The 50303-nt window shown below is 73.0% G+C and carries 45 protein-coding genes and 1 riboswitch; of the genes, 28 read left to right on the top strand and 17 right to left on the bottom strand.

The window, feature by feature from the left end:
• The 3 genes from HCN56_RS03625 to HCN56_RS03615 form a co-directional block, all read left to right on the top strand.
• On the top strand, positions 1 to 1489 hold a 1489-nt coding region (locus tag HCN56_RS03625), incomplete at its 5' end, for a hypothetical protein (protein WP_245245870.1).
• A gap of 90 nt (positions 1490 to 1579) precedes the next feature.
• Positions 1580 to 2398, top strand: a complete 819-nt coding sequence (locus HCN56_RS03620; protein WP_167967994.1) for an FkbM family methyltransferase — start codon at positions 1580 to 1582, stop codon at positions 2396 to 2398.
• Positions 2399 to 2506: 108 nt separating this feature from the next.
• Complete coding sequence (locus HCN56_RS03615; protein ID WP_167967993.1) at positions 2507 to 3742, top strand: glycosyltransferase; 1236 nt, start codon at positions 2507 to 2509, stop codon at positions 3740 to 3742.
• Positions 3743 to 3818: 76 nt separating this feature from the next.
• Here HCN56_RS03615 and HCN56_RS03610 read toward each other — a convergent pair whose 3' ends face one another.
• The 3 genes from HCN56_RS03610 to gmd all read right to left on the bottom strand — a co-directional run bounded on the left by HCN56_RS03610 (position 3819) and on the right by gmd (position 8294).
• Entirely contained in the window at positions 3819 to 4373 is a 555-nt protein-coding gene (locus HCN56_RS03610; RefSeq protein WP_167967992.1) for a hypothetical protein, read from the bottom strand.
• Positions 4370 to 7153, bottom strand: coding sequence for a LamG-like jellyroll fold domain-containing protein (locus HCN56_RS03605; protein ID WP_167967991.1), 2784 nt, complete (start codon positions 7151 to 7153; stop codon positions 4370 to 4372). The genes HCN56_RS03610 and HCN56_RS03605 overlap by 4 nt, the downstream gene beginning before the upstream one ends.
• Before the next feature lie 103 nt (positions 7154 to 7256).
• The gene (gene gmd / locus HCN56_RS03600; protein ID WP_167967990.1) at positions 7257 to 8294 is read right to left on the bottom strand and encodes a GDP-mannose 4,6-dehydratase; all 1038 of its coding nucleotides are present in this window, start codon (positions 8292 to 8294) and stop codon (positions 7257 to 7259) included.
• Positions 8295 to 8461: 167 nt separating this feature from the next.
• Here gmd and HCN56_RS03595 point away from each other — a divergent pair, with 167 nt between their 5' ends.
• Positions 8462 to 9412, top strand: a complete 951-nt coding sequence (locus tag HCN56_RS03595) for a GDP-L-fucose synthase family protein (protein ID WP_167967989.1) — start codon at positions 8462 to 8464, stop codon at positions 9410 to 9412.
• A 172-nt stretch (positions 9413 to 9584) separates the two neighbouring features.
• Here the strand turns inward: HCN56_RS03595 and HCN56_RS03590 are convergent, their stop codons facing one another.
• The 4 genes from HCN56_RS03590 to HCN56_RS03575 all read right to left on the bottom strand — a co-directional run bounded on the left by HCN56_RS03590 (position 9585) and on the right by HCN56_RS03575 (position 14298).
• Positions 9585 to 11051, bottom strand: a complete 1467-nt coding sequence (locus HCN56_RS03590; RefSeq protein WP_167967988.1) for a sugar transferase — start codon at positions 11049 to 11051, stop codon at positions 9585 to 9587.
• A gap of 249 nt (positions 11052 to 11300) precedes the next feature.
• Positions 11301 to 12152 (bottom strand): heme ABC transporter ATP-binding protein, encoded by an 852-nt coding sequence (locus tag HCN56_RS03585; RefSeq protein WP_167967987.1) that lies wholly within the window; start codon positions 12150 to 12152, stop codon positions 11301 to 11303.
• Complete coding sequence (locus tag HCN56_RS03580; RefSeq protein ID WP_167967986.1) at positions 12149 to 13270, bottom strand: FecCD family ABC transporter permease; 1122 nt, start codon at positions 13268 to 13270, stop codon at positions 12149 to 12151. The genes HCN56_RS03585 and HCN56_RS03580 overlap by 4 nt, the downstream gene beginning before the upstream one ends.
• Positions 13267 to 14298 (bottom strand): heme/hemin ABC transporter substrate-binding protein, encoded by a 1032-nt coding sequence (locus HCN56_RS03575; RefSeq protein ID WP_167967985.1) that lies wholly within the window; start codon positions 14296 to 14298, stop codon positions 13267 to 13269. The genes HCN56_RS03580 and HCN56_RS03575 overlap by 4 nt, the downstream gene beginning before the upstream one ends.
• Before the next feature lie 131 nt (positions 14299 to 14429).
• Here HCN56_RS03575 and HCN56_RS03570 point away from each other — a divergent pair, with 131 nt between their 5' ends.
• Together HCN56_RS03570 and HCN56_RS03565 are read left to right on the top strand one after the other, a co-directional pair.
• Entirely contained in the window at positions 14430 to 15929 is a 1500-nt protein-coding gene (locus HCN56_RS03570; RefSeq protein ID WP_167967984.1) for an HtaA domain-containing protein, read from the top strand.
• Positions 15926 to 17623 carry an HtaA domain-containing protein gene (locus tag HCN56_RS03565; protein WP_245245869.1) on the top strand — a complete coding sequence of 566 codons (1698 nt, stop codon included), beginning with the start codon at positions 15926 to 15928 and terminating at the stop codon, positions 17621 to 17623. Before HCN56_RS03570 ends, HCN56_RS03565 begins: the two co-directional genes overlap by 4 nt.
• A 170-nt stretch (positions 17624 to 17793) precedes the next feature.
• Here HCN56_RS03565 and HCN56_RS03560 read toward each other — a convergent pair whose 3' ends face one another.
• Both HCN56_RS03560 and map read right to left on the bottom strand, forming a co-directional pair.
• Entirely contained in the window at positions 17794 to 18507 is a 714-nt protein-coding gene (locus tag HCN56_RS03560; protein ID WP_167967983.1) for a biliverdin-producing heme oxygenase, read from the bottom strand.
• Between the two features lie 83 nt (positions 18508 to 18590).
• On the bottom strand, positions 18591 to 19457 hold the full coding sequence (gene map / locus HCN56_RS03555) for a type I methionyl aminopeptidase (RefSeq protein ID WP_167967982.1): 867 nt from the start codon (positions 19455 to 19457) through the stop codon (positions 18591 to 18593).
• A 105-nt stretch (positions 19458 to 19562) separates the two neighbouring features.
• On the opposite strand from map, the gene HCN56_RS03550 reads away from it, so the two are divergent.
• From HCN56_RS03550 to HCN56_RS03540, 3 genes are all read left to right on the top strand, one after another.
• Positions 19563 to 19835 carry a hypothetical protein gene (locus tag HCN56_RS03550; RefSeq protein ID WP_167967981.1) on the top strand — a complete coding sequence of 91 codons (273 nt, stop codon included), beginning with the start codon at positions 19563 to 19565 and terminating at the stop codon, positions 19833 to 19835.
• 98 nt (positions 19836 to 19933) lie between these two features.
• Positions 19934 to 20695, top strand: a complete 762-nt coding sequence (gene npdG, locus HCN56_RS03545) for an NADPH-dependent F420 reductase (RefSeq protein WP_167967980.1) — start codon at positions 19934 to 19936, stop codon at positions 20693 to 20695.
• 155 nt (positions 20696 to 20850) lie between these two features.
• Entirely contained in the window at positions 20851 to 21090 is a 240-nt protein-coding gene (locus HCN56_RS03540) for a hypothetical protein (protein ID WP_167967979.1), read from the top strand.
• A gap of 55 nt (positions 21091 to 21145) precedes the next feature.
• On the opposite strand, the gene panB is transcribed toward HCN56_RS03540, so the two are convergent.
• A complete protein-coding gene (gene panB, locus HCN56_RS03535; RefSeq protein ID WP_167967978.1) occupies positions 21146 to 22039 on the bottom strand; it encodes a 3-methyl-2-oxobutanoate hydroxymethyltransferase in 894 nt (297 codons plus the stop codon).
• 374 nt (positions 22040 to 22413) lie between these two features.
• On the opposite strand from panB, the gene HCN56_RS03530 reads away from it, so the two are divergent.
• Together HCN56_RS03530 and HCN56_RS26100 are read left to right on the top strand one after the other, a co-directional pair.
• Positions 22414 to 23430, top strand: coding sequence for an endonuclease/exonuclease/phosphatase family protein (locus tag HCN56_RS03530; RefSeq protein ID WP_167967977.1), 1017 nt, complete (start codon positions 22414 to 22416; stop codon positions 23428 to 23430).
• Between the two features lie 165 nt (positions 23431 to 23595).
• Positions 23596 to 23657: riboswitch (guanidine-III (ykkC-III) riboswitch) on the top strand.
• An 11-nt stretch (positions 23658 to 23668) separates the two neighbouring features.
• Positions 23669 to 23983, top strand: a complete 315-nt coding sequence (locus HCN56_RS26100; RefSeq protein WP_167967976.1) for a DMT family transporter — start codon at positions 23669 to 23671, stop codon at positions 23981 to 23983.
• A 129-nt stretch (positions 23984 to 24112) separates the two neighbouring features.
• Here HCN56_RS26100 and HCN56_RS03520 read toward each other — a convergent pair whose 3' ends face one another.
• A complete protein-coding gene (locus tag HCN56_RS03520) occupies positions 24113 to 25894 on the bottom strand; it encodes an NAD+ synthase (RefSeq protein ID WP_167967975.1) in 1782 nt (593 codons plus the stop codon).
• 313 nt (positions 25895 to 26207) lie between these two features.
• Here HCN56_RS03520 and glnA2 point away from each other — a divergent pair, with 313 nt between their 5' ends.
• Entirely contained in the window at positions 26208 to 27569 is a 1362-nt protein-coding gene (glnA2, locus tag HCN56_RS03515; protein WP_167967974.1) for a gamma-glutamylpolyamine synthetase GlnA2, read from the top strand.
• A 473-nt stretch (positions 27570 to 28042) separates the two neighbouring features.
• Here the strand turns inward: glnA2 and HCN56_RS03510 are convergent, their stop codons facing one another.
• Genes HCN56_RS03510 through HCN56_RS03495 form a run of 4 tightly spaced genes read right to left on the bottom strand, consistent with a single transcriptional unit; the run spans position 28043 to position 32042 of the window.
• Positions 28043 to 29143: an NAD(P)/FAD-dependent oxidoreductase gene (locus tag HCN56_RS03510; protein ID WP_167967973.1), complete on the bottom strand. Its 1101-nt coding sequence runs from the start codon at positions 29141 to 29143 to the stop codon at positions 28043 to 28045.
• Positions 29133 to 30038, bottom strand: coding sequence for a type 1 periplasmic-binding domain-containing protein (locus HCN56_RS03505; protein WP_167967972.1), 906 nt, complete (start codon positions 30036 to 30038; stop codon positions 29133 to 29135). The genes HCN56_RS03510 and HCN56_RS03505 overlap by 11 nt, the downstream gene beginning before the upstream one ends.
• 10 nt (positions 30039 to 30048) lie before the next feature.
• Positions 30049 to 31671 (bottom strand): class I tRNA ligase family protein, encoded by a 1623-nt coding sequence (locus HCN56_RS03500; RefSeq protein WP_167967971.1) that lies wholly within the window; start codon positions 31669 to 31671, stop codon positions 30049 to 30051.
• Entirely contained in the window at positions 31668 to 32042 is a 375-nt protein-coding gene (locus HCN56_RS03495) for a cupin domain-containing protein (protein WP_167967970.1), read from the bottom strand. Before HCN56_RS03495 ends, HCN56_RS03500 begins: the two co-directional genes overlap by 4 nt.
• 355 nt (positions 32043 to 32397) lie before the next feature.
• On the opposite strand from HCN56_RS03495, the gene HCN56_RS03490 reads away from it, so the two are divergent.
• The 11 genes from HCN56_RS03490 (at position 32398) to HCN56_RS03440 (ending at position 43077) form a co-directional block, all read left to right on the top strand.
• A complete protein-coding gene (locus HCN56_RS03490) occupies positions 32398 to 33753 on the top strand; it encodes a lysine N(6)-hydroxylase/L-ornithine N(5)-oxygenase family protein (RefSeq protein ID WP_167967969.1) in 1356 nt (451 codons plus the stop codon).
• A complete protein-coding gene (locus HCN56_RS03485; RefSeq protein ID WP_167967968.1) occupies positions 33746 to 34807 on the top strand; it encodes an NAD(P)/FAD-dependent oxidoreductase in 1062 nt (353 codons plus the stop codon). The genes HCN56_RS03490 and HCN56_RS03485 overlap by 8 nt, the downstream gene beginning before the upstream one ends.
• Positions 34808 to 34930: 123 nt before the next feature.
• Entirely contained in the window at positions 34931 to 35848 is a 918-nt protein-coding gene (locus HCN56_RS03480) for a dihydrodipicolinate synthase family protein (RefSeq protein ID WP_167967967.1), read from the top strand.
• Complete coding sequence (locus tag HCN56_RS03475) at positions 35845 to 36231, top strand: L-rhamnose mutarotase (protein WP_167967966.1); 387 nt, start codon at positions 35845 to 35847, stop codon at positions 36229 to 36231. The genes HCN56_RS03480 and HCN56_RS03475 overlap by 4 nt, the downstream gene beginning before the upstream one ends.
• The gene (locus tag HCN56_RS03470; RefSeq protein WP_167967965.1) at positions 36228 to 37271 is read left to right on the top strand and encodes a hydroxymethylglutaryl-CoA lyase-like TIM-barrel protein; all 1044 of its coding nucleotides are present in this window, start codon (positions 36228 to 36230) and stop codon (positions 37269 to 37271) included. The genes HCN56_RS03475 and HCN56_RS03470 overlap by 4 nt, the downstream gene beginning before the upstream one ends.
• Positions 37258 to 38016, top strand: coding sequence for an HAD family hydrolase (locus tag HCN56_RS03465; protein WP_167967964.1), 759 nt, complete (start codon positions 37258 to 37260; stop codon positions 38014 to 38016). The genes HCN56_RS03470 and HCN56_RS03465 overlap by 14 nt, the downstream gene beginning before the upstream one ends.
• Complete coding sequence (locus HCN56_RS03460) at positions 38013 to 38753, top strand: SDR family oxidoreductase (RefSeq protein ID WP_167967963.1); 741 nt, start codon at positions 38013 to 38015, stop codon at positions 38751 to 38753. Before HCN56_RS03465 ends, HCN56_RS03460 begins: the two co-directional genes overlap by 4 nt.
• A gap of 87 nt (positions 38754 to 38840) precedes the next feature.
• Positions 38841 to 39632, top strand: coding sequence for an SDR family oxidoreductase (locus HCN56_RS03455; RefSeq protein ID WP_167967962.1), 792 nt, complete (start codon positions 38841 to 38843; stop codon positions 39630 to 39632).
• Entirely contained in the window at positions 39629 to 40531 is a 903-nt protein-coding gene (locus HCN56_RS03450) for a hypothetical protein (protein ID WP_167967961.1), read from the top strand. Before HCN56_RS03455 ends, HCN56_RS03450 begins: the two co-directional genes overlap by 4 nt.
• A gap of 112 nt (positions 40532 to 40643) precedes the next feature.
• Positions 40644 to 41480, top strand: coding sequence for a dimethylargininase (gene ddaH, locus HCN56_RS03445; protein WP_167967997.1), 837 nt, complete (start codon positions 40644 to 40646; stop codon positions 41478 to 41480).
• Between the two features lie 103 nt (positions 41481 to 41583).
• The gene (locus HCN56_RS03440) at positions 41584 to 43077 is read left to right on the top strand and encodes a pyridoxal phosphate-dependent decarboxylase family protein (RefSeq protein ID WP_167967960.1); all 1494 of its coding nucleotides are present in this window, start codon (positions 41584 to 41586) and stop codon (positions 43075 to 43077) included.
• Here HCN56_RS03440 and HCN56_RS26095 read toward each other — a convergent pair.
• On the bottom strand, positions 43068 to 43967 hold the full coding sequence (locus tag HCN56_RS26095) for a response regulator transcription factor (RefSeq protein ID WP_167967959.1): 900 nt from the start codon (positions 43965 to 43967) through the stop codon (positions 43068 to 43070). The genes HCN56_RS03440 and HCN56_RS26095 overlap by 10 nt on opposite strands.
• Before the next feature lie 233 nt (positions 43968 to 44200).
• Between HCN56_RS26095 and HCN56_RS03430 the strand changes: the two genes are divergently transcribed.
• Both HCN56_RS03430 and HCN56_RS03425 read left to right on the top strand, forming a co-directional pair.
• Positions 44201 to 44947: a LuxR C-terminal-related transcriptional regulator gene (locus HCN56_RS03430; RefSeq protein ID WP_312871024.1), complete on the top strand. Its 747-nt coding sequence runs from the start codon at positions 44201 to 44203 to the stop codon at positions 44945 to 44947.
• Positions 44944 to 45999, top strand: coding sequence for a sensor histidine kinase (locus tag HCN56_RS03425; protein WP_167967958.1), 1056 nt, complete (start codon positions 44944 to 44946; stop codon positions 45997 to 45999). The genes HCN56_RS03430 and HCN56_RS03425 overlap by 4 nt, the downstream gene beginning before the upstream one ends.
• Before the next feature lie 53 nt (positions 46000 to 46052).
• On the opposite strand, the gene HCN56_RS03420 is transcribed toward HCN56_RS03425, so the two are convergent.
• Positions 46053 to 46721 (bottom strand): pyridoxamine 5'-phosphate oxidase family protein, encoded by a 669-nt coding sequence (locus HCN56_RS03420; protein WP_376770834.1) that lies wholly within the window; start codon positions 46719 to 46721, stop codon positions 46053 to 46055.
• A gap of 475 nt (positions 46722 to 47196) precedes the next feature.
• Here HCN56_RS03420 and HCN56_RS03415 point away from each other — a divergent pair, with 475 nt between their 5' ends.
• The 3 genes from HCN56_RS03415 (at position 47197) to HCN56_RS03405 (ending at position 50106) form a co-directional block, all read left to right on the top strand.
• Positions 47197 to 48351, top strand: a complete 1155-nt coding sequence (locus HCN56_RS03415; RefSeq protein ID WP_167967957.1) for a class I SAM-dependent methyltransferase — start codon at positions 47197 to 47199, stop codon at positions 48349 to 48351.
• A 235-nt stretch (positions 48352 to 48586) separates the two neighbouring features.
• The gene (locus tag HCN56_RS03410) at positions 48587 to 49219 is read left to right on the top strand and encodes a DUF1796 family putative cysteine peptidase (RefSeq protein ID WP_167967956.1); all 633 of its coding nucleotides are present in this window, start codon (positions 48587 to 48589) and stop codon (positions 49217 to 49219) included.
• A gap of 71 nt (positions 49220 to 49290) precedes the next feature.
• The gene (locus HCN56_RS03405) at positions 49291 to 50106 is read left to right on the top strand and encodes a PIG-L deacetylase family protein (RefSeq protein ID WP_167967955.1); all 816 of its coding nucleotides are present in this window, start codon (positions 49291 to 49293) and stop codon (positions 50104 to 50106) included.
• Positions 50107 to 50303 lie beyond the last annotated feature (197 nt).

Genomic DNA, 50303 nt, shown 5'->3' with positions numbered 1-50303 from the left:
GCCCCCGCGGCCCGCGACGGCCGCCCGGCCCGCTGCGGCTCCGCCTCCCGAGCCCCGCCGGGCCGCGGCCCGTGCCGGGCTCTCCCGCGCCACCGCCTTCCCGCTCATCTTCGGTGTCGTCGCCGCACTGCCCTTCGCCGTCGCGGCGCAGCCCGGCGAGGGCGTCCGGGACACCGCCTTCGCCCTGCAGTTCGTCGTCGCCTGCTACGCCGGCGCCCGGCTCTGCGCCATGGTGCTCGCCGGCCGGCGCCGCCTGGTCCAGGGCGCGTTCTGGCTGTTCTGCTACCTGGCGATGGGCATCGCTCCGCTGGCGCAGTCGGTGCTCGGCCGCGACCCCACCCCCGTGGTCGGCCCCCGCTCCGACACCGTGCTGGCCACCGCGCTGGTGCTGCTCGGCATGGTCGCCTTCGACGTGGGCACCCTCCTGGCGCGCAACCGGCCGAGCCTGCGGCGCCGCGCCCGCCGCCCCGCCCGCGTCGACCGGCCGCGGTTGTGGCTGCTCGTCGGCTTCTCGCTGCTCGCCAGCTCACTGCTCATCGTGCAACTCGGCGGCCCCGCGGTCTTCTTCACCAGCCGCGAAGAGATCATCGCCGGACTCGCCGAGGCCACCGCCGGCGAGGTCGACCAGGAGACGGGCGAGGCGGGCAACGCCCTGCTCCGCGGCTTCGGCACCGTCCCCGTGCTGCTGTCGCTGCTGCTGCTGACCCGCTGGCTGGTCACCTCCCGGGACGCCCGGCGGCGCCCGGGGGTCCTCGCCGCCTGGGCGCTGGTGCTGGCGGTCAACGTCGTCGTCAACAACCCGGTCTCGAACCCCCGCTACTGGTTCCTCACCGTGCTGTTCTCGCTACTTTTCACGGTGTTCCCCCGCAGCCCCGTGATGTACCGGGCCTCGCTGGCGCTGGGCGTCATCGTGGCGCTGCTGATCTTCCCGTTCGCCGACCGCTACCGCTACGCCGACGACGCCGCACGGCCGGCCGCCACCGACTCGCTGCTGGAACCCCTCACGGTCAAGGACTACGACCAGGTCGGCATGTTCGCCAACCACATCTCCTACGTCGAGGACGGTCAGCACACCTTCGGGCGCCAACTCCTCGGCTCCGTCCTCTTCTTCGTGCCCCGCACCCTGTGGGAGGAGAAGCCGCTCGACAGCGGGGTCCTCGTCGGGGAGTGGATGGGCACCAACAACACCAACCTCTCCTCGCCGCTGTGGGCCGAACTCTGGATCGACTTCGGACCGTTGGGGATGACCGCCGGACTGCTCGCCGTCGGCTACGGCGCCGGGCGCGCCGACCGGCGCTACGTCGACCGCACCCTCCACGACCCCGCCCCCGGCAACGTGTTCGCCGTGGTTGTCCCCCTGATCGCCGGGTACAGCTTCATTCTGCTGCGCGGGTCGCTGCTCCAGGCCACCGGCCGCATCGTCATCGCGGCCCTCTGCCTGGCGCTCGTCACCAGCTTCCGGGACCGCCCGGACCGGCGGCTGCGGTGACGCCGCGGCCGCCCGCCCCGCGCCACCGGCCCGCCCCGCCGGCCCGTCCGCACCGGACGCGCCGGCCCGAACCGAGGAGTGCCCGCACCGATGAGTGTCCTCCACCGCCTCCGCAACGCCGTCCGCCGCCTCGGCGTCGACATCACCCGCTACCCGGCCGGCTGGGCCGGGCCGCAGCTCGCCCAACTGCTGCGCGCCCACCGGGTGGACGTGGTCCTGGACGTCGGCGCCAACGAGGGCGAGTACGGCGCGATGCTGCGCCGCGCGGGCTACGCCGGGCGCATCGTCTCCTTCGAACCGCTGGCCGCCCCCGGCCGCGCGCTCGCCCGCCGGGCCGACGCCGACCCCAGCTGGACCGCGCTGCCCTACGCCCTGGGCGACAGCTCGGGCACCACCACCGTCAACGTCTCCGGCAACCGCGGCGCGAGCAGCTCCCTGCTGCCCATGCTCGACCTCCACGCGGAGGCGGCGCCGCACGCCCGCTACGTCGGGACGGAGGAGGCGCGGCTGCGGCGGCTGGACGAGCTGTGGCCGGAGATCGTCCGGCCCGGTGAGCGCGTGTTCCTGAAACTGGACGTCCAGGGCTACGAGGAACAGGTGTTGCGGGGCGCCGGCGAACGGGCCGCCGAGTGCGCCGGCCTCCAGGTCGAGACCTCGTTCGTGCCGCTCTACGAGGGGTCGATGCTGCTCTCCGACACGTTGGACCTGGTCGTCGGACGGCTGGGGATGACCCCCATGGCCGTCATTCCCGGCTACGTGGACCCGCGCACGGGGCAGATGCTCCAGGCGGACTTCGTGCTCTTCCGCGACGCGGAGGAACCCGGCAGCCCCGGCGCCCCCGCGGCCACCGACGCGGCCGGCGCCCCCGCGCCGCCCGCCGACGGCCCCGTTCCCGGCCGGCGCCCCTGACACGGGGCGCCGGCCGGCGCCCCGCCGCGACGCACCTCCGCCGCCCCGCCACCGCGCGCTGGGCGGCCCAGACCGGGCCCGTCACCGGGCCGGAAGGGGAACCGCACCATGCGCGTGCTGCACGTCGTCACCCACCACTCGCCCGACCACGTCTTCGGCGGGCCGACCCGGGTCGCCCTCAACCTCTGCCGCGCCTTACGGGCCGCCGGTGACGACGCCGCCGTCCTCACCGTGGGGGAGGGGTTCGCCGGGGCGCTGCCGCGCGCGGTGGACGGCGTGCCGGTGAAGCTGTTCCCCGCGCGGCGGCTGATACCCGGGTTCGGCTTCGCCGGGGTGACCTCGCCGTCGCTGCTGGCCCGGGCCGGCGGGTTGGTCCGCTCCGCCGACATCGTCCACGTCCACCTCGCCCGCGACCTGGTGACCTTCCCCGTGGCGCTCCGGGCCCTGCTCGGCGGCCGCCCCCTGGTGCTCCAGACGCACGGCATGATCGACCCCACAAGCGTTCCTGCGGCCCGGTTGGCCGACGCGCTCGGCGTGCGGCGGGTGCTGCGCGGCGCCGACATGCTGCTCCACCTCACCGACGCCGACCGCCTCGGCGTCGCCGCGGTGACCGCCCCGCACCTCCCGGCACGCTCCCGCCGCCTGGTCAACGGTGTCGCCGCGCAGCAGCACCGCCGCCCCTCGCGCGCCGAGCGCGGTGGCCCGCCGGTGGTGCTGTTCCTGGCGCGGCTGGAGGACGGCAAGCGCCCCGCCGACCTCCTCGCGGCCGTCCCCGCCGTGCGGGCGGTCCACCCCGACGCGCGGTTCGTCCTCGCGGGCGCGGACACCGGGGGGACGGCCGCCCGGTTGACGGCCCGCGCAGCGGAGCTCGGCGTCGCCGACGCCCTGGAGTTCGCCGGACCGCAGGACCACGCGGGCGTGCTGGCGCTGATGCGCTCGGCCGACGTCTACGTGCTGCCCTCGACCTTCGACACCTTCCCGGTGAGCGCGCTGGAGGCGCTGTCGGTCGGCCTGCCGGCCGTCGTCACCGCCACCAACGGCCTCGCCCCCGACGTGCTGCGCGCCAGCGCCGGGCGGGTGGTGGCCGCCGTGGCCGGTGACGCCGGGTTCACCGGGCACCCGGGGGCGCCGCTCGCCCCCGCCCCGGACACCCGCCCCGGTGACAGCGCCACCGAGGGGAACGGGGCGCTGCTCGCCGCCGCTGTGCTGGAGTTGCTGGAGCCCGCCGCCAACGAGGCCGCCTCGGTCGCCGCGCACCGGCTGGTGGCCGAGCGGTTCACGATCGGTGCGGTGGCCGACCGGCTGCGGGGGCTCTACGCGGAGGTGCTGGCGGCGCACGCCTGAGCCACGGCGCCGCCTGAGCCACGGCGCACGCCTGCGCGACGGCGCCCGCCGCCGCGCAGGCGCCGCGCGCCGTGACTCAGGGCATCAACGGCGCGTGCTCCGGGCAGAGGTGGGCTACGGCCTCCTCCGCGCCGGGGATCTCCCCGTCCTCCACCGCCTCGGCGATCGCCTCCGGGGCGTGCCGCGACAGGTAGCCCAGCCGTTCGCACGCCTCCTCGCCGAGCAGCAGCAGCGCCCCGGGGTCGGCCCCGCGCGGCGACTCCTGCGCGTCGAGGAACTCCCGCTGGTCCTCGCTGAACTCCAGCGGCACCTCGGGAACGGTCTCGCCGTGCCGTGCGCCCTCCTCGTCCACCGCGCCCTCGCCGGACGGACCGCCCCCGGCGTCCGCCCCGCCCGTGCCGTCGGAGCCGTCCGAGCCGTCCGAGCCGTCGGCGTCCGGTTCCCGGGCGTCGTCGGGGCTCTCCGCGTCGCGGTCGGCGTCCGGCACCTCCGGCGCGGCGTCGCCCTCGGCGGCGCTGCCGGCCGGCGCGGCGGGGGACTCCCCGCCGTCCGGCCCCGACCCGCAGCCGGCGAGCAGCGCCGCCGCGAGCAGCGCCGCCGCGAGCGCCCGCCCGCCGTGTCGCGTCCTCACGGCGCACCGAACGTGAGGTGCAGCTGCGGCCGGTTGTCGACCGCCGCCACCTCCCGCGACCAGAACCAGAGGTTGTCGGTGCCGGTGCTGGTGACCGCCAGGTCGAGCGTGCCGCCGAGCGACGGCCGCACCGCCGAGACGGTGAGCGGCGCCGAGTAGTGGCCGTTGGGGACGGTCCCGGCGGCGATGGTGCCGAGCACCGCCGTGCCCAGCGTGGGCCTGGTGCTCCAACTGGTGGCCGCCTCCGACCAGCTGCCCGTCACCGGGACCACGGTGTGGGAGTCCTCCGAGCCCGCGTACTCCTGGCTGGTGGTCCGCACCCGCAGCGCCGCCGCCTTCAGCACGGTGCCGGGCGGCGCCTGCGGCAGCGCGTACCGGAGGTAGGTCTCGTAGCCGGAGGTGCCGCGGACCGCGAGCGAGGTACTGCTGCCGTGGGTCGCGGAGGGGGCCCCCTGGTTGACGTAGGTGTCCGCGGTGGGCTGGAGCGTGGTGACGGTGTCGACCGGCGCGCTCGCCGCGTTGTGGTGGGCGGTGACCCGGGCGGCGGTCAGGGTGTGGTGGTAGACGGCCGTCTCGTCCAGCTGCCCCTGGAAGCCGTCGCTCGACGGGCGGCTGTTCCACCCCGAGAGGTTGTCGGCGCCGGTGCGCCAGTAGCCGCGGTAGTTCAGGTTGCTGGTGATGTTGGCGTTGGAGGCGACCAACTGCCCGTCCACGTACAGCCGCAGGCCGTTGGTGCCCTGGGTGGCGACCAGGTGGTGCCACCGGCCGTCGTTGTAGGAGCGGGGGCTGGTGACGAACTGCCGGCCGCTGCCCTGCGTCCCGAACACCAGCTGGCCGCTGTCGCGCATGTAGACATGCTTGTCGTACGAGGTGCTGGTCCGCCAGATGTTGCGGCTGAAGCCGATGATCCGCCCGCCCTGGGTGCTCTCGGTGCGGAACCAGGTCTCGACCGAGAAGCGGCCGGGGGAGTCGAAGGCGGTGTCGCTGTAGGTGTAGGTGGTGATCCCGCCGGTGTAGCCGATGCCCCGGGCGCCGGGGTACGGGACCGCGGCCGGGGTGACGCCCCGGGAGGGGTTGCCCCGGTGCACACCGCTGTTGTCGTTGCCGGAGACGTCGGAGGCGTAGAAGCCGCCGGTCTCGTCATGGCGCCAGTACAGCACCGGGTCGTCGGCGAGCACCGCGTCGGCGTAGGGCTGTGAGCCCGCCGCCGCCGTCACCGTGGCCGGCAGTGACTGCGCACTGGTGTTGCCCGCGGCGTCCGAGGCCGTCACCCGGTAGCTGTACGACTGGCCGGGGGTGAGCCCGGTGTCGGTGAAGGACAGCTGCGGCCGCTGCCAGGGGTAGGAGGAGCCCTGGACGGTGTGGACCGGGGTGGTGCCGGAGTCCCGGTACACCCGGTACGTCAGCAGGCTGTCGTCCAGGTCCAGGCTGGAGCGCCAGGTCACTGTCGCCTCCCCGGCGGCCAGGCTGTGCGCCGAGACCTCGGGGCGCTCCGGCGCCCCGGTGTCCGGGCCGGAGGCGAACCGGGTCAGTCCCCACTGCGGGCTGCCGTTGACGGTGGTGAAGCCGCCGCCGACCCAGATGAAGTCCCGGTCGTCCTGCGGCAGGTCCTCGGCGGTGAGGATGACCCGCGGCCCGATGGCCTCACCGAGGCCGTCGTTGGTGTCGGGGAACCAGCCCAGCAGGGTCGGGTCGTCCACCGACTGGGCGAACAGGTGGAACCGGGGGCCGTCGGGGAAGGAGCCCATGGTGGAGCAGTCGTGCGCGTGGTGGCCGCTGTACAGCACCCCCTGGTGGACGGTGACGTCCTGGGTGGCGCCCAGGCAGGTGTCGCGCCACCGCTGGTCGAAGGTGGACAGCTCCAGGGCGATGCGGCCGTCGAACGCGCCGCCCCCGGTGCCCTCGTTGGCGGTGTAGAAGCCGGTGTCGTCCACGGTGAGCCCCTTGACCACCGAGCGCTGTTCGATGAAGCCCAGCGGGTAGTCGCGGGTGGTGGCGCCGGTGACCGCGTCCACGACCGCCAGCGCGTGGGAGTCGCGTCCGTTGAGCCGGAAGAAGTCGCCGCCCAGGATGACGTTGTCGCCGTCGGGCGTCACCTCGATCGCCCGGCCGGGCTCGTCGGCGTCGGCTCGCCAGCCCTCCAGCGCCCCGGCGGTGGTGACGGCGGCGAAGCGCTGCCGCGGCTGGCCGGCGACTGTGTTGAAGTCGCCGCCCAGGTAGACGCGTTCGTCCGTCGCAGCCAACGCGCGAACGGTGGAGGGGACCGCCACGGGGAAGCTGCGGCGCTCACAGGTGGTCGTGTCGAACGCCGCCACATTGGAGGCGCCGACCCCGTTCACCGAGCCGAAGGTGCCCCCGACGTAGAGGGTGGCGCCGTCGGGCGAGACCGCCAGCGACCGGACCGCCGCGGCGACCGACCCTGCGGTGAACCGCAGGTCGCAGTCGGCCACCGGCTCCCCGGAGGCGGCGTCCAGCGCCACGAAGTTGGCGACGGGCTCCTCCTGGGTGCCGGCCGCGGCCCCGGGCGGGCGGACGGTGGAGAACGTGCCCCCCACGAACACGGTGCCGCCGGCCTCGGCCAGCGCCCAGACGATGCCGTTGGTCTGCCAGGTCGGCAGCTCGTCGGCGGTGATGCCCACCGGCGGCGTCAGCGCCGGAGCCGCCTCCGCCGCCTGCGGCCCGGTCTGGGCCGCGGCAGTGCCCGGCAGTGCGGCGAAGAGCGCGAGCACCCCGCTGTACACGACGGCGCGGCGCCACAGCCCGCCTCGGATCGGTCTCATGCTGTCCCTCGGTTCTGGATGAGTGGGGGGTGGACGGGGTGGACGGGGTGGACGGCTGGACGGGCCGGGGTGGGACGGGGAGTGGGACCGGTGGTGCGGGCGGTCAGCGGTCCACGCGTACCCGGGCGCCGGCCAACTCCGCGTCCAGCGCCTCGATGTCCGCCCGCACCATGAGGGCGGCCAGCTCGCGCCAGCCGACGGTGGGCCGCCAACCCAGCTGCTCGCGCGCCTTGGAGGCGTCACCGATCAGCGCGTCCACCTCGCTGGGACGCTCGTACTTGGGGTCGTAGCGCACGTACCGGGACTGGTCCAGGCCGCCCGCCTCGAAGGCGGCGTCCAGGAACTCCCGGACCGAGACCGCCTGTCCGGTCGCCACCACGTAGTCGTCGGGGTCGTCCTGCTGGAGCATCCGCCACATCGCCTCCACGTACTCCGGCGCATAGCCCCAGTCGCGCACCGCGTCGAGGTTGCCCAGGTACAGCCGGTCCTGGAGCCCCGCGCGGATGCGGGCCACCGCCCGGGTGATCTTGCGGGTCACGAAGGTCTCGCCCCGGCGGGGGGACTCGTGGTTGAAAAGGATGCCGTTGCAGGCGAACAGCCCGTACGCCTCGCGGTAGTTGACCGTCGACCAGTAGCTGAACACCTTGGCGCAGCCGTAGGGGCTGCGGGGGTGGAACGGCGTCCGCTCGTTCTGCGGCGGCGGCGCCGCGCCGAACATCTCCGAGGACGACGCCTGGTAGATGCGGGTCGCCACCCCGGAGGCGCGGATCGCCTCCAGCAGCCGCAGCGAGCCCAGGCCGGTGACGTCCCCGGTGTACAGCGGGGCGTCGAACGAGACCCGGACGTGCGACTGCGCGCCCAGGTTGTACACCTCGTCCGGCCGGATCTCCCGCAGCAGGTTGACCAGGGCGACACCGTCCGCGAGATCGGCGTGGTGCAGCACCAGCGTGCGGCCCGGCTCCTGCGGTCCCTGGTAGATGTGGTCGATGCGCTCGGTGTTGAACGAGGAGGACCGGCGCACCAGACCGTGCACCGTGTAGCCCTTGTCGAGCAGGAGTTCCGCGAGGTACGAGCCGTCCTGCCCGGTCACCCCGGTGATCAGTGCGGAGCGGCCCGCGAAGCTGGTGGACTCAGGACTCATCGGTGGCCCCCGGGGGTCAGCGCCCGCGTGCGCGGGCGGCGGTGAACGATGGAGCGCCGGCGGGCATTCTGCCCCAGCGGCGCGGTGGTTGCGGGGGGAACGGCGAAATCGGGACCGCTGCCGGCAGCCGGGCCGCCACCGCGCCCGCGGCTGGCAGAATCCGCGGCATGACAACAGCTCCCGCACTGCTGCCGCCCTCGGCCCGCGTCTACGTGGCCGGGCACCGCGGCCTGGTGGGCTCGGCCCTCACCCGGTACCTCACGGCCGAGGGGCACGAGGTGATCACCCGCACCCGCGCCGAACTCGACCTGCGCGACCCCGAGGCGACCGCCGCGTTCCTGCGCGACGCCCGCCCGGACGTGCTGGTGCTGGCCGCCGCGAAGGTCGGCGGCATCATGGCCAACTCCACCTGGCCGGTGGACTTCCTGGAGGACAACCTCCGGGTCCAGCTCAGCGTGCTGGCGGGCGCCCACGCCGCCGACGTGGACCGGCTGCTGTTCCTGGGGTCCTCCTGCATCTACCCCAAGCACGCCGAGCAGCCGATCCGCGAGGACGCGCTGCTGACGGGACCGCTGGAGCCCACCAACGAGCCGTACGCGCTGGCCAAGATCGCGGGCATCAGCCATGTGCGCTCCTACCGGCACCAGTACGGCCGCCGCTGGATCTCCGCGATGCCCACCAACCTCTACGGCCCCGGCGACAACTTCGACCCGGAGACCTCCCACGTGCTGCCCGGCCTGCTGCGCCGGTTCCACGACGCGGTCGCCGGCGGCAGCGAGGAGGTGGTGCTGTGGGGCAGCGGCACCCCCCGCCGGGAGTTCCTCCACAGCGACGACATGGCGCGGGCGTGCACCGCGCTGCTGCGCGCCTACGACGAGCCGGACCCGGTGAACGTCGGCTGCGGCGAGGACATCGCGATCGCCGAACTGGCCGCCCTGGTCGCCGAGGTGACCGGGTTCGGCGGCCGCATCGTCTGGGACACCTCGCGGCCGGACGGCACCCCGCGGAAGCTCCTGGACGTCGGCCGGCTGCGCAAACTGGGGTTCGAGCCCGCGGTGGCGCTGGCCGACGGTGTGCGGGACACCTACCGGTGGTGGCTGGAACACAAGGACTCCTGAGGCGAATGCCCCGGCCGGTGCTCTCCGCCGCCCGGCCGGGGCGCCGCGGCGGGCGACCGGGCACGGCGTCCGGGCCGGACGGGCGCCCGGGCGTCGGGGACCGGGGCATCGGGAAACGGGGCGTCGGGGCGCGGGGCCGCGGTGCGGGCGGGCGCCGGAGCCGGGGCGGCGGTCAGTAGGCGCCGCGGCCGCCGGTCACGGCGCGCGCGGTGCGGGCGAGGATGTCGAGGTCCCGGGTGAGCGACCAGTTGTCGGTGTAGGAGAGGTCGAGCGCGATGCCCTCGTCCCAGGAGAGGTCGGAGCGGCCGCCCACCTGCCAGGGGCCGGTCATCCCGGGCCGCACCCGCAGCCGGCGGGCCTCGGTCGGGGTGTACTGCGCGGCCTCCTCCGGCAGCGGCGGGCGCGGCCCGACCAGCGACATGCTGCCCGCCAGCACGTTCAGCAGCTGCGGCAGCTCGTCCAGCGAGCTGCGCCGCAGCAGCCGCCCGATCCGGGTCACCCGGGGGTCGCGCCGCAGCTTGAACAGCGGGCCGCCGTGGGCCTCGTTGGCCTCCTCCAGCTGCGGGCGGAGCCGCTCGGCGTCGCGGACCATGGTGCGGAACTTCCACATGGTGAACGGGACGCCGTGCCGTCCCACCCGGCGCTGCCGGTAGAGCACCGGCCCGCGCGAGTCCAGCCGCACCGCGAGCGCCACGAGGCCGAACAGCGGTGCCAGCAGCACGAGCCCGAGGGCGGCGCCGGTGCGGTCGAGCGCCGCCTTCAGCGCGGTCGCGCCACCCCGGCGGACCGGCGGGGCGAGGTGGAGCAGGCCGAGGCCGGCAGCCTCGCCCACCGCGAGGCGGCGGGGCGCGACGTCGGTGAGGCCGGAGGAGACCGTCAGCGGCAGCCCCGCGTCCTGCAGCGCCCAGCCCACGCGCCGCAGCCGCTCCCCGCAGAGGCGGGAGCCCGGGACGGCGAGCACCAGGTCCGCGCGGAGCCCGGTCGCCGCCTCCAGCACCGCGGCCCCGTCATGGGGTTCGGCCGCGGGCCCCCGGCCGGCGAGCCGTCCGCAGACCGGGACCCCGGACGCCGGGGAGCCGTCGCCCACCGGGACGACGCCCACCACGACGTACGGGTGGTCCGTTCCCGCCGCCAGCCGGGCGGCGACGTCGTCGGCGCCCGGCGCCTCGCCCACCAGCAGCACCCGCCGCAGCGCGTGGGCGCGGCGCCGCTCCGCGGTGAGGTGGTGGTGGAGGAGGGCGCCGGTACCCGCGGTGAGGACCAGCGCGGGCAGCAGCGCAGCGAGGGAGGTGAGTGGCGGCGAGGCCTCGCCCCCGAGGACGCGCAGGACGGCGAGGAGGCCGACCAGGAGGGCCCAGTCGTGGAGGGCGGCGAGCAGCCCGCGGGACTCGGCGAGGTGGCGGAGGGCGTAGCGGCGGTGGGCACAGCGGATGACGGTCCAGCCGGCTGTGGCGACGGTCGCGGTCAGCAGGGCGTGCGGTCGGCCGATGGCGAGGTGGACCGCTGCCAGGGGTAACAGGGCCCCGGCGATGTCGACGCCGACGGTGAGCGGCGCGTACCAGGCGGGTTTGGAGCCGCCGGCGGGTCGGGGCCCGTCGGCCGCCAGTGACGGTTTGTCCCCCGGGGCGTGCCTGGACATTCCCGCGTTCCGCATGAACCCCCCAGACCGAAGTCTCCATTGAGTCAGCACACGTCTTCGTGGAACCACGGGCCGGGGCACCGCAGTTGTCTCCCCCCTGCGGGCCCGGACACCCAGACGAGAGTAGGGGATTTCGTGGAGGTTCGGGTTCCGTTGGTGGAAACTTTGCGCGCACGACCACCGGTGTTGGCCGGTTCCCCGTCGCGCCGGTCGTGGCGCGACGGGGCGGCGTGCGCCGGGGTGCGGAGGTCAGCGGCCGGGGCGCACGGGGAGGACGATCGGCACCCCGGTGTCGGGGTGGGCCAGCACCTCCACCGGGTGGTGGTACACCTCGGTCAGCAGTTCGGGCGTCAGGGTGGTGGCGGGTGGGCCCTCTCCGACGATCCGGCCGCTCGCGAGGACCGCGACGCGGTCGGCGTGGGCAGCGGCCAGCCCGAGGTCGTGCACCACGACGACCACCGCGTCCCCGGCCCGGGCGCGCTCCCGGCAGACGGTGAGGACGAGTTCCTGGTGGCGCAGGTCGAGTGCGGCGGTGGGCTCGTCGAGGAGCATCACCGCGGTGCGCTGGGCGAGGACGCGGGAGAGCGCGACCCGGGCCTTCTCGCCGCCGGAGAGGGCGGAGAAGGGCCGCGGGGCGAACGCGGTGACCTCGGTGGCGGCCATCGCGGCCGCCACGACCTCCTCGTCCTCGTCCTCCGCGGCGGTCCCGGCCCAGGGGGCGCGGCCCATGCGGACCACCTCGTCCACGAGGAACGGGAACGAGAGGGTGGCCGCCTGCGGCAGGACCGACCGCCGCAGCGAGAGTTCGCGGGCGTTCCAGGAGTCGGCCGGTTTGCCGTCGATGAGGACGGTGCCGCCCTCGACGGGGGCGTCGGCGGCGAGTGCGGCCAACAGGGTGGACTTCCCCGCGCCGTTGGGTCCGACGAGGGCGAGGACCTCACCGGCCCGGACGGTCAGGGAGACCCCGTCGAGGACCGGTCGGCCACCGAGCCGGAGGGTGGCGTCCCGCGCCTCGGCCAGTACGTCCCCGGGGTGGTGCGGGGCGGGTGGCCGTGCCGCGCGGTTGCCCAGCAGCCGGGTGATCACCTGGTCGATCGTCATGCCCAGCCTCCCTGGCGGCGACGGGTCCGGCGCAGCAGCCAGAAGAAGAAGGGGCTGCCGATCAGCGCGGTCAGCACGCCGAGGGGCAGTTCGGCGGGGGCGGCGAGGGTGCGGGCGGCCAGGTCCGCGGCGAGCAGCACCAGCGCGCCGAGCAGCGCGCTGCCGGGGACGAGGAACCGGTGGCCCGGACCGGCGACCATGCGCAGCAGGTGCGGGACGAGGAGCCCGACGAAGGTGATGATGCCGGCCACGGCGACGGCGGCGGCGGTCAGCAGCGCGACCACCAGCACCAGGGCGATCCGGAGCCGTTCGACGTCCACCCCGAGGTGGCGGGCGGGCTTCTCCCCGAGGGCGAGCAGGTCGAGTCGGCGCGCGTACCAGGGCGCGGCGATCAGGCCGAGGACGGCGCAGGGCAGCACGGCGAGGACCTTGGGCCAGGTCGCCTGCGACAGCGATCCCAGCTGCCAGAAGGTGATCTCGGTGAGCTGGGCGTTGTCGGCGAAGAAGATCGACAGGCCGATGAGGGCGCCCGCGAAGGCGTTGACGGCGACGCCGGTGAGGATGAGGGTGACGACCTCGGTGCGGCCGCCGGAGCGGGAGAGCGCGTACACCAGCAGCACGGTGGCCAGTCCGGAGATGAACGCGCAGACGGTGACGGTCCAGTTGCCGAAGAGCGTGATGCCGAAGGCGATGGCGGCGACGGCGCCCACCGCGGCGCCGGCGGAGACGCCGATGACGCCGGGCTCGGCCAGCGGGTTGCCGAATACGCCCTGCATCAACGCGCCCGCGCAGCCCAGCGAGGCGCCGACCAGCAGGGCGAGGACGACGCGGGGGAGCCGGACGTTCCACAGCACCGACTCGGCGACGCGGTCGAGTTCGTGCCCGCCGAGCCCCGCGCGGTGGGCGACGGAGGCGAGGATGTCCCCGAACGGGATCTGGTAGGCGCCGATGGAGGCCGCCGCCAGCGCGGTGACCACCAGCGCTGCGAGGAGCCCGACGGTGAGGGCGGCGGCGCGGGCGGCCCGGGTGCGGGGTCTGGCCGGCGGTGCGTCGGGAGCCGGTCGTCCGGCGGGGCCGGTCGCCCGGTCGGCGGTGGCGGTGGCGGGGGAGGGGCTCACCGGGCTTCCGCCGCGCCCGCGTGGATCTGCTCGGTGAGCGAGGCGAGCACCTCGTCGGTCCGGGGGCCGTAGTTCAGCAGCACGCCGTCGTCGACGGAGGCGATGCGGCGGTCCATGCCGGCCGGGGTCTCGGCGATGCCCGGGATCTCCAGCAGTCCGTCGACGCCGCCGACGGAGGTCAGGCCCTTGGTCATGACGAGGATGACGTCGGGGGCGGCGGCGGCCAGCGCCTCACTGGTGATGGGGGTGAAGTCCTTGTCCAGGCCGGACTCGACACCGGCGTCGATGCCGCCCGCCGCCTCGATGAGGGAGGTGGCACCGGAGCCGGCGCCGCCCAGCAGGTAGACGCTGGCGGTACCGCGGAGGTAGAGGAAGGCGACGCGGGGCGCGTCGCCGCCCTCGGGTATCGCCGCGCGCGCCGCGTCGAGTCGCTCCTGGGTGCGGTCGACGAGCTGTTCCCCCGCCCCGGTCACGCCGAGCGCGGCGGCCACCGCCTCGATCCGGCCGGTGACGGCGTCGAGTTCGCGGGGTGTCTCGAAGACGACCAGGGGGATGCCGGCGGAGCGGATCTGGTCGATCGCCTCGGCGGGGCCGGTGCTGTCCTCGACCAGGACCACGTCCGGGCGGAGCGAGAGCACGCTCTCGGCGGAGACCTCGTGGCCGCGGGTGACGACGGGCAGGTCGGCCGCCTCCTCGAAGGTGGCGGTGACGTCGCGCGCCACGACGCGGTCGCCGAGGCCGAGGGTCCAGACGATCTCGGCGAGTGAGCCGGAGAGCGGGACGACCCGGTCGGCGGAGGTGACGGTCACCGCCGTGCCGTCGGCGGACTCGACCTCGGTCGGCAGCGCGGGTTCGGGTGAGGGGCCGTCGAGCGGCTCCAGCCGGTCCGCGGCGGGTTCCGCCGTGGTGCCGGTGGAGGCGGCCCCGCTTCCGTCGCCGGCGTCGGGGCCCTGGGCACAGCCGGTCGCGGCGACGGCCAGGGCGAGGGTCGCGAGGAGCGTTCCGAGGAGTCTGGGTCGGTGCTGCACCTGGCTCCGCCTTTCTGGGCAACGGGTTCCGGGGTCCGGGCGGTCCGCCCGGGGCCCGGGGTTCCGATCACGGCCAACCGTAGTTTAGGTTAGCCTAACCTCAGTCATCGCCCCTGGTTCGGAGGCATCCGATGCTGCCCACTCCCGCCCGTCGCCGGGCCTCCCTCGCGGGGTTCCTCGGCGTCGTCCTGGCGGCCCTCACGCTGGCCATGCTCCCGGCGCCCACGGCGCACGCGGCCGAACGCACCGTATCGGGGGGCCGGTTGGACTGGGGGGTCCGTTCGTCCTTCCTGACCTACATCACCGGCCCCATCGCGCAGGGCAGTTGGGGACTCTCGGGCGGGGCGGGCACCGTCGGCAACAGCCAGTTCCGCTTCCACTCCGCCACCGGCGGCTACGACCCGGCGACCGGCGCGGTCTCCGCGGCCTACTCGGGCGGCGTCCGCTTCCAGGGCCACTTCGACGAGCAGGGCGTGCCCGAACTGGATCTGACGATCAGCAACCCGTCGGTCCGCGTCAACGGCGCCTCCGGCACCCTCTACGCCGACATCCGCTCCAAGGCCCGCGGCTCCGGCCAGGTCAACGAGGCCAGCGGCGTCGCCCTGGCCTCGCTCGACCTCTCCGGCGTGGACCTGCGGGGCGGCAGCCGGATCTCCGTCACCGGCGCCCCCGCCACCCTCACCACCGACGGTGCCACCGCGTTCGCCGGCTACTACGCCGCCGGTGACCCGCTGGACCCCGTCACCTTCACCGCCGACACCCTCGACCCCGCTCCCGACCCGGCGGAGCCCGCCCCCGACCCGGCACCGGACGACGCGGCGCGCGAGCAGGACGAGGAGGCGGACGAGGACGAGGACGCCGAGGACGCCGAGGAGGCGCCCGCCGCCGCCGAGATCACCGACGCCGCGCTCGACTGGGGCGTGCGCCGCACCTACCGCGAGTTCGTCACCGGCGACATCGCGGACGGCGGCTGGGAACTCGCCGACGGCGCCCAGGACGGCGGCGCGCTGTTCCGCTTCCCCGACGGCACCGGCGAACTCGACGCCGAGGCCGGTGCGCTGACCGCGGCGTTCGCCGGCAGCCTCCACTTCACCGGCAACGACCTCGACCTGCTCGTCGACGCCGTCCGCGTCGAGGTGGCCGACGGCTCCGGCACGATGACCGCTGACGTCACCACCGCCGACGGCACCGCCGAGGCCCAGCCGCTGGTCACCTTCGAGGTGCCCGAACTGGCCGTCGAGGACGGGCTGTTCCACCTCTCCGAGGCGCCCGCCGAGCTGACGGCCGAAGGCGCCGAGGCGTTCGGCGGCCTTTACGCCGAGGGCACCGTCATGGACCCGCTCACCCTCGCCGTCGCCGTCAGCGACGATGCGGAACTGCCGCCGCTGCCCGACCTGGGCAGCGAGCCCGTCGAGGAGGTCGAGCCCGAGCCGGCCGCCGAACCGGAGCCCCTGGCCGCTGAGTCGACCGCCGACGACTCCTCCTCCACCCCCGTGCCACTGCCGGCCGCCGCCGCGATCGCCCTGCTGGCGCTCGCCGGGGCCGGATACCTGGTCCGGCGCCGCACCTCCGGTGCCCGCCCGGCCACCACTCCCTCCGAAGACACCGACAAGGAGACCACCGAACGATGACCGCCATACGTATGCGCGGCGCCCGCACGGGCCGCCTGCTGCTCGCGGCAGCCACTGCGACGGTGCTGTCCGCGACAGCGTTCGCCGCGCCGGCGGCAGCCGACACCGCGGCACCCGCAGCCACCTACGACCTGGTCGACGGCACCCTCGACTGGGGCGTCCAGGCGTCCTTCCGCAACTACATCAGCGGCCCGATCGCCAAGGGCAGCATCACTCTCGACCAGGGCGCCGAACGCAACGACGACGGCACCTTCGCCTTCACGGGCGGCACCGGAAGCTACGACCTCGGCACCCACTCCGTGGCCACCGAGTTCAACGGCAGCGTGCACTTCGAGGGCCACGGCGGCGTGCTGGACCTCAAGCTCTCCGACCTCAAGGTCGTCACCGAGGGCCGGACCGGCGGGGCGATCCGCGCCGACGTCACCGTCGGCGCTGACACCACCGAGGACGTGGAGTTCGCGAGCCTCGACATGAGCGGGGTCCGCCCGGGGCAGGGTGCCGGTGGCGCGATGGTCTTCGCCGACATCCCGGCCACGCTGACCGCCGAGGGCTCGGTGGCCTTCGGCGGCTTCTACGACGCCGGCACCGCGCTCGACCCGGCCACCCTCACCGTCAGCGCCGTCCCGCCCTCCGAGCCCGGTGAACCGGGCGACGGGGACGACGGTGACGACGACACCGGCGAGCCGGGCACCGGCGAGCCGGGCGACGGCGACAACGGTGGCGACGACGACACCGACAACCCCGGCGACGGCGACGACGACGGCGGTGACGACGACGGCAAGGACGACGACACCGACAACCCCGGCGACGGTGACAACGGCGGTGACGACGACACCGACAACCCCGGCGACGGGGACAACGGCGGTGACGACGACGGCAAGGACGACGACACCGACGCCGACGACGAGCCGGTCTCCGGCACCATCGCCGACGGCACCCTCGACTGGGGCGTGCGGGAGTCCTTCCGCACCTACGTGACCGGCCCGATCGCCCGCGGCTCGGTCGAACTGCTCGGCGCAGCAACGGAGAACGGCGACGGGACCTACCAGTTCCCGGACGCGGTCGGTGAGTTCGACGCCGAGGCCGACGCCCTGGTGGCGGCCTTCGACGGCGGCGTACAGTTCGTCGGCCACGAGAAGGCCGACGGCGAGTACGAGCTGGACCTCAAGTTCTCCGAGCTGGCCGTGGCGTTCGAGGGCACCGAGGGCGTCCTCGTCGCCGACGTCGTCTCCCACACCCTCGGTGGTGACGTCGTCGAGTACGAGGGCGTCGTCGTCGCCGACCTGACCCTGCCGGCCGCCGCGCTCAACCCGGTCGACGACGTGATCCTCCTGGAGAACGTCCCGGCCGTCCTCACGGACGAGGGCGCCGAGGCATTCGGCGGCTTCTACGAGGCCGGTGCCGACCTCGACCCGCTCACCGTCGCCGTCTCGCTGGACGACGACGCCGAGCTGCCCTCCGGCGGCGGCAACAGCCCCGCCCCGCAGACCGGTGGCACCACCCCGATCGCCGGTGGCGGCGCCTCGGGCGGCGTCTCCGGCGGCCTGGCGGGCGGCGGCTTCGGCTCCGGCTCCCTGGCCTCCACCGGAACCCCGGCCGGTGCCCTCGCGGGCCTCGCCGCAGCCGTGACCGTCGCAGGCGGCGCGGCCTACTGGGTGACCCGTCGCCGCAGCGCCTCCCCGCTGGCCGACTGACACCCGTTCACGCCGCTGCCCGCCCGGTCCCGACAGACCGGGCGGGCAGCGGCACGTCCACACCCGTGCGGCCCCTCGGGGACCGGGACGACGCAACGCCGGCCCGGCGGGTGAGCCCCGCCGGGCCGGCGTCGTCGCGCTGATCAGCGCCTGGTGTCGGTGCGCGGTGGTCAGCGCGCGGTGGCCGCGCCCAGGTCCTGGAAGACCGCGGAGTTCAGCGAGAACGCGCGCTTGCACTCCTCCACGATCCGCAGCCGCTCGGCGTCGTCGCCCGGCACCGCGTCGAGCAGCGCCCGGTACTCGCGCTTGAACGCCGCCGGGTTGCCGATCCCCTCGAAGACGTAGAACCGCACCCCGTCGCCCTTGGTCTCGAACCCCCAGGTCTTCTCCGCGATGGAGCGGATCACCTGGCCGCCCGAGAGGTCGCCGAGGTAGCGCGTGTAGTGGTGGGCGACGTACCCGCCGGTCCACCCCGTCGCCGTCTCGGTGATCCGCTCCGCGTAGGCGGCGGTGGCCGGCAGCGGCCGCACCGAGGTGCGCCAGTCGGCCGAGCCGTGCATGTGGTCGAGGTCCCGCTCCAGCTGCGCCACTCGGGCGAGCTCGGGGCGCACGAAGGGCCCCGCCACCGGGTCCGCGGCCAGCTGCGCCGTCGGCGCCTCCAGCGCGCGGTACACGAACCACAGCTGCTCGGTGTACAGCCGGAACGCCTCGACGCCCAGCCCGCCGCCGAGGAGGTCGCTCATGAAGGAGGAGTTCTCGGCCTCGGTGTGCTGCTGGTGGGAGGCTTCGCGGATCTGCGTGGAAAAGGGTGTCGCGACGGGCGCGGTCACAACGGACCTCCGGGGGCCGGGGACGGGGCGCGGCAGGCAGCCGTGCCCCGTCATCCTCTCGACTTAGGTAAGCCTAAGTCAAGGTGTTGCCGACATGCTGTCGGTAAAGATCCGGTCCGCGTCCCGCGGCGGTCGGCTCAGGGCAGCGTCAGGATCTCCGCGCCGTCGGCGGTCACGACCAGCGTGTGCTCGAACTGCGCCGTCCGCTTGCGGTCCTTGGTCACGACCGTCCAGTCGTCGGACCACATGTCCCAGTCGTGGGTCCCCAGCGTCAGCATCGGCTCGATGGTGAACGTCATCCCCGGCGCCATCACCGTGGTGTGCTCGGCCGAGTCGTAGTGGGGGATGATCAGCCCGGAGTGGAACGAGGTGTTGATGCCGTGGCCGGTGAAGTCGCGGACGACGCCGTAGTCGAAGCGCTTGGCGTAGGACTCGATCACCCGCCCGATGACGTTGATCTGACGCCCCGGCCGCACCGCCTTGATCGCGCGGTTCAGCGACTCACGGGTCCGCTCCACCAGCAGCCGCGACTCCTCGTCCACCGCCTCCTCGCCGCCGACGAGGTAGGTGGCGTTGTTGTCGCCGTGGACCCCGCCGATGTAGGCGGTGATGTCCAGGTTGACGATGTCGCCGTCCCGCAGCACGGTGCTGTCCGGGATGCCGTGGCAGATCACCTCGTTCACCGAGGTGCAGAGCGACTTGGGGAACCCGCGGTAGCCCAGCGTCGACGGGTACGCCCCGTTGTCGCAGAGGAACTCGTGCGCCACCTCGTCCAGCCGGTCGGTGGTGACCCCGTCCGCGATGTGCCGTGCGGTCTCCACCAGTGCCTGGGCGGCCAGCCGGCCGGCCACCCGCATCCGCTCGATCGTCTCCGCGTCCTGCACCTCCGGCCCGGTGTACGGTCGCGGCGCCTTTCTCCCCACGTACTCGGGGCGCCGGATGGAGGAGGGGACGGACCGCAGGGGGGAGACGGTCCCGGGGCTGACGAGCGACTGCGCAGACATGCCGTCGAGTCTAAGACCCGGCCGTCGGCCGACCGCCGCCCACGTCGGCCGCTCCCGCCCGCACGGCAGGTGGTCGGAGCGGCCCGGCGCGGGCAGGATGACGGTATGGCTCTCTTCCGACGCAGCTCCCAGGACACGCAGGGCAAGGACGGGCAGTGGTACTACTGCCTGCGCCACCGCACGGTCGAGGAGGGGATGCAGTGCCCCGCCACGGACCGGTTGGGCCCCTACGCCACCCGCCAGGACGCCGAGCGCGCCATCGCGACCGCGCAGGAACGGGACGAGGAGTGGCGCAACGACCCGCGCTGGCGCGACGAGGACGAGGACGACGGCGCCGAGGGTGCGGAGGGCGCCGGCGGCGGCCCCGGGAAGGGCTGACCCCGCCGCGAAGGGCTGCCCTCCGAAGCCGGCCGCCCGGGGCGGGTGTCGCGGGCGGGGCGCGCCGCACCGCTTCTGCCGCCTGGCAGGATCGGGTCATGACCACTTCGGACCAGCCCACCGACCCGACGCCCGCGCCGGACGCCGGCCCCGGCGCCGCCCCCACCGGCAAGCCCGCACCCAAGGACCCCTGGGACCTCCCGGACGTCTCCGGCCTGACCGTCGGGGTGCTCGGCGGCACCGGTGACCAGGGCCGCGGCCTCGCCTACCGCCTCGCCCGCGCCGGGCAGCGCGTCGTCATCGGCTCCCGCTCGGCCGACCGCGCCCGGCAGGTCGCCGCCGACGACCTGCTCGGCCCCGTGGGGGTGGAGGGTGCCGACAACGCCGAGTGCGCCCGCCGCAGCGACGTGGTGATCGTCGCCGTGCCCTGGGACGGCCACGCCGCCACCCTCACCGCGATCCGGGACGACCTCGCGGGGAAGCTGGTCGTCGACTGCGTCAACCCGCTGGGCTTCGACAAGAAGGGCGCCCACGCGCTGACCGTGCCCGAGGGCAGCGCGGCGGAGCAGGCCGCCGCCCTGCTGCCCGACTCCCGCGTCACCGCCGCCTTCCACCACCTCTCCGCCGTGCTGCTCCAGGACACCTCGCTGGCGGAGATCCCCACCGACGTCATGGTGCTCGGGGAGGCCCGCGCCGACTGCGAGACCGTGCAGGCGCTCGCCTCCCGCATCCCCGGGATGCGCGGCGTCTTCGCCGGCCGGCTGCGCAACGCCCACCAGGTGGAGTCGCTGGTCGCCAACCTCATCTCGGTGAACCGCCGCTACCGCGCCCACGCGGGCATCCGGCTCACCGACATCTGAGCCGCGCCCGTCCCCGCCCCCGCCCGGCGGGGGCGGGCAGTCGGGCGGCCGTCCGTCCCGGGGAGCCGGGCCGGGCGGCCCGCCGAGGGCCGCCGCCCATGCGCCACAATGGGCCGGTACGTACCCGACAGCGCCCCGCACCGAAAGAGCCCCCCATGCCCCGCCGCATCACCCCCGCCGCCGCCCGCCGCCTGGCCGTCCAGGCCGTGATCGTCTGCGTGATCGCCCTGGCCGCGGCGGTGATCTCCTTCGCCCTGATGCGCAACATCTGGCTCGGGGTGATTTGGACGCTGCTGGCCGGCGTCGCCTCGAACCTGGCCTGGTACTACCGGCGCGCCGCGGCCGCGCCCCGGGAGGCCGCCCCCGTCGCGGAGGGCGCCGGCACCCCGGAGTGAGCCGCGCCCCGGCCTCCCGCCGGACCTGCCGGGAAGCCGGGGCGCGCCGCCGCCGTCAACGGAAGCTGTGCTCCGGCGCTGGGTAGCCGCCCTCCACGACGTCCTCCGCGAACGCCTTCGCCGCGTCGCCCAGGACCTCGCGCAGCCGCGCGTACTCCTTCACGAAGCGCGGCTTGCGCCCGCCGGGCCAGTCGGTCATCCCCGCCATGTCCGTCCACACCAGGACCTGGGCGTCGCAGCCGGCGCCCGCGCCGATCCCGACGGTGGGGATGGCCAGCTCCCCGGTCACCTCGGCCGCCAGCTCCGCCGTGACCAGCTCCAGGACGACCGCGAACGCGCCGGCGTCCTGTACCGCCTTGGCGTCGCGGCGGAGCTGCTCGGCGGCCTCGTCGCCGCGGCCCTGCACCGGGTGCCCGCCGTAGGCGTTGACCGACTGCGGGGTCAGGCCGACGTGCGCCATGACCGGGATGCCCGACCGCACCAGCAGGTCGATCGCCTCGGCGGAGCGCTCGCCGCCCTCCAGCTTCACCGCGCCGACCCCGGCCTCCTTCATCAGGCGGGTGGCGTTGCGCAGGGCCTGGACGGGGCCCTCCTGGTAGCTGCCGAACGGCAGGTCGCCGACGACCAGCGTCCGGCGCGTCCCGCGGACCACCGCCGCGGCGAGCATGACCATCTGGTCGAGCGTCACCGGAACCGTGGAGTCGTACCCCAGGTGGGCGTTGCCCGCCGAGTCGCCGACCAGCAGGACCGGGATGCCCGCCTCGTCGAACACCGCCGCCGTCATGGCGTCGTAGGCGGTCAGCATCGGCCACTTCTCGCCACGCCGCTTTGCGGCGGCGATGTCGCGCACCGTGACCCGGCGGCTGCCGCGGCCGCCGTAGAGCGAGGGTGTCGTCTCGCCCGACGCGGGTGCTCCCGGCGTGCGGGCAGGCTCGTTCGACTGCGTCATCGCAGAACTCCTGTTCGTCGTCTCGAAGCGCCCTTCGGCGTCCCCGGATCACCTCCATCGTCCCACCGCCGCCACACCGCCGAGAAGGTGCCGGGCGCTACCGCGGGGAGACGTCCGTCACGACGCGCGCGGGCCCGGCCCCGGAACCACGCGGTCCCTCAGTGACGTCCCGGTATCCGAGAGCGACGCCCGTGACCCCGTGGTGACGGGCCGGTGACGGCGCGGCGGACCCGCCGCCGGGGCGACACCGGCGGTCACCGGGCGGACTCGACCAGGCGAGAAACACCACGGAGGGACACCGTCCGATGTCGGACCGGGACGTCGGCTCGCCTATGGTTCCTGGGGCAACACGTCACGGCCAGCGAGGGGGAGAGATGGCACGCACCGACACCTCCGCAGTAGCACCGGCGCCCGACGCCGGTGAGTCGGGGAGTGAAGGGCGCCGGGCCTCCAGATGGAGCGACCGCACCGGCCGTTGGCGCCGCGGCCTCGTGATCGCCGCCCTCGCGCTGCTGACCGCCGCGGTCATGCTGCTCCACTCCAAGCTGCCCAACTCCGTCGGCAACCTGGGAAGTCTGATCCAGACGTTTCTGCCCTGGTTCGGGCTGGCGGTGCCGGTGCTGTTGGTCTGCGCCCTGATCCGCCGTTCGCTCTCGGCCGTCGCCGCCATCACGGTGACCGTCATGGTGTGGGTCAACCTCTTCGGCGGCGCGCTGCTCGACAAGACCGGCGAGGGCGGCGCGTTGATGGTGGTCAGCCACAACGTGGACGCCCACAACCAGGACCCGCGCGGCACCGCGCGCAGCCTGATCGACTCCGAGACCGACATCCTGGCGCTCCAGGAGATCCCGGAGGGCCAGGAGGAGCTCTACGACTCCGAGTTGAACGACAGCTACCCGTTCCACAGCGTGCAGGGCACGGTGGGGCTGTGGAGCCGCTTCCCGATGGGCGACAGCGAGGAGATCGACATCGGGATGGGGTGGCCGCGCGCGATGCGCTCCACGGTGGAGACCCCGCAAGGCGTGGTCGCCGTCTACGTCGCGCACCTGCCATCGGTGCGCGTGGAGTTCCGGTCCGGTTTCACCGCCGGGCAGCGGGACCGCGCCGCCTCCACACTGGCGGAGGCGATCTCCGCCGAGGAGCACGAGCGGATCATCCTGCTGGGCGACCTCAACGGGACCATGAACGACCGGGCGCTGGCGCCGCTGACCTCGCAGATGCGCTCCACGCAGGGCGCCACGGGTCGGGGTTTCGGCTTCAGCTTCCCCGCCCAGTTCCCCATGACCCGCATCGACCAGATCCTGGTGCGCGGTGTCGAGCCCGTCTCCTCCTGGTCGCTGCCCGCGACCGGCAGTGACCACCTCCCGGTCGCCGCGCGCATCGATCCCTGACCGCGCCGAGCCCTGACAGCGCCGCCCCCCCCTGCGCCGTCCCCCGGCCCGGCGGCGCCCCGCGGGCGGCGGGGCGCCGCAGCGGCGGCCTATGACCTCGGCCACCCCGTGGGCAACACCGTGCGCCGGGCGCGCCTCGCGCGCCGGCGGTGTGCGAGAGTGGGGACAGAGCCGCGACAGGCTCCCGGACGAGTGCGTCGTACCCGGCCAGGACAAGACGACGCATGGAGGGATCGTCGTGGCCTGGCTTCTTCTTGTCGTCTCCGGAGTGCTGGAGGCCGTCTGGGCGACCGCCCTGGGGCGCTCGCACGGCTTCACCCGGCTCGGACCCAGCGTCGTCTTCGCGGTGGCGCTCGCGCTGTCCATGGCGGGGCTCGCCCTCGCCCTGCGCACCCTGCCCGTCGGCACCGCCTACGCGGTGTGGGTGGGCATCGGCGCGGTGGGGACCGCCGGGTACGCCATGGCCTTCGGTGGTGAGCCGGCGACCGTGCTCAAGCTGCTGTTCCTGGCGGGCATCGTCGGCTGCGTGATCGGCCTCAAGCTGGTGCACTGACCGCGGGCCGGTACGTGCGTGCAAGGCACTGCCGGCGACCGCGGCACACCGACGGCCGCACATCCGCGGGTGTGCGGCCGTCGTGCGCGGTGGGCCCGTCCCCCGAGCGGGCCCACCGCGGTCCGGGGGTCAGCCGAGTCCGGAGCCGGGCGCCGTGTCGTGGGCGCCGGTCTCGCGCCAGCCGTTGGTGATCGGCAGGCGGCGGTCCTTGCCGAAGCCCTTCGGCGAGATCTTGGTACCCGGCGGGTACTGGCGCCGCTTGTACTCGGCGGTGTCCACCATGCGCAGGATGCGCGTCACCAGGTCGTCGTCGAAGCCGGCCGCGACGATCTGCGCGTGCCCTTCGTCGCGGTCGACGTACCGCTCCAGGATCGCGTCCAGCACCGGGTAGTCGGGCAGTGAGTCGGTGTCCACCTGGTCCGGCCGCAGCTCCGCGCTGGGCGGCTTGGTGAGGGAGTTCTCCGGGATCGGCGGCGTCCCGCCGCGCTCGGTCGCGTGCTCGTTGCGCCAGCGCGCCAGCTTGAAGACGGTGGTCTTGTAGACGTCCTTGATCGGCCCGTACGCGCCGACCGAGTCGCCGTAGAGCGTCGAGTAGCCGCAGGCCAGCTCCGACTTGTTGCCCGGTGCCAGCACGATGTGCCCCTCCTGGTTGGAGAGCGCCATCAGCAGCGTGCCGCGCAGCCGCGACTGGAGGTTCTCCTCGGCGAGGCCGGTCAGCTCCGTCGCGCCCATGTAGGCGGCGAACATCGGCTCGATCTCCACCGTGCGGAACGGCAGTCCGGTGCGCTCCGCCAGCTCCGCCGCGTCGTCCCGGGAGTGGTCGGAGGAGTACCGGGACGGCATCGAGACGCCGTGCACGTTCTCGGGGCCGAGCGCGTCGCAGGCGATGGCGGCCACCAGCGCGGAGTCGATACCGCCGGAGAGTCCGATCAGGACCGAACGGAAGCCGTTCTTGCGGACGTACGCCCGCAGCCCCATCACCAGCGCGCCGTAGATCTCCTCCTCGTCCCCGGTGGCCGGCGCCACGTTGCCGGGGTGCGCCGGCTCGTAGGCGGGCACCGGCTCCGCGGAGACCGTCCGGTGGTCGATCCGCAGGCCGTCGGCGACGATGCCGGCCGGGGCCTCGGCGGCGGCCGGCAACTCCAGGTCGACCAGCAGCAGTTCCTCGGTGAACTGCGGTGCGCGGGCGATCACCGCGCCGTCCGCCCCCACCACGATGGAGTCGCCGTCGAAGACGAGGTCGTCCTGGCCGCCGGTCATCGCCAGGTAGGCGGTGGTGCAGCCGGCTTCCTGCGCCCGCTTGCGCACCAGCTCCAGCCGGGTGTCGTCCTTGTCCCGCTCGTACGGCGAGGCGTTGACGGAGAGCAGCAGCCCCGCTCCCGCGGCGCGGGCGGCCGGTACGCGCCCGCCGTCCTGCCAGAGGTCCTCGCAGATCGCGAGCGCGACGTCCACCCCGCGCACCCGGACCACCGGCAGGGTCTCCCCGGGCAGGAAGTAGCGGAACTCGTCGAACACCCCGTAGTTGGGCAGGTGGTGCTTGGCGAAGCTCAGCACGACCGCGCCCTCGTGGAGCACCGCGGCGGCGTTCTGCGGGGCGCCGGCCGGCTGGCCGTAGCGGGCTCCCGCCTCCGACCGGTCGAGGTACCCGACGACGACCGGCACCGAGCCGAGGCCCTCGCCCGCCAGCCGGGCGGCGAGCCCGGTCAGCGCGGCCCGGCTCGCCTCGACGAAGGACGAGCGGAGCGCCAGGTCCTCGACGGGATAGCCGGTGAGCATCATCTCCGGGAAGGCGACCAGGTGGGCGCCGCCCTCGGCGGCGCGACGGGTGTGGTCGACCACGGCGTCGGCGTTCCCGGCGAGGTCGCCGACGCGGGAGTCGATCTGGGCGAGGGCAAGTCGTAGCTGAGGCACGTCGCCGAGTCTACGCCCCTAATCGTCGAACTGACGAGATGTGCGCGGTGCGTCGCCGGTCACCCCGCGCCCCCGCGGTGAGGCGCGTCACGGCCGGACCGCGCGGGCGCGCACCCCCGCGCACCCCCGTGCACCGTCGCGCCGGTATTGCGGACGCACTCCGCCGTGCCGCCGCACCACGCGTCGGTGTCCGGCCGCGACGCGGGTACGCAACGCCTGCGAAACGGTGTGGTGGAATGCTCGTGTGCCCCGGGCGGCCCGGGGTCTTCCAAGGTCCGGTGCCTTGCCGCGTGACCAGCGAGGATGGGTGGAGATGGACAAGCAACAGGAATTTGTGCTCCGGACGCTGGAGGAGCGCGACATCCGGTTCGTCCGACTGTGGTTCACCGACGTGCTCGGCTACCTCAAGTCGGTCGCCGTCGCCCCCGCAGAGCTGGAGCAGGCGTTCGACGAGGGGATCGGCTTCGACGGCTCCGCCATCGAGGGCTTCGCGCGCGTCCACGAGTCCGACATGATCGCCAAGCCCGCGCCGGCCACCTTCCAGGTGCTGCCCTGGCGCGCCGAGGCACCCGGCACCGCGCGGATGTTCTGCGACATCCTCATGCCGGACGGCTCGCCGTCCTACGCCGACCCGCGCTACGTCCTCAAGCGCATCCTCTCCAAGACCTCCGACCTCGGGTTCACCTTCTACACCCACCCCGAGATCGAGTTCTTCCTCCTCAAGGACAAGCCGGTGGACGGCAGTCGGCCCACCCCCGCCGACTCCTCCGGCTACTTCGACCACACCCCGCAGAACATCGGCATGGACTTCCGCCGCCAGGCGATCTCCATGCTGGAGTCGATGGGTATCTCCGTGGAGTTCTCGCACCACGAGGGGGCACCGGGGCAGCAGGAGATCGACCTCCGCTACGCCGACGCGCTGACCACCGCCGACAACATCATGACCTTCCGCCTCGTGATGAAGCAGGTCGCGCTGGAGCAGGGCGTCCAGGCGACGTTCATGCCCAAGCCCTTCTCGGAGTACCCCGGCTCGGGCATGCACACCCACCTCTCGCTCTTCGAGGGCGACCGCAACGCCTTCCACGAGACCGGCGCCGAGTACCAGCTCTCCAAGGTCGGCCGCTCCTTCATCGCCGGACTGCTGCGCCACGCCGGGGAGATCTCGGCCGTCACCAACCAGTGGGTCAACTCCTACAAGCGCATCTGGGGCGGCGCCAACCGCCCGGCCGGCGCCGGCGGTGAAGCGCCCTCCTACATCTGCTGGGGGCACAACAACCGCTCCGCGCTGATCCGGGTGCCGATGTACAAGCCCGGCAAGACCGGCTCCACCCGGGTCGAGGTCCGCTCGCTGGACTCCGGCGCCAACCCCTACCTCGCCTACGCGGTGCTGCTGGCCGCCGGCCTCAAGGGCGTCGAGGAGGGGTACGAACTCCCCGCCGGCGCCGAGGACGACGTCTGGGCGCTGACCGACGCGGAGCGCCGCGCACTCGGCATCGACCCGCTGCCGCAGAACCTCGGCGAGGCCATCGACCTCATGCAGCGCAGCGAACTCGTCGCGGAGACCCTGGGCGAGCACGTCTTCGACTTCTTCCTGCGCAACAAGAAGCAGGAGTGGGAGGAGTACCGCTCCGAGGTCACCGCCTTCGAACTCCGCAAGTCCCTCCCGGTGCTGTAGCGCCGGAGCCGGGGAGAGGGGCGGGGTCCGACACCCCGCTTCCTGCCGTGAAGCCGACCGGCCGCGCGGCGGACCGTTGCGCGGCCGGTCGACGTCACGAGGGATGTGGGAGCGCGATGCTTCCGTCGCGCTCAGGGGCTTTTACGGGAAGCGGCCCCGGCCCCGTGGCGGCCGCTCGGCGGACCGTCCCGCCCGACCTCCGCAGAGCTGTCGCCGGCGGGCAATGGGGCATCGCGGCCGCGGCAGCGGGCCGGAGGCACGCACGCTGCGATGGCGAACCCGGGCGACGGCGAAGAGGTGGTGTCTCCGCCTGCTCCGAGTGCCGCGGCCTGGCCGGGCTCGCTCACCCGGCATCAGCCCCGGGAGGCAGAGGCCCCACCGACGCGGGGCGCCCGCCACCGCCCCGCCCGGCGCGGTGGCCGACGACAGCGGTGCCGCCGCACCGGAGGAGGCGAGTGGTGGTGCCGCGGCGGCTACGGACCACCGGGGGCAGAGCTGCCCAGGGCCGCGAGCGCCGCGTTGGCGGCGCGTTCGGCAGCGGCGGGTGCGGTCTTGAACCCGGCGCCCGACCACCCGGCTGCGACCACCACCCGAGGAGCGCCGGGCAGCGGCCCGAGTATCGGGCCGTGGGCGCCGTAGAGGTCCACGCCCATTCTTCCGCCGAGTGCCGCCGCGCCCTCCAGCCAAGGCCACCGTTCGCGGGCGCCCTCCCTGATGAACGTGATGTGCGCTTCGACCAGTTCGTCGGCGCCACGCGGTGGTACGTCCCACTCCCGCCCCGGGCGGCCGGTGAGGAAGCCACCCTCGAAGACCCCGTCCAACTGCGGTCGGCCCCACATTCCGGTGACGAGATCGCTGACGGTGGGGACGCAGCGCCCGGCGCGGTCGAAGAAGGCGTATCGGATGGCCTTCGTGCGGAGCGTCCCGCCGCTCGGGGAGAGCGCTGCGGGGAGCAGAGCGGGGGTCCCCGCACCTGCCGCAAGGACGACGACCGACGAGGTGGCGGTGGCCGTGGAGGTGTGCACCACCACGTCCGAGGGGCCGGGAACCAGTCTGCGCACCGCGCCGCCGGGCAGTTTGACGGCGCCGTTCTCCAGAGCGGTCCGCCTCTTCATTGCGGCGAAGGAGCCCGGGTCGGCGTAGCCGCCACCGGGCTCCCATATCGCTCCGGCCAGACCTGTGGTGGCGATGCCGGGGTGCTCCGTCCGCAACTGGCCGACGTCCAGCAGTCGGGCTGCGATGCCGCCCGACTGCAGTTCGGCGATCCCGGCCGCGGCCTCCGCCAGACGGTCGGGGCCGAGCAGAGTCAGCGAACCGGTCCGTCGAAAACCGGCTGATCGGCGCTCCTCGCTCTCCGTCCCCCACAACAGCTGGTGGCTTCGCACGCCGAGCACTCGCGCGGCGCTGGTGGGTTCGTAGGATCGGACCAGGCCACCGGAATATCGGGTGGCGGACGGTCCCCCCACTTCAGGGTCGGTGATCGCCACGCGAACGCCGGCTGTAGCCAGCAGCGCGGCGACGGCCGAGCCGACCGCACCGCCGCCGACCACCACGGCGTCCAGGTCACGCACCATGGTCAGGGGGCGTCTGCCGGCCGGCGGTTGCCGGAGCGAGGGTACGGACAGGAACGACCTCCCAGCCGCCGTCGGGGCCCCGGCCGGTCGGTTCCCCGCCGGTCGTGAAGCGGAACCCGGCCTGAGCGCGCACAGCGGTCAGCAGCTGCCGTTCGCGGGCCTCCGGCTGTGCGGTGAGTGCCGCGGTCAACGCCCGGAACGCGTTGTCGACCAGGCTCGCCGGGCTGCCTGTGAGCCTGGCGACCAGTGCTTGGCCCGGCGACTCGCCGAGGAGCTCGGCGAACTCGCCGATCGCGCAGTCGTCGGGGAAGAGCAGCGGACCGGTTCGTCCTGCGTCGACGGCCTGTCGGGCCGTGCGGGCCGCACCCGCGTGGGTTCCGCAGATCAGGAGCGCGCCGTCCCCGGCCGAACGGGCGGCTGTCCTGACCGTCGTGAGCCCTGTGGAGGACAGGGCTGTCGCGGAGTCGGCGAGGCGCCGGCCGTAGTCGCTGCCGTCGTCCGCCACATCCAGGCTCGTCCGCCCGGTGGCCAGCACCGCCGTCCGCAGCGCGGCCAGCTGTCCGTCGTCGTCGGGGCACCAGCGCAGAGCCCAGCCGTCGGATCCGTCCAGCAGGCCCGGTCGTGTGGACAGGGGCAGCAGCGCAGGCAGCCGGGCCTGCCGGTAACCCGGCAGGGCGTAGTGCGCACCCAGGCTGTTGAAGTGGCCGATGACGGCCGCCGGAGACGGCGGTCGGACGACGCGGACACCCACGGAGCGGGCGGTCGAGGCGTCGCCCCGGTCGTCGTGGAACTCCCAGACGATCGGCGCGTCGTGCGACCGGGCGGCGGCGTTGCGCAGCAGTTCGCCCCAGGCGGCACGTGGGCCGCTGAACGGTCCGACCACGGCGATCCGCACGGTCCCGGGCTCAACCACCGAACACCGGACCGGTCAGCGGGCCGAGGGGAGCGCCGGCGGGCAGCGGGCGCAACGCCTCGGCGTCCACCGGCCTGCCAACCGCCACGCCGAGGGCCTCGGACAGTCGCGCTGCGGCGTGGGGCATGACAGGAGCGGCCCAGGCGCCGAGGGCGGATGCTACCGCGAGTTGGGCGGCCAGCGCCGCGCGGTGGGCCCCTTCTCCGCCCGGTCGACCCCGTTCGTGGGCGTGAACATGCTGGAAGTCGTGCGCACACGCGACCGCCTCGTTGAGGAGCGCGGTTGCGCGGCGGGGGGCGAAGCCCGTGACTCCGTACGCCTCCCGCAGGTCGGTCGCCGTCCGGGTGAGCCGCTCGCGCAGCTGCTCCCAGGCAGGGCCGGCGGGGGCCCGGTCCGGCACTCGGCTGTCACAGTCTTTGGTGACCTCGTCGAACAACCGGCCGAGCCAGCCGTCCCAGCGGTCGGACAGGTGCTGGCGGGTGCGGGCCAGATCACCGGTGCTGAAGCTGGTCTGCCGCCCCTCGGGACGGTCGGCCAGCACATGGAAGCGCAGGACGTCGGCCGGGGTCCGCACCAGTTCATCATGGGCCCAGATGGCGTGCCGCCTACTGGTCGAGAACTTCAGACCTTCCAACCGGTAGAACTCGTTGACCACGAACGCCCGGGGCAGCGGTGGACGGGAAGGGTGCGCGAGGAACTGTGCGGGGAACAGCAGCGCGTGGAAGTAGCCGTTGTCGAAGCCGAAGAATTGCACCGGGCCCCGACTTTCCGGCGTGCCGAGGTGGTCAGTGGGGCCCTGCGGGTCGAAGCCCAGCAGGCCGTGCTGCCACAGGTAGCCGGGTCCCATCTCGAACCAGACGTAAATGCGTTGCCGCTCGAAGCCGGGAACGGTGGTGGGGAGCCCCCAGTCGCCGGGGTGACTGACGGCGATCTCGGGCAGACCGTCGGCCAGCATGGTCTCGCACAGCGCCCGCAGATGCGGCGGCATCGCGACGCGCTGCCAGAAAGCGGCGAGGCGGTCGGCGAACGGGGCAAGGGGAAAGTAGAGCCGCTCGCATGCGCGCAGCACGGCCGGACGACCGCACGGCACGCAGCTCGGATCGGTGAGGTCGGCGCAGTCGTTGGGCCGTCCGCAGGGTTCGCACGCGTTTCCGTTGGAGGATGAACCGCAGTGCGGACAGCCGCCGGAGACGTACGCTTCGTACAGCCAACGCTCGCACGAGCCGCACCAGGGCAGCGGGCGGGTCCGGGCGACGAGGTGGCCCCTGTCATGGAGGCCGCGCACGAACTCCTGCACGTGCTCCGCGTAGCCCGCGTCGCGCCGTGGCCGGCTCAGCGCGTCGAACTCCACCCCGGCGCGGGACCACACGTCCGTGATGGACGCACCGTAGGTGTCGGCGACATCCTCGGCGGCACGGCGGCCGTCCTTGAAACCGCGCACTGGGACGTAGCTCTGGTGGTCGTCCAGCCCCGAGGTGTAGTGGGCGGGGCGCCCGTCCGCGGTGAGGAAGCGCCGAAGCACGTCTCCGGCGATGTAGGGGCCGGCCAGGTGCCCCACGTGGAGGTCGCCGTTGGGGGTGGGAGGCGTGGCGGTGATCCAGGACGTGGCGTTCACGCGTCCACCTCCGCCGTGCCACTGGCCTGGTGCTCGTGGAGCGGCCAGTACACGGAGACCCAGGTACACGGCACGTTCCGGGAGGCGTGCACTACGTGTTCCTTTCCACGGGGCAGCACCAGCACCTCGTTTGCAGTGAACTCGGCTTTCTCCCCGTCGAGTTCTATGGTTCCACCGCCGGAAAGCACGATCATGACCTCGTCCTGGGCGTGGCAGTCGGGATCCGACGCCGAACCGGCCGGCAGGAAGCAGGCCATCGCGCCGACCGGGGGCTCGGGCGTGTCCCCGCGCCACGGGATGAGGCGCTGGCAGGCCATGCCGAACTCCCGGGTGGCGGAGGACTCTTCGATGGGGAACTTCGTGATCATCATTCCTCGTTCGAAAGGGCGGCAACCGTGCCGCAGGGGCCGAGAAGGGGCGTGACCAGCGATGTGAGTGTGAATCTCTTTGTGCCGGAGTACCGGGCGCGGTGAATTCTGCGCAGCTGTCCCCGGTGGCTTTCCCGGCGCATGGTAGCGAGCCCCGGCCGGTCCTTCCCAGGGTGTGCGGGATGTTGTCGACCAGGAGAGACGGGGGACCCTTCGGTGTCTCCCGTGGTCGACATCGCAGTGTCCCCCGAGGGAGGTAGTCGGGGCCCTAGGGTGGCGCCTATGTTGGCCGCACCGTCTCGCGACGGGCACGCCGATATGAGCACGTTCCCGCACGTCACGGAGGGCGCAACCGACCATGTCGCAGATTCATGGCACTCTGTCACCGCTGTACGACGTGGTGGGCATCGGGTTCGGCCCGGCCAACCTGGCACTTGCTGCGGCGCTGCGGGAGAGCGGCGGAGGACGAGGTGCCGATTCCGCGCCCCGGGCGCTCTTTCTGGAGCGAAAAGAAGGATTCGGGTGGCACCGGGGAATGCTGCTGGACGACGCCACCATGCAGGTCTCCTTCCTCAAGGACCTGGTGACGTTACGGAACCCGGCAAGCCCGCTGAGTTTCGTCTCCTATCTGCATTCGCAAGGACGGTTGGTGGACTTCATCAATCACAAGGTGATGTATCCCAGTCGCGTCGAGTTCCACGACTACCTGGAGTGGTCCGCTAGAGCGGTGGATTCGATGGTGCGCTACGGGACGGAGGTCACCGAGGTGCGGCCGGTCACCGTGGACGGCGTGGCCGATACCCTTGAGGTCGTCGGACGGAGCGCCGGTGCAGAGGACGAGACGGTGTTGTGCCGGACCCGCAACCTGGTCGTCGCGACCGGGCTCCTGCCACGGTTGCCGGAGGGCGTCGTAGTCTCGTCGCGCGTATGGCACAGCAGTTCCCTCCTGCCCGCCCTGGAGGCACTGCCCGGCCCCGCGCCGGAGCGATTCGTGGTGGTCGGTGCCGGCCAGAGCGCCGCCGAGGCGGTCGATCACCTGCACCGGACTCACCCCAGGGCCGAGGTCTGTGCGGTGTTCAGCCGCTACGGATACAGTCCGGCGGACGACAGCCCCTACGCGAACCGCATCTTCGACCCAGGGGCTGTCGACGACTACTACGGCGCCCCGCAGGATGTCCGGGACCGGCTGATGGCCTACCACCGCAACACCAACTACGCCGTGGTGGACCTGGAGCTCATCGAGGAGCTGTACCGGCGCGCCTACCAGGAGAAGGTGCAGGGCCGTGAACGGTTGCGCATGATGCCGGCCTCCACGGTCTGCAGTCTGGCCGTTCCGCCTGGGGAGGAGGACGACCGGATCACTGTGCACGTGCAGAACCAGCTCGACGGAAGCCGTCTCGAACTGCGTTCCGACGCCGTGGTGTTCGCCACGGGCTACACTGCCCCTGATGCCGCCCCGTTGCTGGGCAAGGCAGGGCCCCATTGCGCCCGAGACGCCGAGGGGCGCCTGAGGGTGGCCCGGGACTACCGGGTCGTGACCGACGACTCGCTGACCGCAGGCATTTATCTCCAGGGCGGCACCGAGCACACCCACGGCATCACCTCCTCGTTGTTGTCGATGGCCGCCGTGCGTGCCGGTGAGATCGTGGACTCCGTCCTGGCACGCCGCACAGCCGGCGCCCCGGTGGCGGCGGAGGGGGCGGACCGTGGCTGAGACGGTCGTCGTCGGCGGCGGAGTGATCGGCGCGGCGATCTTCCACGCGCTGGCCACCCAGGGGGAAGAGGTGACCCTCGTGGAGCGGCACCGTCCGGGGTTGGGGGCCTCGGCTTGGAGCGGCGGCATCGTCCGGGCGTTCCACCACGAACCGCAGCTGAGTGACCGCGCGGCCCAGGGCTGGGACTACTACCGGGAGTTCACCACACATACCGGCGAGCGGGCCTCCTTCACTACCAGCGGCTTTCTCTCCCTGGTGGGCCCGGAGCAGCGTGCCTACGCGCGCCGAGAGGCAGCCCGGATCGCCAGCCGCACTCCGGCTCTCTGGCTCGAACCGGATGAACTGGCAGCCCGGTTCGGCACGATCCTCTCCGACGCCGGCGGCGGCGGCGTGTGGGAGCCGGAAGCCGGCTACCTCGACCCGATGGACGTGGTCCGCGGTTGGACAAGAGCCGGGCAGAGAGCCGGCGGCACTGTGCTGACGGGCACCCGGGTGCTTTCCCTCGCCCGCACCGCAGGACGTGTCACGGGTGTTCTGACCCCCGGTGGCCCGTTGCGTGCCGACACCGTCGTGCTGGCTACCGGCCCGGCTACGCCAAACCAGTTGACCTCGTGGGGCATCCGGCACCACCTGTGGCTTCAAACGATCCAGGTCGACCTGCGCCTGCCCTCCGTACCGATGGCCGACCACCCGGCCTTCGCCGACCACCGGCACGGGACGAACGGCCGTCCCGATCCCGACTCCGGGGGGGTTTTCACCGGCTACCCCACCGGTCAGCGGCCCCAGGACGAAGGGTGCGGGGATCTCGACCCGGCCTGTACCGCCCGCGCAGGTGACGCTGCCGCCCGCCGGTTCTCCTGGGTGGCCGGCAGCAAGCCGGTCGGTGGTCTGCGCGCCGCCGAGTGCCATGCGCCCTCGGAACTCGGCGCAGTCGGCCCACTGGCCGATGGGCCGGAGGGGCTGCTCCTCGCCACCGGCTTCAACGGAGGCGGCTTCAAGATGGCGCCCTGGGTGGCCTCTGAGGTCGCCCGCCAGGTCACGGGCCCCCGCTGATCGGGGAGCCCCGCCCTGAGGCGTGTCGCCTGTCCCCGAGCGCCGGCCCGGCCGAGCCGCCGGAGGAACGCCGCACATGGCGACCACACTCCCGTACGCGACGTCAGCAGAGATGAGACCTTCATGAGCAAGCAGATAGCGGGCGTCCTCCCCGTCGTCCTGATGCCGTACACGGACTCGGGCGCGCTCGACGAGGAGGACTTCCTCTCCCAGGCGGACCACATCTTCGAGTCCGGTTGCCAGGGCTTGGTCGTCGGCCAGATGTCCGAGCTGCTGCGGTTGACCCACGACGAGCGACTGCGCGTTGCGGAGTTGTGCGCCAAGTCCGTGCAGGGCCGCGGGATCTCGGTGATGAGCACCGGCGCCGAGACCGCCGAGGCGGCGGTGGGGTACTCCCGGCACGCGGAGGCAGCCGGCGTGGACGCCCTTCTGGTCATGCACCCGGCCACACTGCCGCTGGGCGACGACGAGATGGTCGAGTACTACGGCCGGATCGTCGAAGCCGTAAGTGTTCCGATCATCGTCCACCACGCCAAGAGTCTGGCGAGGATCCCGCTCTCCATCGGCGCGCAGGCGCAGTTGCTGCGCCAGTACGGCGAGGACCGCGTGATGTTCAAACCGGAAGCGCAACCGACCCCTCCTCGGGTCAGTCAGCTGCGTGACGCCACCGACGGGCGCGCCCGCATATTCGAGGGGGACGGCGGCATGATGCTGCTCGACTGCCACCGCAGGGGTCTGGCGGGCACCATCCCCGCGACCGAGACCGCCGAGATCGTCGGCGTCCTGTGGCGGCTGCTGGAGGCCGGTGACCGGGCGGCCGCAGAGCGGATCGGTCACCCGCTGTCGTACCTGATGTGTCACATGATGAACAGCACCGACTACTACCTCTCGATCGCCAAGCGCCTGCTCAAGGAGCGCGGGATCGTCAAGAACGACCACATCCGCGGCCCGAGCGCCCACGTGCTGGACAGCGAGTCCTGGTCCGAGGCCAGCCGTGTCTACACCCGCCTTCTGAACCTCTCCAAGGAGCTCTCCCGATGAAGAACCACGCATTCACCATCCGCCTCAAGGACGAAGCCGCCGCCGAGAAGTACATCGCCCTGCACCGCGAGGTCTGGCCCGAGGTGGTAGGTGCCGGCGGCGCCCTGGACACCATCGGGGTCCGCAAGCTCCAGATCTTCCACATCGACCCGCTCACCCTCTTCATGTACGTCGAGGCGGAGGACCACTTCGAGCCGGTCCGCGACTTCCTGCGCGCCAACGACCTGCACCCCAGGGTGCAGGAGTGGGACGACATGATGCACGCTGACGGCGGCCTGCTCGAACGACACCCGGGTAACGATGGAGAGCTCAACTGGGCGCCGATGCGCCGCATCCACCACGTCGACTTCACCAACACCCTTCCCGACCTGGAGGACAAGTGAACTCCCCGGGGGCCGCGTCGAACACGGAGCGCGTCGTCCTCGACTGCACGCTGCGGGACGGCGGCTACTACACCAACTGGGAGTTCGACGACGCACTCGTCCGTGACTATCTGGCGTTGTGCCCGCAGCTGGGCGTGGATGTCGTCGAACTCGGTTACGCCCGTTTCCGCGAGGGTGGCTGGGGGCCCTACGGCGACCTCCCGGGGCCGCTGACGCCCCAGCTCGCCGCCGTGCTCCCGGACGGGAACGGTCTGCGCTTCGCCGTCATGGTCGACGCCTCCGAGTTCACCGGGCTGCCGCAGGGAAAGGTCGGCCAGCTCCTCTCGGACAGGCTGGCGGACAGCGCACTCCCCGTCGACCTGGTCAGGGTCGCTGTGCGGTACAACCGCGTAGCCGGGTGCGTCGAGGCCGTGCGCTCACTGCGCGAGGCGGGTTTCGGCGTGTGCCTCAACCTGATGCAGATCGACCTGGCGGACGAGGAGGAGACGGACGCCTGTGTCGGCGCCGCCCAGCGCATGGGGCCCCTGGAGGCGCTCTACCTCGCGGACTCCCTCGGCTCGCTCCGCCCCGAGCGGACCGTCCGACTGGTTCGGCGGTTCCGTGACGGCCTAGGCGCCCCCGTGGGCATCCACGCGCACGAGAACCAGGGCTTCGCTCTCCACAACACGCTGGTAGCGGCCGCGGAGGGTGCGACGTGGCTCGACGCCACCGTGCACGGTATGGGGCGCGGGGCGGGCAACACCCGCACCGAGCAGCTGCTGGCCGCGCTCGGAGCGGACGCCGACACGCTTCAGCCCCTCCAGGAGCTGATTGTCCGGCACTTCCAACCGCTGATGGAGCGTTACCGGTGGGGCGCCAGCGGGCTGTACGGACTGGCAGGGTTGCGCCACGTGCACCCCACCTACGTACAACGGCTCGACGAACGGCTCGGTCAGGACCGGGAGGCCAAGCTTCGGGCCATGCACTTCCTGGCCGAGGTGCCCTCCGCGACGTTCGCCGTCGCACTTCTGGACGGCGCGGAGGGCCATGCCCGGGGCTGAACGGCTACAGGACTTCCTTGCTCGCCACCGGGTGGTCGTCTTCGATCTCGACGGGGTGCTGGTCGACTCCAACGAGCTGAAGACCGAGTGCATCGGACAGGCGCTCTCCCCCTTCGGGGCCGCGCGCGTTGCGGAATTCCTGACGGAGTTCCGTGCCACGTTCGGCCGATCCCGTCGTGAGCACTTCGCGGCCTTCTACCGGGACTACCTGCGACAGCCCGGGGGCGACGCGGAGTTCGAACGGTTCTACGAGCGGTACGCCGGGGCCTACGCGGAGCTGCTGAGGGACCGCTACCCCAAGGCCCCGCTCTGTGCGCACGCCGACCTGCTGGTGAAGGAACTGGCCGACGGGGACCTCCCGTTGTACGTGGCCACCGGCACTCTCACGGAGGAGGCGCGCCGTGTGCTCGAGGGCCACGGACTCCTGGCAGCGTTCAGGGACGTCCTGGGCGGTGAGCACCCCAAGCGGGCGCGCCTGGAAGAGGTACTTGCACGTTCTGCCACCCCTGCCTCGGCGGCAGTACTCGTCGGCGACTCCCGCCAGGACCTGCTCGCCGCGCACCGGGTCGGTCTTGATTTCCAACTTGTCACTCGGTACGGCTTTTTCGGGCATGATCGAGTACTGACCGGAGCCCTTGCGAACGGCGCGCGTTGGGCTGTCGACCTCCGTCCCGACGGCCCAGTCTCCGGCCCGGTCACCGCTCCGGCACACGCCGCCGACCAGGAAGCATCAGGTGAACCATGAGACGACCCGCTGACCTGCCCCTCGTCGTGATCTCCGGATCGACCCGCGGCATGGGCCGGGCGCTGGCGCTGCGCTTCGCGGCGCTCGGCCACCCGGTGGCCGGCTGCGGCCGGGACGGTGGTGCCGTGCGGCGGCTCGCCGCCGAGCTGGGCCCGGGCCACGTCGTGCAGGCTGTCGACACCGGCCGGGCCGAAGAGGTGTGTCAGTGGGCGGCGACTGTCCGGGAGAGGCTGGGGCGCCCCGGGCTGGTCGTCGCCAATGCCGGAGTGGTGCACCGCCAGCGGCCCGCCTGGGAAGTGCCGCCGGCCGAGTTCGAGGAGACGCTGCGTACCAACGTCGGTGGTGTGTACGCGATGTGTCGCGCGTTCGTGCCGCAACTCGCGCAGTACGGTGGGACGTTCGTAGCCGTGTCCTCCGGCTGGGGCAGGTCGCCACGCCCCGGACTCGCTGCCTACACGGCTTCGAAGTTCGCCGTCGAGGGATTCGTCCGGGCGGTGGCGGGCGAAGTACCTGAGGGCGTGAAGGTGCTGGCGGTAGCCCCTGGCAGCGCGGTGGACACCGATGGCCTGGCCACCTGCCTGCCGGACGAGCACACCGACTACCCGCGGCCGGAGGCCTGGGCGGCGCCTGCAGCGGACTTCCTGTTGCATGGTCTGGCAGAGGTGCCCGGCGGCACGACGGGCCTCAGCTTTCCCGATCCTGCGCCTGCCCAGCCGTCCGCCTCGGGCACGGGGTGAAGGGCCATCTTCCCAGCACGCTTCGTACCCGTCCCGGCCGGCAAGCCAACCCCTGTCAGCTCGCACAGTGAAGGACCGAACCCACCCATGTCCGAATCCATCAGCCAGACCGACAACCCGGCTCCGCTCCACGGCCGCCGAGTGGTGATCACCGGCGCTTCCCGTGACTTCGGCCGGACCCTGGCGATCAGGTTCGCCCAACAGGGCGCCGCGGTCCATCTCTCCGCTCGTACCGAGCAGGCGGCCGAGAAGGTCGCGCAGGAGATCCGCGACCTCGGTCTCGGGCCGGCGCACGCGTTCGCCTGCGACCTCACCGACCCGGCCTCTGTCCAGGCCTTCGCGGAGAGCGTCGGAGCCCTGACACCGGCTGTCGACATCCTCGTCCACAACGGTGCTCGCTGGCTGGAGGGCTCCGACCTGCTGTCCGTCGGGGACGAGGACGTGGTGGACACCATCGCCTCCGGCGCCACCGGGACGGCCCTCGTCACCAAGAACTTCCTTCCGCTGCTGCTGGCCTCCGAGTGTCCCGACATCGTCGGGATGGTCTCGGTGTGCGGGGTGCCCGGCAACCATCGTTCCGAGGCGCACGCCGCCTTCTACGCGGCGAAGAGCGCGCAGGCCGGCTTCCTCGACGTCCTCTCCAAGCGGCTCCGGCCGCGGGGGGTACGGGTGATCGGCCTCTATCCCCCGGACTTCGACAACCACGACCCGCTGGGCTCGGAATGGGACACGGTCGAGCGCGGCGCGTCCTCGCAACTGACCGCTCAGTCCCTGAGCGAATGCGTGCTGTTCGCTGTGAGTCAGCCGCGGGACTGCTTTATCCGGTCGTTCCACTTCGAGCAAGTCCAGGAATCGACGACGGGGGAGATGACCGAGTGAGCCCGCCCGAGCCGGCTGACCAGGTCCCCTGGGCCGGCAAGGCGGAGCAGGCCGCCGCTGTGGCCGCAGCCGACCCGTCACTGGCCCTCGCCACCAGCGTGCATGACGACCGCGATGCCCTGGACGCGCTCCTGGCGAGGTCCTCGGTCGCCATGGTCCTGCGACCCGAGTTCTCCGGCGACATGGGCTCGGCAGTGTTCCATCGACCGGGTGGCGCGCTGAACACCGCTGTGGCGGACGAGTTGTGGGCGTCTGGCCGGGTGGTGTCGCATCCGTACCGCTCCGGTGTGCCGCACTTCGCCAACGGACTCGTAAGCGATGGGAAGTTCGTCCTCACTGACTGCTGGCGCTGCTTCACCCTGCCCGAGCGCGAGCGCTGGGCGCTGACCAGTGTGGTGAACCCGGCGCCCGACTCGCCCACTGCCCGCTTGCTCGCCCGACGGCTGCGCGACCTGCCGGGGGCGTTGGGCGCAGGCGACGGTCCTTTCCACGTGGAGGTGCTGGTGGACGCCGACGCCGTGGCGGTCGTCAAGTTTTCCACCCGGCGTGCCGCCTATCCACTGCCCGAGCTGTGCGCCTTGCTCGGCGTCGACGGACAGCGTTCCGACCGCCCCTACGACTCCTACACGGACATCGGTTTCGCCGGGGACTACTCGTTCCGGGTTCCGCACCCGGGAGTCCTGGTCCACGTCGAGGACCTGTCCGGTCTGAGAGCGCGACCGTCCTACGCAGCCGACGAGCTGATTCCGCAGCCGGGGGATCGCTTGACACCGGGCGCTCCCGAGTGTGCACAGCTGACTCTTCTGCTGCGGCATCACGACGAGTTCACCATCTACGCAGACATCGACCATTACCAGCAACGCCACCGGAACGGCGTCTTCCGGCTCACCACGGGCTGACGTACCAATCCGAAGCGGGCCGTCCCGCCGGCACGATCCCGAGCACTCCCTCGCCTGTCCTCCTTCCTGACCGTCCAGACAAGGAACCGACGTGCCCTCGAAAGACTCACTGATGCCGCCCTCACCGATTCGTACGGCACGCATCGCCCGTCCCCGCGAGCTGCTGATGTGCCGGCCCGCCCACTACGAGGTCGTCTACTCCATCAACCCCTGGATGGAGCCTGAGAAACCGGTCGACGCCGCTTTGGCCTTGGCGCAGTGGGAACAACTCCGTTCCGTCTACCGGGCGTTGGGACACGTGGTGCACACCATTGAGCCGGAGCAGGGCCTGCCGGACATGGTGTTCGCCGCCAACGGGGCGACCGTGGTGGACGGCAGGGTCCTGGCCGCGAGGTTCCGGCACGTGGAGCGAACGGCGGAGGGGCCGGCCTACCTGCGGTGGTTCCTGCGCAACGGCTGGACCGAGAACCTGTGGCCCGAGCACATCAACGAGGGAGAGGGCGACTACTTACTGGTTGGACGCCGCCTCCTGGCCGGCACCGGCTTCCGGACCGACGTGCGTTCGCACGCGGAGGCACAGGAGTTCTTCGGGGTGCCCGTGACCGGCCTCACCCTGATCGACCCACGCTTCTACCACCTCGACACCGCTCTGGCGGTGCTGTCCGACGACGAGGTCATGTACTACCCGGAGGCGTTCAGCCCCGGAAGCCGCGCCGCACTGCGTGAGCTGTACCCGGACGCGGTACTCGCCACCGTCGCGGACGCCGAGGTTTTCGGGCTGAACGCGTTCAGCGACGGGCGCCACGTCGTGTTGCCCCAAGCGGCGGCCGGGCTTGCGGCCCAACTCTCCGAACGTGGTTTCGAGCCGATTGGCGTCGACCTCTCCGAGTTGCTCAAAGCCGGCGGCAGCGTGAAGTGCTGCACGCTCGAACTGCGCCGGCCGATCTGACCGTTCCGGAGGCGCCGGGCCGACCGTACAACCGCCCCTCCGGACCGGCGGCCGGCAGCCGCCGCCCGACCAACGCTTCGTCCCTCGGAAGGACGCACCACCCATGAGTATCGAGCCCTCCGGTGCGCCGACGCAGCCGGTTACCGATAGCCTTTCGGCGGCCTTCCACGACGACACCGCCGCCGTCCTCGAACTGGCCGGAAAAGCTGCCGCCGAGTACGTTGCCGCGCTATCGGCCGCCCCCGCAGCGCCACGACGACAGCACGAGGACGACGGAAGGGAGGTCCTGGCCCGCTTCGCCGGGCCGCTGCCGGAGCGCGGTATGGGCGCCGAGGCTGCCGTCCGACAACTGACCGAGCACGCACTGCCGCAGGCGGTACGTTCCTCCGGTCCGCGCTACTTCCACTTCGTTACCGGGGGAACCACCCCGGCAGCGCTTGCAGCCGATTGGCTGACCTCCACCATTGACCAGAACGCCGCCGCCTGGGTGTGCTCACCAATGGCGACACACCTGGAGACGGTCGCGCTGGGCTGGCTGAAGGAGCTGTTCGGGTTGCCCGCCGGGTGGGGCGCCGTCACGACCACCGGCGGCACCATGGCAAACTTCACCGGCTTGGCCGCCGCCCGGCGCTACTGGGCCGCACGGCACGGCGTGGACGTGGACGTGGACGGACTCGCCCGCCTGCCCCCCATGCCGGTGTTCGGAAGTGGGTTCGCCCACGCCAGCATCAGCAAGTCACTCGGGATGCTCGGCCTGGGCCGCTCCGCGCTGCGCCGGCTGACCGTGGACGGCAGCGGACGCCTGGACTTGGGCGCGTTGCGGGTGGCGTTGGAGGAGTTGCGGGGCGCTCCGGCGGTTCTCGTGGCCACCGCCGGTGAACCGGACGCCGGCCGGTTCGACCCGGTGGCCCAACTCGCCGATTTGGCCGATGAATTCGATGCCTGGCTGCACGTGGACGGCGCGTTCGGAATGTTCGCGGCTCTGAACGACCGGACCGCCTGCCTCGTCGAGGGCGCCGCGCGTGCCCACTCGGTGACCGCCGATGGCCACAAGTGGCTCAACGTGCCTTTCGACACAGGCTTCTGCTTCGTACGCCACCCCGAGATACTCGGGCCCGTCTTCACCAACCAAGCCGCCTATCTGGTCGATGCGAACGACCCGCACGTCAACTACGCCAACCTCGGCCCCGACAACTCGCGCCGGGCCCGGGGCCTGGCGGTGTGGGCCACGCTGGCTGCCTATGGGCGGGAAGGCTACCGCGAGCTGATCTCACGGCATCTTGCGGTGGCGACCCGGTTCGCCGAGGAGGTACAGCGTGATCCCGACCTGGAACTGCTCGCCCCGGCGACCCTGAACGCGGTGTGCTTCAGGGTGCGGCCGGCCGGTGTCGCGGTGGACGGGCTCGACGCCCTCAACCGGCGGCTGGCCGACCGGTTGCTGCTCGACGGGCGGGTGCACCTGGGGGCAACCACCTTCGACGGGCGTGCGGCACTGCGCCCGGTCTTCGTCAACTGGCGCACGACGTCTGAGGACACGGACCTCATCCTGAAAGTGCTCCGGGAACTGGTGGCGGAGGACGCGGCCTGTCACGGGTGAGGGTCCGGCGCCCGCTCAGGGTCACCCTCGCGGGCCGGGTTCAGCACCTTGTCTCCTCCCGCTGACAGAGCCACCCGGGCGGTTCGCACCCACGAGGCGGTCGTAGCCGACGCTGCCGGACGGACCCGGCCAGGGTGCGGACCGAGGACATGGGCGCGCGGGGCGGATGCGGCGTGCGCGGCGCCGGCCACGGCGGGCAGCGGGCGAGCTCCGCTCGGTCCGCGCTGGTGGCCTGCTGCGATGAGGGCGAGCTGGACCCGGTCGCGAGCGCCGAGTTTGGCCATGATGCGGCTGACGTAGGTCTTGGCGGTGAGCGGGCTCAGGGTGAGACAGTCGGCGATCTCCTGGTTGGTGCGCCCCCGGCCGACCAGTGCCAGTACCTCGTTCTCGCGCTCGCTGAGCCGCCCGGCCGCACTGCCGGCCGCGTTTGGTGCCGGCCTCCCGGTGCCGCCCCGCACGTGCAAGGCGCGGCCGTACTCCTCCACCAGCCGGCGGGTGTGGCGAGGCCCCAGCCACGAGCCGCCCGAGGCGACCGCGCGCACCGCCGCCAACACCACGTGCGGTTCGGTGTCGGCGGAGACGAACGCGCAGGCCCCGGCGGCGAGGGCGCCGAAGAGATTCCTGTCGTGGTCGTGGATGGTGAGCACCACGACGCCGCAGCGGAGTTCGGAGACCACTCGCCTGACGGCGGCGTGGTCCAACTCGTCGGACCCGGGCTGTCGCCCGTCCATGACCACCACGTCCGGCCTCAGGCCGGTGGCCGCCCCGAGCATCTTCTCCGCTGTAGGAAAGTCTCCGAGGACCGCCACGTCCGGGGCGGAGTCGATGATCAGACGGAGCCCGGAGCGGGCCGGGGAGTGCGCTTCGGTCACGGCGACACGGATCGTCACAAAGTGCTCCTGTGCGAACGAGGTGAACGGTACCTGTCGGGGTTGCCGACGTTGCTGCGGCGGACATCGAACCGGGAGATGGCGCCCGGCCGCCCCCGCGAAGCGTGCGGTTGCCGGGGCCTCGCCGCGTCTTCCCGGCCTGTATTTGACGCGTGGCCGAGGTGTCGCTCCGACTCCTGTGACCCTGCTGTCCCATCTCCGACCCGGGGACTGTTCTGCGGTATTACAGGATCGTGATCTGCGCGTTTCATGGTGATACATTTCTCGATACGCGGCATCCGACCAAGGGAGGACTTCCTTCCTCCTACTTGAAGCCGACCGCACGCTCGGGGGAGCGCTTGATGGTTCGTGTTCTTGCGATAGACGACGAAGCGCTGGTGCGCGAGGCGTTGCGATTAACCCTGTCCACCATTCCGGACTTCAGTGTGTCGGTGAGCGCCCCGGCGGACGCGCTGGCCACGGCGAGCGAGGCGGGAAGCGATATCGCCTTGTTGGACGTGGCCATGCCCGGTCATGACTGGTTGGATCTGCTCGCCTCGCTGCGCGCGCTCACCCCCCGCCCGGCCGTGGCGATCCTCACGTCTTTCGAGGTGCCGGGCCAGATGGACCTCGCGTTGCGTGCGGGGGCCACCGGGTTTCTCTTGAAGGACATGCACCCGGAGTTCTTGGCGCATTCACTCCGCACCGTGGCAGCCGGCGGTATGGTGTACGTTCCACCGGCCAGCGCCTCGACTATCGCTCGGGTGCTCACGCGGTCGCTGCCTGAGCGGCACGCCCCCGCTTTGCCGTGCGCTATCACCCAGCGTGAGCGAGACGTGCTCACGCTTCTCGCGCTCGGGCTTCAGAACGCCGACATCGCCCGGCAGCTCGATATCGGCACTACTACCGTGAAGACGCATATCGGTGTACTGAAACGGAAACTGTCGGTCCCCAACAGGGTCGTGCTCGCGCGTCTGGCGCAACAGGCGGGGCTGGTGTGAGCGCAGCCGGGCGCCGCGTGCTCGCCGAGTCCGCCATCGTCGCCTTCGCTCTGCTCGAGGTCGGCGCGACCCGCGGGTTCGGGCCGGACTGGGTCCTTCCGTGGGCGCTGCTGGCATGCGCCGCCCTGCTCGCCCGTCACCGCTACCCGCGTACAGCGCTGGTGGTCTCACTGCCCGCGGTTGCGAGTACCTACCTCTGGCTGCCCGCCATCTTCCCCCTGTACGCGCTGGCCCTGAGCCGGGTTCCGCGCGTGCAGGTCTGGGTCTGGGCCGGAGCGACCGCCCTGGTGATGGGCTTCCCCTGGTCGCACTCGGGGCCGGGGTACTGGTCCTGGGAGGAGATCGTGCTCCACGCCATGGCCGCCGCGCTGTTGGCGTTCACTCCGGCGTGGCTGGGGTCGGTGACCGCCTCCCGGCGCGAACTGGCCTCCAGCGCGGCGGAGCTGGCGCTGACACGGGAGAGCGAGCGCACCTTGTCGGTCATCGCCGCCGTGGAGGAGGAACGCGAGCGCATTGCTCGCGACATGCACGACAGCGTCGCCTACCACTTGAGTCTCATGGCGCTCAAGCTGGGTGGCGATGACCCGATACGCCAGCACACCGTGGACGCTCTGGACGAACTTCGGCGCACCCTAGGTGCTTTGCAGTCACCGGGTCTGGCGGAGCTTCCTTCCCTGGTCGGGGCGGTGGGGCCGCAGGCGCGCCTGGAGTGCCCGGGCTCGGCCTCGTGGGCGCACTGCCCACTGCCCGTACAGCAGGCGGCGTACCGGGTGGTGCAGGAGGCGCTCGCCAACGCGTGTCGCCACGCGCCCCGAGCCGGCATCCGCGTGGTTGTCGACCGGGACCCCGGCCGTTTGACCGTCTCGGTGCACAGCGCCCGGCCCTCTGCCCCTCCACTCGCGGGCCTCCCCTCCAGCGGCCGGGGGCTCGCGGGGCTGCGCCACAGAGTGGCCGAGCTGCGAGGTACGTTGCACGCCGGCCCGGTGCCAGGAGGCGGCTTCCGGGTCAGGGCGGTCTTCCCCTGCTCGCCCGCCGAGCCGCCGCTCCAGTGAGCTGGACCGGTGAGGTCTCCGGCCTGGGGTGGTTGTTCGGGGTTCCCTCTCGCTCAGCGGCGCAAGTGCGGCGGTAGCGCGATGCCTTCGGGCAGCGCTGGGTCGGGGACCGGTGCGCCGGGCACGGCGTGCAGCGGCAGCACGCCCGCCCAGAGGCCGAGTGCGGCGTCCTCGCTCCCGGCATCGTCCGGCGGGCCGGTCCGCACCTTTACGGACGCCTCGTTCAGCCCGAGTGCCAGCAGCGACGTCGCCGCAAGCTCCTTGCGGTTCGGGCGGCGGGCGTAGTCCCACTGGCCTGGTGCCGCCTGTTCGGTCACCACTCGCAGGCCCTCTAGCTTCTCGTCCTCGTTCTCCACCAGGCGGGGCACCCCGTAGACCATGGCGCTGCGGAAGTTGACGCTGTGTTCGAACAACGACCGGGCGAGCACCACTCCGTCGACGTGGGTGACCGTGACACACACTTCGGCCTCCGGCGCCCGCATCAGGCTGGGAGTGGCGACCGATCCGTGGAAGAAGAGGGCATCGGCGGTCGCACCGTAGACCGTGGGCACCACCCGAGGGGTGCCGTCCACCAGGACGCCGAGGTGACAGACGAACCCGGCAGCCAGGATCGCGTCCAGATCGGAACGCGCAGTGCGTGCTTTGTTCTTCATGCGGCGCAGGCGGGTCCGCTCGGTCGAAGCGAGTTCGTCGCCGAGGGGATGGGTCTGCGGGGTCTTCACCGTTCGACATCTCCATGCTGGGGGCGGGGCGCAACCTGCCGGAAGCGGGCGGCTCGCAGTCGGCACGGCGCCCCGAGGCGCTTGCGCGGGCGGTCGTAGCGTAGGGCACCGATGCGCAGCGTGTCCTGGTAATGACGCTTTCTGTGCGGAGGTGCGGGTCGGCCTCCGCCTGTCGGCCGAAGCGCCCACGCTGTCGCGCCGCGCCTCGGGGCGGCGCTCGGCCCGCAGCGCGAGCGCGACCGCGTGCCGCCGGCTGATGGTTCGCAATGCAACCGGTCGTTGGTGTCGGCGAGTTTCCATCGTCCCGTCGGGCGTCGTGGTGACCTCCGGAGCTGACCGCCCTGCCCGTGTGGGCGGCCCGCCGGGGCATCGATGCTCCGACCATCAGGTCTGGACCTTTGTTCGGTCAGGGGTCTAGGCTCCAGAGCGCTCCGGATGCCAACTCGTCTCGCCCCGCTGCTGGATGGGAATGCCTGTGATCGACATAGTGGTGGTCCTCCGGGCGGAGGACGCGGTGCTGGACTTCTCGACCGTCCTCACCGCCCCCGACCGTCCCGAGGTCCGTGTCGTGGTCGCCGGGACCGGTGACGTCGTGTCGCTGTCGCCGGACGGCGATCCTCTCGACGCCCTGGCGGCGCTGGGGCAGCGGGTCCGTCCCGGTGGCGTGGTGGGGGCGCCACCGGGGCCGGACACGCTCCGCGGCCTGATCGACCGTGCCGCGGGGGAGCGCGAGGCCCGGGTGTGGACCCATTCGCCCGGCGACAACCGGCGCAGCCGCGGTCGGCTCGGCAGGGACGCGGCGGTCGCCGCCGGCGGCCGTACGGTGCGCCACGCGGTCGGGTACTCGCCGTTCCTCCAGTACGTCAGCGACGAGGACCGTGCGCTGGACGCCGCGGGCGTCGCGCGCAAGACGGCGTTCGTCAACCGCTGGTGCGGCGGGCTGCTGGCCGAGGCCGACCCCGAGTACCTCGTCGACACCCCCCGCATCCCCGCCGTCGAGCGCTTTTTCGCCGGCGACGCCGCGGAGCGGGAACGGCTGTTCGCGCTGCTGGCCAGTCTCGGCGACGAGGCTGCCGCCGTCGCCGACCCGTGGGAGTTCGCCACCTCGCCCTACGAGCAGGAGCGGCTGGACGCCACCACCGCCTGGACCGCCCGGTGGGTCCGCCCCGACGACGGGCCGCTGGTCGAGGTCGGCGCCTGCGAGGGCGCGCTGACCGGCCGGTTGGAGCAGAAGGGCTTCCGCGTCCTCCCCACCGAGCCCAACGACGCCTTCCGGGCCCGCCTCGACGCGAGCCGCCCGGAGTCGGCGCCGGCGGGTACGGAGGACCTCGCGGCGCTCGCCGGCGGACGGCACCTGCCGGGAGCCGCCTACCTGCTGGTCGAGATATTGTACTACGGCCAGGAGCCGGCGCTGCTGGACGCGCTGCCCACCGACACACTGCTGGTCGCGCTCGAACCCGGCGCCCTGGCCGCGCGGTTCGACCCCTGGCTCGACGGCAACGCCACCTGGCGGCAGGTCGACCGCGTCGAGCTGGTGGCCCCGGCGGTGGAGGCCGTCTGCCTCGGGCGCGCCTACCTCAGCAAGCGCGGCAGCACCGGCCTCGTGCTGCGCCGCCGCACCGCCGACTGAGCCACCGCCGACCGCCGACGCCGACGCCGACCGCGGGCCGCCGACCGACCCGCCGCGCCGACCGCTCGACGGAGTGCGGAGGCCCGACTGCGCGCGGCCGGGCGCGCCGACGTGCGCACACCGCGCGCTCACCACCCCACCCCCTCCCCACCGCCGGCCGCGCAGCCCCCCCCGCCGCCGACGCCCGGACCCCCACTGCCACGGCCGCCCCGTGGCTCTCCGGAGAGGCCCCGCCATGCCCGCCCCCCACCCCTTCGACAGCTGTGTCGGCCTCGGCTACCACTGCGAGGTCACCCACCAGCTCCGGCGCGTCACCGGCGACGAGCGCGCCGCCTTCTTCGACTGGCTCGACCTCGAACTCGCCTCCGTCGTGGAGGCGATCGACACCGACTTCCGCGAGGTGCTGCGCCCGGGCGCGGTCGAGCCGTTCAGCGACGGACTCTGTGCCCTCGACCGCGGCTCCGACATCCGCTTCTTCCACGACTTCGCCCCGGGTGAGCCGGGACGGCTCACCCGGGAGGACATCGAGGAGCAACTACCGGCCGTACGAGCCAAGTTCCGGCACCTCGCGGACCGGTTCCGGGCCCGCGCCGCCTCGTCGGCACGGGTGCTCTACATCCACCACGACGCCTTCGACGAGAGCGCCGCCGACGACCTGCGGCGGCTGCGCGCCACCCTCGCTGCGGCCCACCCCGGCCACCGCTTCGCCCTGCTGTGGGTGCGCCGCACCCCGCCGACCGACGGCGCCGCGCTGCCGCCGGGCATCGCCTGGGACACCACCCCGCTGGTGCCCGGACGGTGGGAGGGCGACGACTCCGCCTGGGACGACGTCTTCGACCGGCTCGACCCCGCCCGTCTCTGGCCCTGAGCCGGCACCCGGCCGCGCACCGGCCCGGGTGACACCCCCGCCCCGCGCCACCCCACTGCCCGAGGAGCCCTGTGCACCAGCCGTCCCAGCACCCCGAGCACACCCACCACACCGAGCACACCAGAACGGCCGGGAGCAGCGGAGCCGGCGGGCGCGCCCCCGGAACCCTCGTCGTCTCACCGCACTTCGACGACGCCGCGCTGTCGCTGGCCGGGCTGCTGCCACGGCTCCCCGGGCCCGTCACCGTCCTGACCGTTCACGCCGGGCCGCCACCGACCGATGCCGCCGTCTCGTGGTGGGACGCCTCCTGCGGGTTCACCTCCGCCGCCGAGGCGCACCGCGTGCGGGATGCCGAGGACGCCCGCGCCTGCGAGCTGCTGGGCGTGGCACGGCGCACCCTCGGCCACCCCGACGGCCCCTACGGCGGCGACCCCGGCCTCCCCGAACTCGCCGACGCGCTGCGGGAGGCTGCCCCGGGCACCACCGTCCTGCTGCCGCTGGGCACCAACCAGCCCGACCACCGGGCGGCCCGGGAGACCACGCTGCGCGCGCTGGCCGACCGCGCCGACCTGACCCCGCTGGTCTACGCCGACCTCCCCTACACCGGGCACCTCCCGGGCTGGGGCGGTGACCGGACCGACGAGGCCCTGGCCGCCAGCGAGACCTGGGGCGAGGCGTTCCGCGAACTGCGCGGCCGCTACGTCACCGAGGTCGCGCACGCGGCCCGGCTCGACGCCGCGGCATGGGCGCGCAAGCGCGCCGCCGTCCTCTGCCACGGTTCGCAACTCGCCCCGCTCGCCCTGGACCACGGCGCGTTCCTCGCCGCCGACGGGCCGCTGACCGCCGAGCGGATCTGGTCGCTCGCACCGGGGCCCCACGACGGCTGACCGGCCCCGGACGGCCGAGGACGGGACGGGCGGCGAAGCGGCCCGCCGCCCGCACCCGCCACCGGCGGCTCGTGCCCGCCCCCGGCCCGGACCCGTCACCGGCTGCCCGCCGTCCGCCGACCACGCCGTGTCCTTCCCGCTCGCCGATCCGCCGTCGCACCGCCCGGCGCACGGCGGCTCCCCGAAGGCGCGGTCCG

This window comes from Streptomyces lonarensis (assembly GCF_012033735.1).
Classification (GTDB): domain Bacteria; phylum Actinomycetota; class Actinomycetes; order Streptomycetales; family Streptomycetaceae; genus Streptomyces; species Streptomyces lonarensis.
The sequence above is the reverse complement of the archived record's forward strand: the minus strand, read 5'-3'. Positions and strand labels throughout refer to the sequence as shown.

What these genes read in the sequence shown, in the direction of transcription:
- HCN56_RS03620 (WP_167967994.1), top strand. Translation starts at nt 1,580, where the DNA reads ATGAGTGTCCTCCACCGCCTCCGCAACGCCGTCCGCCGCCTCGGCGTC.
- HCN56_RS03615 (WP_167967993.1), top strand. Translation starts at nt 2,507, where the DNA reads ATGCGCGTGCTGCACGTCGTCACCCACCACTCGCCCGACCACGTCTTC.
- HCN56_RS03605 (WP_167967991.1), bottom strand. Translation starts at nt 7,153, where the DNA reads ATGAGACCGATCCGAGGCGGGCTGTGGCGCCGCGCCGTCGTGTACAGC.
- gmd (WP_167967990.1), bottom strand. Translation starts at nt 8,294, where the DNA reads ATGAGTCCTGAGTCCACCAGCTTCGCGGGCCGCTCCGCACTGATCACC.
- HCN56_RS03595 (WP_167967989.1), top strand. Translation starts at nt 8,462, where the DNA reads ATGACAACAGCTCCCGCACTGCTGCCGCCCTCGGCCCGCGTCTACGTG.
- HCN56_RS03590 (WP_167967988.1), bottom strand. Translation starts at nt 11,051, where the DNA reads ATGTCCAGGCACGCCCCGGGGGACAAACCGTCACTGGCGGCCGACGGG.
- HCN56_RS03585 (WP_167967987.1), bottom strand. Translation starts at nt 12,152, where the DNA reads ATGACGATCGACCAGGTGATCACCCGGCTGCTGGGCAACCGCGCGGCA.
- HCN56_RS03570 (WP_167967984.1), top strand. Translation starts at nt 14,430, where the DNA reads ATGCTGCCCACTCCCGCCCGTCGCCGGGCCTCCCTCGCGGGGTTCCTC.
- HCN56_RS03565 (WP_245245869.1), top strand. Translation starts at nt 15,926, where the DNA reads ATGACCGCCATACGTATGCGCGGCGCCCGCACGGGCCGCCTGCTGCTC.
- HCN56_RS03560 (WP_167967983.1), bottom strand. Translation starts at nt 18,507, where the DNA reads ATGACGGGGCACGGCTGCCTGCCGCGCCCCGTCCCCGGCCCCCGGAGG.
- map (WP_167967982.1), bottom strand. Translation starts at nt 19,457, where the DNA reads ATGTCTGCGCAGTCGCTCGTCAGCCCCGGGACCGTCTCCCCCCTGCGG.
- HCN56_RS03550 (WP_167967981.1), top strand. Translation starts at nt 19,563, where the DNA reads ATGGCTCTCTTCCGACGCAGCTCCCAGGACACGCAGGGCAAGGACGGG.
- npdG (WP_167967980.1), top strand. Translation starts at nt 19,934, where the DNA reads ATGACCACTTCGGACCAGCCCACCGACCCGACGCCCGCGCCGGACGCC.
- HCN56_RS03540 (WP_167967979.1), top strand. Translation starts at nt 20,851, where the DNA reads ATGCCCCGCCGCATCACCCCCGCCGCCGCCCGCCGCCTGGCCGTCCAG.
- panB (WP_167967978.1), bottom strand. Translation starts at nt 22,039, where the DNA reads ATGACGCAGTCGAACGAGCCTGCCCGCACGCCGGGAGCACCCGCGTCG.
- HCN56_RS03530 (WP_167967977.1), top strand. Translation starts at nt 22,414, where the DNA reads ATGGCACGCACCGACACCTCCGCAGTAGCACCGGCGCCCGACGCCGGT.
- glnA2 (WP_167967974.1), top strand. Translation starts at nt 26,208, where the DNA reads ATGGACAAGCAACAGGAATTTGTGCTCCGGACGCTGGAGGAGCGCGAC.
- HCN56_RS03510 (WP_167967973.1), bottom strand. Translation starts at nt 29,143, where the DNA reads ATGGTGCGTGACCTGGACGCCGTGGTGGTCGGCGGCGGTGCGGTCGGC.
- HCN56_RS03495 (WP_167967970.1), bottom strand. Translation starts at nt 32,042, where the DNA reads ATGATGATCACGAAGTTCCCCATCGAAGAGTCCTCCGCCACCCGGGAG.
- HCN56_RS03490 (WP_167967969.1), top strand. Translation starts at nt 32,398, where the DNA reads ATGTCGCAGATTCATGGCACTCTGTCACCGCTGTACGACGTGGTGGGC.
- HCN56_RS03480 (WP_167967967.1), top strand. Translation starts at nt 34,931, where the DNA reads ATGAGCAAGCAGATAGCGGGCGTCCTCCCCGTCGTCCTGATGCCGTAC.
- HCN56_RS03475 (WP_167967966.1), top strand. Translation starts at nt 35,845, where the DNA reads ATGAAGAACCACGCATTCACCATCCGCCTCAAGGACGAAGCCGCCGCC.
- HCN56_RS03465 (WP_167967964.1), top strand. Translation starts at nt 37,258, where the DNA reads ATGCCCGGGGCTGAACGGCTACAGGACTTCCTTGCTCGCCACCGGGTG.
- HCN56_RS03460 (WP_167967963.1), top strand. Translation starts at nt 38,013, where the DNA reads ATGAGACGACCCGCTGACCTGCCCCTCGTCGTGATCTCCGGATCGACC.
- HCN56_RS03455 (WP_167967962.1), top strand. Translation starts at nt 38,841, where the DNA reads ATGTCCGAATCCATCAGCCAGACCGACAACCCGGCTCCGCTCCACGGC.
- ddaH (WP_167967997.1), top strand. Translation starts at nt 40,644, where the DNA reads ATGCCGCCCTCACCGATTCGTACGGCACGCATCGCCCGTCCCCGCGAG.
- HCN56_RS03440 (WP_167967960.1), top strand. Translation starts at nt 41,584, where the DNA reads ATGAGTATCGAGCCCTCCGGTGCGCCGACGCAGCCGGTTACCGATAGC.
- HCN56_RS03410 (WP_167967956.1), top strand. Translation starts at nt 48,587, where the DNA reads ATGCCCGCCCCCCACCCCTTCGACAGCTGTGTCGGCCTCGGCTACCAC.